This window comes from Bradyrhizobium sp. WBOS07, assembly GCF_024585165.1.
GTDB classification, from domain to species: Bacteria; Pseudomonadota; Alphaproteobacteria; order Rhizobiales; family Xanthobacteraceae; genus Bradyrhizobium; species Bradyrhizobium japonicum_B.
The window spans coordinates 4,283,840-4,339,908 of record NZ_CP029008.1 but is presented as its reverse complement, the minus strand read 5'-3'; the positions used below and the strand labels follow the sequence as shown (position 1 = coordinate 4,339,908).

The 56,069-nt window shown below is 66.0% G+C and carries 50 protein-coding genes and 1 pseudogene (1 of these 51 cut by a window edge); 26 read left to right on the top strand and 25 right to left on the bottom strand.

Features of this window, described 5'->3' with window-relative positions:
• The 3 genes from DCM79_RS20740 to DCM79_RS20730 form a co-directional block, all read left to right on the top strand.
• A protein-coding gene (locus tag DCM79_RS20740) for an electron transfer flavoprotein-ubiquinone oxidoreductase (RefSeq protein WP_257176107.1) crosses the window boundary here: on the top strand, positions 1-432 show its 3' end. It extends 1,230 nt beyond the left edge of the window; only the last 432 of its 1,662 coding nucleotides appear in the window; its start codon lies beyond the left edge, outside the window; it ends in the stop codon at positions 430-432.
• Between the two features lie 287 nt (positions 433-719).
• Positions 720-2,519 carry a tetratricopeptide repeat protein gene (locus tag DCM79_RS20735; RefSeq protein WP_257176106.1) on the top strand — a complete coding sequence of 600 codons (1,800 nt, stop codon included), beginning with the start codon at positions 720-722 and terminating at the stop codon, positions 2,517-2,519.
• A gap of 24 nt (positions 2,520-2,543) precedes the next feature.
• Positions 2,544-3,428, top strand: coding sequence for a 4-(cytidine 5'-diphospho)-2-C-methyl-D-erythritol kinase (locus tag DCM79_RS20730; RefSeq protein WP_257176105.1), 885 nt, complete (start codon positions 2,544-2,546; stop codon positions 3,426-3,428).
• Here the strand turns inward: DCM79_RS20730 and DCM79_RS20725 are convergent.
• From DCM79_RS20725 to DCM79_RS20705, 5 genes are all read right to left on the bottom strand, one after another.
• Positions 3,425-4,300: an alpha/beta fold hydrolase gene (locus tag DCM79_RS20725; RefSeq protein WP_257176104.1), complete on the bottom strand. Its 876-nt coding sequence runs from the start codon at positions 4,298-4,300 to the stop codon at positions 3,425-3,427. The genes DCM79_RS20730 and DCM79_RS20725 overlap by 4 nt on opposite strands.
• Complete coding sequence (locus DCM79_RS20720) at positions 4,293-4,925, bottom strand: LysE family translocator (RefSeq protein WP_257176103.1); 633 nt, start codon at positions 4,923-4,925, stop codon at positions 4,293-4,295. Before DCM79_RS20720 ends, DCM79_RS20725 begins: the two co-directional genes overlap by 8 nt.
• Before the next feature lie 59 nt (positions 4,926-4,984).
• The gene (gene fabF, locus DCM79_RS20715) at positions 4,985-6,247 is read right to left on the bottom strand and encodes a beta-ketoacyl-ACP synthase II (RefSeq protein WP_257176102.1); all 1,263 of its coding nucleotides are present in this window, start codon (positions 6,245-6,247) and stop codon (positions 4,985-4,987) included.
• 1 nt (position 6,248) lies between these two features.
• Positions 6,249-6,764 carry a helix-turn-helix domain-containing protein gene (locus DCM79_RS20710; protein WP_257176101.1) on the bottom strand — a complete coding sequence of 172 codons (516 nt, stop codon included), beginning with the start codon at positions 6,762-6,764 and terminating at the stop codon, positions 6,249-6,251.
• Positions 6,765-7,294: 530 nt separating this feature from the next.
• Positions 7,295-8,302: a polyprenyl synthetase family protein gene (locus DCM79_RS20705; protein ID WP_028134903.1), complete on the bottom strand. Its 1,008-nt coding sequence runs from the start codon at positions 8,300-8,302 to the stop codon at positions 7,295-7,297.
• A gap of 132 nt (positions 8,303-8,434) precedes the next feature.
• Here DCM79_RS20705 and DCM79_RS20700 point away from each other — a divergent pair, with 132 nt between their 5' ends.
• From DCM79_RS20700 to glyS, 6 genes are all read left to right on the top strand, one after another.
• Positions 8,435-8,662 (top strand): DUF2007 domain-containing protein, encoded by a 228-nt coding sequence (locus DCM79_RS20700; protein ID WP_028134904.1) that lies wholly within the window; start codon positions 8,435-8,437, stop codon positions 8,660-8,662.
• On the top strand, positions 8,655-9,419 hold the full coding sequence (locus DCM79_RS20695; protein ID WP_257176100.1) for a tRNA1(Val) (adenine(37)-N6)-methyltransferase: 765 nt from the start codon (positions 8,655-8,657) through the stop codon (positions 9,417-9,419). The genes DCM79_RS20700 and DCM79_RS20695 overlap by 8 nt, the downstream gene beginning before the upstream one ends.
• Positions 9,420-9,633: 214 nt before the next feature.
• The gene (locus tag DCM79_RS20690; RefSeq protein ID WP_257176099.1) at positions 9,634-10,542 is read left to right on the top strand and encodes a S49 family peptidase; all 909 of its coding nucleotides are present in this window, start codon (positions 9,634-9,636) and stop codon (positions 10,540-10,542) included.
• A 105-nt stretch (positions 10,543-10,647) separates the two neighbouring features.
• A complete protein-coding gene (locus DCM79_RS20685; protein WP_028134907.1) occupies positions 10,648-10,839 on the top strand; it encodes a hypothetical protein in 192 nt (63 codons plus the stop codon).
• Between the two features lie 224 nt (positions 10,840-11,063).
• Complete coding sequence (locus DCM79_RS20680; protein WP_257176098.1) at positions 11,064-12,002, top strand: glycine--tRNA ligase subunit alpha; 939 nt, start codon at positions 11,064-11,066, stop codon at positions 12,000-12,002.
• Entirely contained in the window at positions 12,002-14,101 is a 2,100-nt protein-coding gene (glyS, locus tag DCM79_RS20675; protein ID WP_257176097.1) for a glycine--tRNA ligase subunit beta, read from the top strand. Before DCM79_RS20680 ends, glyS begins: the two co-directional genes overlap by 1 nt.
• 296 nt (positions 14,102-14,397) lie before the next feature.
• Here glyS and DCM79_RS20670 read toward each other — a convergent pair whose 3' ends face one another.
• A complete protein-coding gene (locus DCM79_RS20670) occupies positions 14,398-14,751 on the bottom strand; it encodes a DUF1236 domain-containing protein (RefSeq protein WP_257176096.1) in 354 nt (117 codons plus the stop codon).
• A 223-nt stretch (positions 14,752-14,974) separates the two neighbouring features.
• On the opposite strand from DCM79_RS20670, the gene DCM79_RS20665 reads away from it, so the two are divergent.
• The 3 genes from DCM79_RS20665 to DCM79_RS20655 all read left to right on the top strand — a co-directional run bounded on the left by DCM79_RS20665 (position 14,975) and on the right by DCM79_RS20655 (position 20,257).
• Positions 14,975-15,130, top strand: a complete 156-nt coding sequence (locus DCM79_RS20665) for a DUF3096 domain-containing protein (protein ID WP_008562090.1) — start codon at positions 14,975-14,977, stop codon at positions 15,128-15,130.
• Between the two features lie 96 nt (positions 15,131-15,226).
• Positions 15,227-18,154: a pyruvate, phosphate dikinase gene (ppdK, locus tag DCM79_RS20660; protein ID WP_257176094.1), complete on the top strand. Its 2,928-nt coding sequence runs from the start codon at positions 15,227-15,229 to the stop codon at positions 18,152-18,154.
• A gap of 648 nt (positions 18,155-18,802) precedes the next feature.
• Positions 18,803-20,257: a cell wall hydrolase gene (locus DCM79_RS20655; protein ID WP_257176093.1), complete on the top strand. Its 1,455-nt coding sequence runs from the start codon at positions 18,803-18,805 to the stop codon at positions 20,255-20,257.
• A 103-nt stretch (positions 20,258-20,360) separates the two neighbouring features.
• On the opposite strand, the gene nadC is transcribed toward DCM79_RS20655, so the two are convergent.
• The 3 genes from nadC to nadA all read right to left on the bottom strand — a co-directional run bounded on the left by nadC (position 20,361) and on the right by nadA (position 24,173).
• A complete protein-coding gene (gene nadC / locus DCM79_RS20650; protein ID WP_257176092.1) occupies positions 20,361-21,236 on the bottom strand; it encodes a carboxylating nicotinate-nucleotide diphosphorylase in 876 nt (291 codons plus the stop codon).
• 11 nt (positions 21,237-21,247) lie between these two features.
• Entirely contained in the window at positions 21,248-22,852 is a 1,605-nt protein-coding gene (locus DCM79_RS20645) for an L-aspartate oxidase (protein WP_257176091.1), read from the bottom strand.
• 214 nt (positions 22,853-23,066) lie between these two features.
• The gene (gene nadA, locus DCM79_RS20640) at positions 23,067-24,173 is read right to left on the bottom strand and encodes a quinolinate synthase NadA (RefSeq protein WP_257176090.1); all 1,107 of its coding nucleotides are present in this window, start codon (positions 24,171-24,173) and stop codon (positions 23,067-23,069) included.
• Between the two features lie 333 nt (positions 24,174-24,506).
• Between nadA and DCM79_RS20635 the strand changes: the two genes are divergently transcribed.
• The 6 genes from DCM79_RS20635 to DCM79_RS20610 all read left to right on the top strand — a co-directional run bounded on the left by DCM79_RS20635 (position 24,507) and on the right by DCM79_RS20610 (position 31,870).
• Entirely contained in the window at positions 24,507-25,760 is a 1,254-nt protein-coding gene (locus DCM79_RS20635; RefSeq protein WP_257176089.1) for an MFS transporter, read from the top strand.
• A 41-nt stretch (positions 25,761-25,801) separates the two neighbouring features.
• Complete coding sequence (locus tag DCM79_RS20630) at positions 25,802-26,788, top strand: MDR family oxidoreductase (protein ID WP_257176088.1); 987 nt, start codon at positions 25,802-25,804, stop codon at positions 26,786-26,788.
• A gap of 113 nt (positions 26,789-26,901) precedes the next feature.
• On the top strand, positions 26,902-27,513 hold the full coding sequence (locus DCM79_RS20625) for a hypothetical protein (RefSeq protein WP_028134917.1): 612 nt from the start codon (positions 26,902-26,904) through the stop codon (positions 27,511-27,513).
• Between the two features lie 163 nt (positions 27,514-27,676).
• Positions 27,677-27,922 carry a hypothetical protein gene (locus DCM79_RS20620; RefSeq protein WP_135167036.1) on the top strand — a complete coding sequence of 82 codons (246 nt, stop codon included), beginning with the start codon at positions 27,677-27,679 and terminating at the stop codon, positions 27,920-27,922.
• A gap of 204 nt (positions 27,923-28,126) precedes the next feature.
• A complete protein-coding gene (locus tag DCM79_RS20615) occupies positions 28,127-29,863 on the top strand; it encodes a methyl-accepting chemotaxis protein (protein ID WP_257176087.1) in 1,737 nt (578 codons plus the stop codon).
• 318 nt (positions 29,864-30,181) lie between these two features.
• A complete protein-coding gene (locus tag DCM79_RS20610; protein ID WP_257176086.1) occupies positions 30,182-31,870 on the top strand; it encodes a methyl-accepting chemotaxis protein in 1,689 nt (562 codons plus the stop codon).
• Between the two features lie 63 nt (positions 31,871-31,933).
• On the opposite strand, the gene DCM79_RS20605 is transcribed toward DCM79_RS20610, so the two are convergent.
• The 6 genes from DCM79_RS20605 to DCM79_RS20580 form a co-directional block, all read right to left on the bottom strand.
• Positions 31,934-34,651, bottom strand: a complete 2,718-nt coding sequence (locus tag DCM79_RS20605) for a DUF2339 domain-containing protein (RefSeq protein WP_257176085.1) — start codon at positions 34,649-34,651, stop codon at positions 31,934-31,936.
• A gap of 51 nt (positions 34,652-34,702) precedes the next feature.
• On the bottom strand, positions 34,703-35,671 hold the full coding sequence (locus DCM79_RS20600; RefSeq protein WP_257176084.1) for an NAD regulator: 969 nt from the start codon (positions 35,669-35,671) through the stop codon (positions 34,703-34,705).
• Between the two features lie 229 nt (positions 35,672-35,900).
• The gene (locus DCM79_RS20595) at positions 35,901-36,407 is read right to left on the bottom strand and encodes a tyrosine phosphatase family protein (RefSeq protein ID WP_028134924.1); all 507 of its coding nucleotides are present in this window, start codon (positions 36,405-36,407) and stop codon (positions 35,901-35,903) included.
• A gap of 134 nt (positions 36,408-36,541) precedes the next feature.
• Entirely contained in the window at positions 36,542-37,156 is a 615-nt protein-coding gene (locus tag DCM79_RS20590) for an HD family hydrolase (protein WP_257176083.1), read from the bottom strand.
• Entirely contained in the window at positions 37,153-37,779 is a 627-nt protein-coding gene (locus tag DCM79_RS20585) for a DNA-3-methyladenine glycosylase I (RefSeq protein WP_257176082.1), read from the bottom strand. Before DCM79_RS20585 ends, DCM79_RS20590 begins: the two co-directional genes overlap by 4 nt.
• Positions 37,776-38,651, bottom strand: coding sequence for a folate-binding protein YgfZ (locus DCM79_RS20580; protein WP_257176081.1), 876 nt, complete (start codon positions 38,649-38,651; stop codon positions 37,776-37,778). Before DCM79_RS20580 ends, DCM79_RS20585 begins: the two co-directional genes overlap by 4 nt.
• Positions 38,652-38,752: 101 nt before the next feature.
• Here DCM79_RS20580 and DCM79_RS20575 point away from each other — a divergent pair, with 101 nt between their 5' ends.
• The 5 genes from DCM79_RS20575 to DCM79_RS20555 all read left to right on the top strand — a co-directional run bounded on the left by DCM79_RS20575 (position 38,753) and on the right by DCM79_RS20555 (position 43,015).
• On the top strand, positions 38,753-40,087 hold the full coding sequence (locus DCM79_RS20575; RefSeq protein WP_257176080.1) for a dihydroorotase: 1,335 nt from the start codon (positions 38,753-38,755) through the stop codon (positions 40,085-40,087).
• A gap of 160 nt (positions 40,088-40,247) precedes the next feature.
• Positions 40,248-41,117, top strand: a complete 870-nt coding sequence (locus DCM79_RS20570; protein ID WP_257176079.1) for a sulfurtransferase — start codon at positions 40,248-40,250, stop codon at positions 41,115-41,117.
• Between the two features lie 255 nt (positions 41,118-41,372).
• Complete coding sequence (locus tag DCM79_RS20565) at positions 41,373-42,065, top strand: RNA polymerase sigma factor (RefSeq protein ID WP_257176078.1); 693 nt, start codon at positions 41,373-41,375, stop codon at positions 42,063-42,065.
• A gap of 85 nt (positions 42,066-42,150) precedes the next feature.
• Positions 42,151-42,684, top strand: a complete 534-nt coding sequence (locus tag DCM79_RS20560; RefSeq protein ID WP_257176077.1) for a DUF4142 domain-containing protein — start codon at positions 42,151-42,153, stop codon at positions 42,682-42,684.
• Between the two features lie 10 nt (positions 42,685-42,694).
• Positions 42,695-43,015, top strand: coding sequence for a cupredoxin domain-containing protein (locus DCM79_RS20555; RefSeq protein ID WP_257176076.1), 321 nt, complete (start codon positions 42,695-42,697; stop codon positions 43,013-43,015).
• A 190-nt stretch (positions 43,016-43,205) separates the two neighbouring features.
• Here the strand turns inward: DCM79_RS20555 and DCM79_RS20550 are convergent, their stop codons facing one another.
• From DCM79_RS20550 to DCM79_RS20535, 4 genes and pseudogenes are all read right to left on the bottom strand, one after another.
• Positions 43,206-43,472, bottom strand: coding sequence for a hypothetical protein (locus DCM79_RS20550; RefSeq protein ID WP_257176075.1), 267 nt, complete (start codon positions 43,470-43,472; stop codon positions 43,206-43,208).
• Between the two features lie 291 nt (positions 43,473-43,763).
• On the bottom strand, positions 43,764-44,141 hold the full coding sequence (locus DCM79_RS20545; RefSeq protein WP_028134934.1) for a TIGR02301 family protein: 378 nt from the start codon (positions 44,139-44,141) through the stop codon (positions 43,764-43,766).
• Between the two features lie 46 nt (positions 44,142-44,187).
• A pseudogene (locus tag DCM79_RS20540) lies at positions 44,188-44,620 on the bottom strand (NUDIX hydrolase).
• Between the two features lie 18 nt (positions 44,621-44,638).
• The gene (locus tag DCM79_RS20535) at positions 44,639-45,139 is read right to left on the bottom strand and encodes a hypothetical protein (RefSeq protein ID WP_028134936.1); all 501 of its coding nucleotides are present in this window, start codon (positions 45,137-45,139) and stop codon (positions 44,639-44,641) included.
• Between the two features lie 62 nt (positions 45,140-45,201).
• Here DCM79_RS20535 and DCM79_RS20530 point away from each other — a divergent pair, with 62 nt between their 5' ends.
• A complete protein-coding gene (locus DCM79_RS20530; protein WP_257176074.1) occupies positions 45,202-45,960 on the top strand; it encodes an SOS response-associated peptidase in 759 nt (252 codons plus the stop codon).
• 353 nt (positions 45,961-46,313) lie between these two features.
• On the opposite strand, the gene DCM79_RS20525 is transcribed toward DCM79_RS20530, so the two are convergent.
• Positions 46,314-47,201, bottom strand: a complete 888-nt coding sequence (locus DCM79_RS20525) for a 50S ribosomal protein L11 methyltransferase (protein ID WP_257176073.1) — start codon at positions 47,199-47,201, stop codon at positions 46,314-46,316.
• Between the two features lie 163 nt (positions 47,202-47,364).
• Between DCM79_RS20525 and DCM79_RS20520 the strand changes: the two genes are divergently transcribed.
• The gene (locus DCM79_RS20520) at positions 47,365-47,520 is read left to right on the top strand and encodes a Flp family type IVb pilin (RefSeq protein WP_373568139.1); all 156 of its coding nucleotides are present in this window, start codon (positions 47,365-47,367) and stop codon (positions 47,518-47,520) included.
• 283 nt (positions 47,521-47,803) lie between these two features.
• On the opposite strand, the gene DCM79_RS20515 is transcribed toward DCM79_RS20520, so the two are convergent.
• Positions 47,804-49,414, bottom strand: a complete 1,611-nt coding sequence (locus tag DCM79_RS20515) for an NAD(P)/FAD-dependent oxidoreductase (protein WP_257176071.1) — start codon at positions 49,412-49,414, stop codon at positions 47,804-47,806.
• A 176-nt stretch (positions 49,415-49,590) separates the two neighbouring features.
• Here DCM79_RS20515 and DCM79_RS20510 point away from each other — a divergent pair, with 176 nt between their 5' ends.
• Positions 49,591-51,870, top strand: a complete 2,280-nt coding sequence (locus DCM79_RS20510) for a fused MFS/spermidine synthase (protein WP_257176070.1) — start codon at positions 49,591-49,593, stop codon at positions 51,868-51,870.
• 138 nt (positions 51,871-52,008) lie between these two features.
• Here DCM79_RS20510 and DCM79_RS20505 read toward each other — a convergent pair whose 3' ends face one another.
• The 4 genes from DCM79_RS20505 to DCM79_RS20490 form a co-directional block, all read right to left on the bottom strand.
• Positions 52,009-53,022 carry a glycerophosphodiester phosphodiesterase gene (locus DCM79_RS20505; RefSeq protein WP_257176069.1) on the bottom strand — a complete coding sequence of 338 codons (1,014 nt, stop codon included), beginning with the start codon at positions 53,020-53,022 and terminating at the stop codon, positions 52,009-52,011.
• A 39-nt stretch (positions 53,023-53,061) separates the two neighbouring features.
• On the bottom strand, positions 53,062-53,859 hold the full coding sequence (locus DCM79_RS20500) for a L,D-transpeptidase (protein WP_257176068.1): 798 nt from the start codon (positions 53,857-53,859) through the stop codon (positions 53,062-53,064).
• A 383-nt stretch (positions 53,860-54,242) separates the two neighbouring features.
• The gene (locus DCM79_RS20495; RefSeq protein ID WP_257176067.1) at positions 54,243-55,004 is read right to left on the bottom strand and encodes an ABC transporter permease; all 762 of its coding nucleotides are present in this window, start codon (positions 55,002-55,004) and stop codon (positions 54,243-54,245) included.
• Positions 55,001-55,924: an ABC transporter ATP-binding protein gene (locus tag DCM79_RS20490; RefSeq protein ID WP_257176066.1), complete on the bottom strand. Its 924-nt coding sequence runs from the start codon at positions 55,922-55,924 to the stop codon at positions 55,001-55,003. The genes DCM79_RS20495 and DCM79_RS20490 overlap by 4 nt, the downstream gene beginning before the upstream one ends.
• Positions 55,925-56,069 lie beyond the last annotated feature (145 nt).

The following is a 56,069-nucleotide window of genomic DNA, read 5'->3' as shown; positions in this document are numbered from 1 at the left end:
TGGTGCAACACGCTGTTCGGCGCTTCGCTGTTCGGCACCCAGTCACACGTCAAGCATGACCGCGCCACGCTCGATCCGGCCAAGCAGCACGCGCCCAGGAACTACCCGAAGCCGGACGGGAAGATCTCCTTCGACAAGCTGTCCTCGGTGTTCCTGTCCAACACCAACCATGAGGAGGACCAGCCGGTCCATCTCAAGGTGACCGACATGAACCTGCAGAAGACCTCCGAGCACGACGTCTTCGCCGGTCCCTCGAATCGCTATTGCCCCGCCGGCGTCTATGAGTGGATCGAGGAGGGATCGGGTCCGCGTTTCCAGATCAACGCCCAGAACTGCGTCCACTGCAAAACCTGCGACGTGAAGGATCCCAACGGCAACATCACCTGGGTTCCCCCGGAGGGCGGCGGCGGCCCGAATTACGAGGCGATGTAAAGTAGGTCACGCCCGGGATCTGCCGCACGTTCGCGTGAGGAGCAGGCTGCGGCCACCCGCCGCGGCCACGATAAGGCCATAGTGGCGGCGTCTTGGGGCGCTGTTGGCGGATTTACTTGCCGATTTGGCCCGCGTGGCGGGGATCGTCGGGTCCGAATCCTTGCGGCGAAGCGCCAAAAGCGGCATTGTCGGCCCAACAATTCCGGGCCCGGATGCCTCCGGCAGCGTCCGCATGCGATATGGCCATTGCTGCAAACCCAGGCACTACCAACTCAAGGCGAGCCCTGATGTTTTCAAATCGTTTCAACCGCTGGACTGTTGCCGCCATCGCCCTCGTGGGCACAGCGATCGCGGCCGTCCCCGGCAGGGTGCTGGCGCAGACGCCGGATCATCCCTCCGACACGGCGGCGCAGTTTCCGACCCGAAACGACCTGAAGTCGCTGACCGGTGCCGGCAGCTATCTTGCCGCCCGTCACGCCAGCGTCGAGCGCGACGCGGCTTCTGCCGCCGCATTCTACCGCTCGGCTCTGCGCACCGATCCCAAGAACAACGAGCTGCTCGACCGCGCCTTCATCTCGTCGGTCGCCGACGGTGACATCGACGAAGCGGTCAAGCTCGCCGAGCGCATCCTCACCATCGACAAGACCAACCGCGTCGCCCGTCTCGTCGTCGGCGTCCACGATCTCAAGGTGAAGAAGTACGCGGCCGCGCAGACCAACATCAGCCAGTCGATCCGCGGTCCGATCACCGACCTCGTCGCCACGCTGCTGTCGGGGTGGGCCGCCTATGGGGCCGGCGATGCCAAGGGCGGCGTCGCCACCATCGACAAGCTGGCAGGTCCCGAATGGTATCCGCTGTTCAAGGACCTTCACGCCGGCATGATCCTCGAACTCTCCGGCAAGGAGAAGGACGCCGGCACCCGCTTCGAGCGCGCCTACAAGCTCGACGATTCCATGCTACGCGTGACCGAGGCCTATGCGCGCTGGCTGTCGCGCAACAACAAGGACTCGGCTGCCGCGACCAATGTCTATCAGGCCTTCGACAAGAAGCTCGCGCGCCATCCGCTGATCCAGGAAGGCCTGCGCGAGACCAGGGCCGGCAAGAAGATGCCGCCGCTGGTCGATTCCGCGCAGGCCGGCGCCGCCGAAGCCCTCTACGGCATCGGCGCCACGCTGACCCGCCGCGGCGGCGAGGATCTGGCGCTGGTCTATCTCCAGCTTTCGCTCTACCTGCAGCCGACGCACCCGCTGGCGCTGCTCTCGCTCGCCGATCTCTATGAATCGGTGAAGCGGCCGAAGATGGCGATCAAGGTCTATGAGCGCGTGCCCGCGACCTCGCCGCTCAAGCGCAATGCGCAGATCCAGCTCGCCATCGATCTGGATTCCGCCGACCGCACCGAGGAGGCGATCAAGATCCTCAAGGGCGTCACCGCGGAGGATCCCAAGGATCTCGAAGCCATCATGGCGCTCGGCAACATCGAGCGCGGCCGCAAGCGGTTCAGCGACTGCGGCGCGACCTATTCGCGAGGCATCGACGCCCTGACGCCCGGCAACGACAAGGCCAACAGCGTCTGGTACTATTATCGCGGCATCTGCGAGGAGCGCTCCAAGCAGTGGGCCAAGGCCGAAGCCGACATGAAGAAGGCGCTCGAGCTGCAGCCCGACCAGCCGCACGTCCTCAACTATCTCGGCTATTCCTGGATCGACCAGGGCATCAACCTCGACGAAGGCATGAAGATGATCAAGCGCGCCGTCGAGCAGCGCCCCGACGACGGCTATATCGTCGATTCCCTCGGCTGGGCCTATTACCGCATCGGCAATTACGAGGAGGCGGTGAAGAACCTCGAGCGCGCGATCGACCTCAAGCCCGAGGATCCCACCATCAACGATCACCTTGGCGATGCCTATTGGCGGGTCGGGCGCACGCTCGAAGCCAAATTCCAGTGGTCGCACGCCCGCGACCTCAAGCCCGAGCCGGAAGAGCTTCCGAAGATCGAGGCCAAGATCGCCAATGGTCTCGCCGACGACAATTCGAACTCTTCGGCCGCGCAGGCGGACAAGAAGAAGGACGACGGCAGGGGCGGCTGAGGTTTTGTTGGGGGCGTGTCGCCGATGCCGGCGTTGATCGAACAAGGACGGGCGAAGGTCAACTTGAGCCTTCGCGTGGTGGGCCGTCGTGCCGATGGCTATCATGATCTCGAAAGCGTGGTCGCGTTCGCCGACTGCGCCGACCGGCTCACGCTGGAGCCGGGAGGCGAGCTGAAGCTCACCGCCACCGGGCCGCTGGCCGCGGCCTGCGGCGATACCGCCGACAATCTCGTGCTCAAGGCCGCCAGGCTGCTCGCCGAAGCGGTGCCGGGCCTGAAGCTCGGCGCGTTCGCGCTCGACAAGGTGCTGCCGGTGGCCGCCGGCATCGGCGGCGGCTCGGCCGACGCCGCGGCCGCGCTACGGCTGCTCGCGCGTCTCAACGATCTCTCGCTCGACGATCCCAGGCTGCAGAAGGTCGCGCTCGCGACCGGCGCCGACGTGCCGGTGTGCCTCGTCTCGCGCGCCTGCGACATGACCGGCGTCGGCGAGCAGCTGCTGCCGCTGAGCCTGCCGAGCATGCCCTGCGTCATGGTCAATCCGCGCGTGCCCGTCGCCACCAAGGACGTGTTTCAGGAGCTCGGCCTGCGCAACGGTGAGTTGCTGGTCGGCGTCACCGACGTCATCCGCGCTCCGGCCTGGCCGGACGAGGGCGGATCGACTGCCGATTGGGTCGCAGTGCTCGAACGCGTTCCCAACGATCTCGAAGCGCCTGCGCTGCGCATCCAGCCGGTGATCGGCGAGGTGCTGGAGGCCTTGCGCGGCACCGCCGGCGTCCAGCTCGCCCGCATGTCCGGCTCGGGCGCGACGTGCTTTGCGATCTATGGCGCGGCAAACGAAGCGCATGCCGCCGCCGAAAGGATTCGTCGCGATCACCCCGGCTGGTGGGTGCATGCGGGGACGTTGAGCTAGCCGTTGTCCTCAGCCAATCCCAGAAACCGCCTGATCTCGCCCAGCACCTCCTGCGGCTTGTCGTGCTGCAGCCAATGGCCCGCGCCGGCGATGGTCTCGACACGCGCCTCCCGGAAATAGCGCTCCAGGCCCGCGGCCCTGGCGCCGGCGAGAAAGCTTTCGCTGGCGTTGAGCAGCAAGGTCGGGCAGGCGATGCGCGACCACAGCGCGAGATGATCGTCCGGCCAGAGCCGGTGCGGCGCCGATACGCGCTGATACGGATCGAACTTCCAGCTGTAGCTGCCGTCCTCATTCTGCCGCGCGCCGTGGGTGGCGAGATGCAGCGCGAGGTCGCGGGCGAGCCGCTTGTTGTGGAGCATCATCTGCGCCGCTGCGTCTTCGAGCGTCGCGTAGCGGCGCGGCGTGCGGTCGTGCAGCCTGTCGAGCTGGCCGACCCATTTGCCGATGCGCTCATGCGCCGGCGGCTTCGGCGCGTCCGGCAGCATGGTCACGCCGTCGAGCACGACCAGCTTTGCGACCTGTTCAGGGAACGATCCTGAAAAGATCAGGCTCACCATGCCGCCCATCGAATGGCCGATCAGGGTGATCCGAGGCGCAGCGATGACACGGACGAGCTGGGTGAGATCGTAGACGTATTCGGTCAGGGCGTAGCTGCCGCCTCGGGTCCAGTCGGAATCGCCGTGGCCGCGCAGGTCCGGTGCGATCACGTGGAAATGGCGTTGCAACGACCGGGCGATGACGTCCCAGCTCCGGCAATGATCGCGGCCGCCATGGACCAGGATGAGGGGCGGCGCGCTCTCGTTGCCCCAATCGGCGTAATGCAGCCGCAGACCGTGCGATTCATAGAAGCGGCTCTGCGGGATGCTAACCATTTGCCGGCCGCCGCGCCAATGCAAGCGACAGGCCGAGACCCGCGATGAAGACGCCGGAGCCCTGGGTGAGACGCCGCATCAGATGCGGCCGTCCGATCAGCTGCGTCCGGGTCGCGGAGGCCATCAGCACCACGACGACATCGGCGAGCGTGTTCAACGCCACCGAGATCGCACCTAGCATGATGAATTGCAGCGTGGGGCTCGATCCCGCGGGATCGAGGAATTGCGGAATGAAGGCGAGGAAGAACGCGGCGGTCTTCGGGTTCAGCGCCTCGACCAGCACGCCGTCGCGGAACGCGTGATCGTCGCCGGCAGCTTCACTCTCGCGCGACAATACGTAGCTGGCGCCCCGAAACGTCTTGATGCCAAGCCAGACCAGATAGAGCGCGCCGACGAATTTGACGGCGGCGAACAACTCGGCGCTGGCGAGGATGATTGCGGAGATGCCGAGGCTGCCCGCCACCACATGAACCAGCCCGCCCAGCGCGGTGCCCGCGGTCGATGCAAAGCCGCTGGCGCGCCCATCGGACAAGGTCCGTGCCGCAACGTAGAAGATGCCGGGACCGGGCACGGCGGCGATGAGACAGGCTGCGGCCAGGAACAGCCAGAACTTGGTTTCAACCATCCTGTTTTCGTAGCGCAGCGCACCGCGATTGCAAGTCTTCAGGTTCGAAGAGCCCTCGTTTAATCCATGCGGCGGAAGATCACGCTGGCATTCACCCCGCCGAAGCCAAAGCCGTTGGAGATGGCATGCTGCATCGGCATCGGCCGCGCGGTGCCGGCGACGATGTCGATGCCATCGCCGCCTGCATCGGGGTCTTCGAGATTGAGCGTCGGCGGCGCGATCTGGTCGCGCAAGGCGAGCACGGTGAAGATCGCCTCCAGGCCGCCGGCGGCGCCGAGCAGATGGCCGGTGGCCGATTTGGTCGCGCTGACGGCAATGCCGCGGTTGCGGCCGAACAGCGCGGCGATCGCGCCGAGCTCGCTCTCGTCGCCGGCGGGCGTCGAGGTCGCGTGCGCATTCAGGTGCTGCAGATCCGTGGGTGCAAGCCTTGCCTGACGCAGCGCGATCTCCATGGCGCGGCGGGCACCCTCACCATCGGGCGGACCCGATGTCATGTGGTAGGCGTCCGCCGTCGTGCCGTAGCCGACGATCTCCGCGATCGGCCTCGCGCCGCGCGCAAGCGCATGCTCGAGCGCCTCGATCACCAGGATGCCGGCGCCTTCGCCCATCACGAAACCGTCGCGCTTGCGGTCGAACGGGCGCGAGGCGCGTGCGGGCTCCTCGTTGAAGCCGCTCGACAGCGCGCGGGCCGCTGCAAAGCCGCCGAGGCTGACGATGTCGATGCAGGCCTCCGCGCCGCCGCAGATCGCGACATCGGCCTCGCCTGCGCGGATCATGCGCGCGGCATCGCCGATCGCCTGCACGCCGGCGGCGCAGGCGGTGACCGGTGTGCCCAGCGGGCCCTTATAGCCGTATCTGATCGAGACGTGGCCGGCGGCGAGGTTGGCCAGGAACGAGGGGATCGTGAACAGCGACAGCCGGCGTACGCCGCGCTGCTCGGTGATGCGCACCGCCTCCGCCATCGCCGGGAAGCCGCCGACGCCGGAGCCGATGATCGTCGCAGTCCGCTCGAGCGCGCCTGCGTCCTGCGGCGTCCATCTCGCCTGCGCCACTGCTTCTGCCGTGGCGAGCAGCGCGAACAGGATGAAGCGGTCCATCTTGCGCTGGTCTTTTGGCGCGGCAGCTTGCGCGGGATCGAAGCCGCCGTCTGCATCGTCGGCCTTGTCAGGCACGAGCCCGGCAATGCGTGCCGGCAGCACCTGCGCCCATTCGGGCAGCGGGCGCAACCCGCTTTGGCCGGCGAGCAGCCGGCGCCAGGACAGCTCGACACTGCAAGCCAGCGGCGACACCGCGCCCATTCCCGTGACGACGATACGGCGCATGTCAGTCTCCAGCCGGCGCGACGGCCGGGTTCATGGCCTTGAGCGAAGCGAGCCGTGTGCGCATCCCGCGGCTGGCGCGGGGACCTGCGATCACGACCGCATTGGCGAGCGTGATCGGCTGCATGTCGGCGGCGTCGACCACGACCGGATCAAGCGGGCGGCGGTCGTTGCGGTTCGCCAGCACGATGGATTCGCCTTTGGGCGCGAGGTGGCTGTTGCCCCAGGCCAGCAGCGCCACGATCACGGGAAAGAAGTCCCGCGCCTTGTCCGTCAGCACATATTCGTAACGCGGCGGCCGTTCATGATAGCGGCGGCGGACGAACATGCCCGATGCGGTGAGATGGGCGAGGCGACGCGACAGGATGTTCGGCGCGATGCCGAGGCTCTGCGCGAATTCGTCGAATTTCGTCACGCCCTGAAACGCATCGCGCAGGATCAGGATGCTCCACCACTCGCCGACCGTCTCGACGGCACGGCCGACCGGGCATTCCTGGATGGAGGGGGATTTGGGCTGCATGGGCGGAAGTTAGGCAAGTGGCTTGCAAAATGCAAGTGACTAGGCAGGCGGGGCCGAGGCTGCGCCGCTCTCGCGTCCCGGACGGAGCGCAGCGCTTCCCCGGCGATGCGAAGCATCGTCCGGTGCAGCGCTGCGCTGCAGAGCCGGGGCCCATGTTGCTGATCTCTGGGTGTCGCATGGTCCCGGCTCTGCACAACAGCGTTTCACGCTGCTGCGCGTCCGGGACATGAGAGGGAGTGGTGCTGCTGCATCTTGCTCCGTCATTGCGAGCGTAGCGATCCAGGCTGTTTCCGCGGAGGGATTCTGGATTGCTTCGCTTCGCTCGCAATGACGATGTTGATGCAGCGCGCTGCAGTCCATCACCGTCACCTGAGGCGGCCGCTTCTTCGGCGGCCCTCGAAGGGCGAAGGCCCAGCTGCAGCTTGGCCGTGCATCCTTCGAGGCTCGCGGCGCGATGCAATGCATCGCGTCACTCGCGCCTCAGGATGACGGGTCAACGATTGTGCCGCGATGATAGGAGCTCTAGCCGCCTAGTGCGACCGCGCCAGGCAGAACGCCACCACCTGCTCCAGCGCGCTCTTCATCGGCGAGGACGGGAACAGCGCCAGCGCGTCGACGGCCATGGCGCCGTAGTGCTGGGCGCGGCTCAGCGTGTCCTCCAGCGCGCGGTGCTTGTTCATGAGGCCGATGGCGTGATCGAGATCGGAATCGCCGATCTCGCCGCGCTCCAGCGCCCGGATCCAGAAGGCGCGCTCGGTGTCGTTGCCGCGGCGGAAGGCGAGCACGACGGGCAGGGTGATCTTGCCCTCGCGGAAATCGTCGCCGGTGTTTTTGCCGAGCTTGGCGCTCTTGCCGCCATAGTCGAGCACGTCGTCGACGAGCTGGAAGGCGATGCCGAGATTCATGCCGACCGAGCGGCAGGCGGTCTGCTCCGCCTTCGGGCGGTTGGCGATGACGGGGCCGACCTCGCAGGCGGCGGCGAATAGCTCAGCGGTCTTGCCGCGGATCACGGCGAGATATTCGTCCTCGGTGGTCGCGGTGTTCTTGGCGGCGGCGAGCTGCATCACCTCGCCCTCGGCGATGGTGGCGGCCGCCGCGGAGAGGATGTCGAGCGCGCGGAGCGAGCCGACCTCGACCATCATGCGAAAGGCCTGGCCGAGCAGGAAGTCGCCGACCAGGACGCTGGCCTCATTGCCCCAGAGCATGCGCGCCGACAGTTTGCCGCGGCGCATCTCGCTCTCGTCCACGACGTCGTCGTGCAGCAGCGTGGCGGTATGCATGAACTCGACGGAGGCAGCGAGCTTGATGTGGCCGTCGCCGGTGTAGCCGGCGAGGTTGGCCATGGCGAGCGTCAGCATCGGCCGCAGCCGCTTGCCCCCGGAGGAGATCAGATGGTTGGCGACCTCCGGGATCATGGTCACGTCGGAGCCGGTCCGCGACAGGATCGTGGCGTTGACGCGCTCCATGTCAGGGGCGACAAGGGCAACGAGCTGTTCGATCGACGCGCCGGGAGTTTCGAAAGGTACGATGACGGCCACGCCGGTCTCCAATATTTGCCCCGGAAGGGCTATTCTGACGGAAAGACAATAGAAACTGGCGGCGGGTGCGGCAAGTGCTGCGGAACCATTGACATTTGCCGCTGCCCCGTTTTCAGGCAGGAGACCTGGGATTTGCGTGAACTGGTTCGGACCAACGACATGGTGCTGGTGTCGGCGATCGGCGCGCTGCTCGATGGCGCCAATATCCATCATCTGGTGCTCGACCAGAACATGAGCATCATCGAGGGCTCGCTCGGAATCTTGCCACGGCGCATCCTCGTCCATGAGGACGATGTCCAGGAGGCGAGGGAACTCCTCACCCAAGCCGGCCTCAGCCACGAACTGCGCGGCGATGAGTGAGGCTGCAGATATTACCGAGGACGCCTTTCTCGGCGGCCGGTTACGCCTGAGGCAGAAGCGGTCCGGCCATCGCGCCGGGCATGACGCCATCCTGCTCGCGGCGGCGACCGAGGCCCGCAGCGGAGACCGCGTGATCGATTTCGGAGCCGGCGTCGGGACGGCCGGGCTGGCGCTCGCCAGCCGCGTCCCCGGGGTCGCCCTCAGCCTGGTCGAGATCGATCCGGAGCTGGCCGGGCTCGCGCGCAGCAACGCGGCGGCGAATGCGATCGCCGCCGAGACGATCGTGCTCGACGTCACTTCCGGCGCCGAGGCCTTTGCCGCGAATGGGCTGCCGCCCGACAGCGTCGACGTGGTGCTGATGAATCCGCCGTTCAACGATCCGGCCCGGCATCGCGGCTCGCCGGATCAGGCGCGTCACATCGCGCATGTGGCGACGGAGGAGACTCTGCATGCGTGGGTGCATGCAGCGCGGCGCATCCTCCGATCGAACGGTGTGCTGACGTTGATCTGGCGTGCGGACGGCATCGCCGACGTCCTGGCGGCATTGTCGCGCGGCTTTGGCAGCCTCGCGATCCTGCCGGTTCACGGCGAAGCGGGGCGGCCTGCGATCCGCGTGCTGGTGCGCGCGGTCAAAGGCGGCCGGGCCCCGACGCGATTGCTGCCGGGCCTCATGCTCAACGACGAGACGCGCGTATCAAGCAGCGAGATGACGGAGATTTTGGAGGGGAGAGCGGCCTTGCCGCTGGTGGAACCTTGACGGCTTACCGGGGAAGCGATTCCGATCGCTGCTCGTGCGGCGAGGTCAGGCGGATCGCCATGAACAGCGCGCCGATCAGCAGCATCAGAAGATAGATTTTCATGGTGTTCTCCGCCGCCTCATTGCAGCCTCCCAAGGGAAAATCTGCAAAACACGTTCCAGGCACTTCCAATGACAGTCGCGTGATAAAAAATGGTTAATCAGAGGTAACGGCATGGCCGAACAATTGAACGATCGTGAGAGTTCCGGCCTGGCCGACAAGCTCATGCAATATCTGCCGGCGCGCTTCCGCCCCGGCACCGCGGTGGTGCCGGTGGTGCGGCTATCGGGCGTGATCGGCGCGGTGACGCCGCTGCGACCCGGTCTGACGCTTGCGGGAGTCGCGAGAGTGCTGGAGCGCGCGTTCTCGTATCGTCACGCCAAGGCGGTGGCGCTGGTGATCAATTCGCCCGGCGGCTCGCCGGTGCAGTCGCGCCAGATCTATCTGCGCATCAAGCAGCTCGCGGCGGAGAAGAAGCTGCCGGTGCTGGTGTTCGTCGAGGACGTTGCGGCCTCCGGCGGCTACATGATCGCCTGCGCCGGCGACGAGATCATCTGCGATCCCTCATCGATCCTCGGCTCGATCGGCGTGGTCGGCGGCAGCTTCGGCTTCCAGGAGGCGATCAAGCGACTCGGAATCGAGCGGCGGCTCTACACGTCGGGCGAGCACAAGGCGATGCTCGACCCGTTCCTGCCCGAAAATCCTGAAGACGTCGCCAAGCTGAAGGCGATCCAGCGCGAGATCCACCAGATCTTCATCTCGCTGGTGAAGGAGAGCCGCGGTGCGCGCCTCAAGGGCTCGGACGATACGCTGTTCACGGGCGAATACTGGGCCGGCGACAGTTCGGTCGCGCTGGGGCTTGCCGACAGCATCGGCGATCTGCGCTCAACTCTTCGTGCCCGCTATGGCGAGAAGGTTCTCACCCCCGTGATCGCGCAGCCGACCGGGCTGCTGTCCGGCCTTTTGGGACGGAAATCGCCCGGCGCAGGGCAGCTTTCGGCGCTGGAATCGATCGCCCGGTTGCCGGACGATCTGATCTCGGCGGTCGAGACGCGGGCGATCTGGGCGAAATTCGGGTTCTAGCCGGCGCCGTCCCGCGCCATTTCGCCCCTCGCCATGCCAATTGCGGCGCGGCCCGGACTGCGCGACAATGCGCGTGGGGGCTGAGCACTAGACAAGGATCGACCGATGCCGCCGTTCGTCGCTTTTGCGGGCGTGCTGGGTGGGCTTGCCGTGGTCCGCTGGGCCTACAAGACCGCCGTCAAGATCAACCAGGAGCTGGAGGAGATGCGCCTGTCGCGCGTCGCCGAGACCGCCCGCATGGGGGATATCCAGAAGCTGAAGCGTGACCCCGTCACCGGGGCGTACAGGCCGGGTTAGCCCCCATACTCGGTGCGCTCCCTCTCCCGCTTGCGGGGGAGGGCTGGGGAGGGGGTTCTCTCCACAAGCGAGAACCCCCAAGAGGAGAAAGCCCTCACCCGGCGCTCCGCGCCGACCTCTCCCGCAAGCGGGAGAGGTAAGAAGGCCCCTTTGCCTTGATTCCCACCCCCGCCGTCGATACGGTCCCGCGCGATTCAAAACCCCCGCGAGAGCCCGATCTGACGATGGACGCCTCCTTGCCCGCCCATATGCGCCCGGAACGCTCGTTCCAGGGCTTCATCCTCGCGCTCCAGCGGTTCTGGGCCGAGCAGGGCTGCGTGATCCTGCAGCCCTACGACATGGAGATGGGCGCGGGCACCTTCCATCCGGCGACCACGCTACGCGCGCTCGGGCCGAAGCCCTGGAACGCGGCCTATGTGCAGCCCTCGCGCCGGCCCAAGGACGGCCGCTACGGCGAGAATCCGAACCGGATGCAGCATTACTACCAGTTCCAGGTGATCATGAAGCCGTCGCCGCCGAACCTTCAGGAGCTGTACCTGAAGTCGCTGGCCGCGATCGGCATCGATTCCGCCGTGCACGATATCCGCTTCGTCGAGGACGATTGGGAGAGCCCGACGCTGGGCGCCTGGGGCCTCGGTTGGGAGTGCTGGTGCGACGGTATGGAGGTGAGCCAGTTCACCTACTTCCAGCAGGTCGCCGGTTTCGAATGCGCGCCGGTCGCGGGCGAGCTCACCTACGGGCTCGAGCGTCTTGCGATGTATGTGCAGGGCGTCGACCGCGTCTACGACCTCAACTTCAATGGCCGCGACGGCGACCAGAAGGTCACTTATGGCGACGTCTTCCTGCAGGCGGAGCAGGAATATTCGCGCCATAATTTTGAACATGCCGACACCGCGATGCTGTTCGAGCAGTTCAAGATGGCGGAAGCGGCCTGCAGGAAATATCTCGACGCCGGCTGGCGCGACGGCGGCAACAAGAAGCAGCATCTGATGGCGCTGCCGGCCTACGACCAGTGCATCAAGGCCAGCCACGTCTTCAACCTGCTAGACGCGCGCGGCGTGATCTCGGTGACCGAGCGGCAGAGCTACATTCTTCGGGTGCGCGAGCTGGCAAAGGCCTGCGGCGAGGCCTGGATCCATACTGAAGCGGGCGGAGCGGCCTGATGCCCGATCTTTTGCTTGAACTGTTCTCCGAAGAGATTCCCGCGCGCATGCAAGCCAAGGCGGCGGACGATCTGCGCCGCATGGTCACCGACAAGCTCGTCGCCGAAGGCCTGGTCTACGAGGGCGCCAAGGCGTTCGCGACGCCGCGCCGCCTCGCGCTCACCGTGCACGGCATCCCGGCGCGCCAGCCCGACCTGAAGACCGAGCGCCGCGGCCCGAAAGTCGGTGCGCCCGATGCGGCCGTGCAGGGCTTCCTGAAAGCGACGGGATTGAAGTCGCTGGACGAAGCAAAAATCCAGCGCGATCCCAAGGGCGGCTTCTACATCGGCTTGATCGAGAAGCCCGGCCGCGACGCGATCGACGTGCTCGCCGAAATCCTGCCCGTCATCATCCGCACCTTCCCCTGGCCGAAATCGATGCGCTGGGGCGCGCGCTCGGGCAAGCCAGGTTCGCTGAACTGGGTGCGGCCGCTGCACGCGATCACCGCGACCTTCGGGCTCGAGACCGAAGAGCCCGATGTCGTGAAGTTCGAGGTGGACGGCATCGCGAGCGGCCAGACCACGTACGGCCACCGTTTCCTCGCGCCGGCGCCGATTCAGGTGCGCCGCTTCGAGGATTACGAAGCAAAGCTGCTGGATGCCAAGGTCGTGCTCGACTCCGAGCGCCGCAAGGACGCGATCCTCACCGACGCCAAGCAGCTCGCGTTTGCGCAGGGCTTCGAGCTGGTCGAGGACCAGAACCTGCTCGATGAGGTCGCAGGTCTCGTTGAATGGCCGGTGGTGCTGATGGGCTCGTTCGAGCCGGAATTCCTGGCGACGCCGGCCGAAGTGATCCGCGCCACCATCCGCAACAACCAGAAGTGCTTCGTGGTGCGCGACCCCAAGACGGGCAAGCTCGCCAACAAGTTCATCCTGGTCGCCAACATCGAGGCCACCGACGGCGGCAAGACCATCATTGCCGGCAACGAGCGCGTGATCCGCGCGCGGCTGTCGGATGCGAAGTTCTTCTACGAGACGGATCTGAAGACGAAGCTCGAAGAGCGGCTGCCGAAGTTCGAGCAGATCGTGTTCCACGAGAAGCTCGGAACGCAGGCTGCACGCATCAAGCGCATCGAGCGCCTCGCCGGCGAGATCGCGCCGCTGGTCGGCGCCGATGTCGCCAAGACCGCGCGGGCCGCGCATCTGGCGAAGACCGATTTGCTGACCGAGGTCGTCGGCGAATTCCCGGAGGTGCAGGGCCTGATGGGCAAGTACTACGCGCTGGCCCAGGGCGAGGATGCCTCCATCGCCGCCGCCTGCGAGGAGCACTACAAGCCGCAAGGCCCTGCCGATCGCGTGCCGACCGATCCGGTCAGCATCGCGGTGGCGCTCGCCGACAAGCTCGATACGCTCGTCGGCTTCTGGGCCATCGACGAGAAGCCGACAGGCAGCAAGGACCCGTATGCGCTACGCCGCGCGGCGCTGGGCGTGATCAGGCTGATCGCCGAGAACGCGTTGCGTCTCTCGCTCATGAAGGTGGCGGCGTCCGCGCTCGCTGGCTTGTCGGCGCAGCCGGCCGATACCTCCAAGCTCCCGATCGACCTCCTCGCCTTCTTCGCCGATCGCCTCAAGGTCCAGCTCCGCGAGCAGGGCGCGCGGCACGATCTCGTCGATGCCGTGTTCGCGCTCGGCGGCCAAGACGACCTGCTGATGATCGTCCGCCGGGTCGAGGCGCTCGGAAAATTCCTCGACACTGACGACGGCAAGAACCTGCTCGCCGGCACCAAGCGCGCCAGCAACATCCTGTCGATCGAGGAAAAGAAGGACAAGCGCAGCTTCGACGGCACGCCCGACGCCGCGCTCTACAGCCTCGCCGAGGAGAAGGCGCTGGCGAAGGCGATCGACGAGGTGAAGGCGGAAGCCGGCGCCGCGGTCGCCAAGGAGAATTTTGCCGCCGCGATGAGCGCGATGGCGAAGCTGCGTCCGCCGGTCGATGCGTTCTTCGACAAGGTTCGCGTCAATGACGACGATGCCAAGGTGCGCGAGAACCGGCTGAAGCTCCTGAACGAGATCCGCAGCGCCACGCGCGCGGTGGCGGATTTCTCCAAGATCCAGGATTGAGCTACGGTAGTGCGGCCTCGTGCCCCGGACGCAGCGCAGCTCGCCGCGTCTTCGCGGCGTGATGCGCTGCAGAGCCGGGGCCCAGGAAGGCCGCGTGCTCGCAGCGTCTTGGGTCCCGGCTCTGCGTCGCAATGCTGCGCATTGCGCCTTGTCCGGGACACAGGCTCAAACACGAAGCGTAAAAAGGTGCCCCGCCCGGCGGGGGGAAAACCGGGCGGGGCCTGATGTCCGATTCAACTGCTCGCGCCAGCCTGATGTGACGCGCCGGACATCTAGTCGGTCTCACTTGGTCCGTCTCAGTCCAGCACCTCGACGATGCGGCGCGAGCGCGGTTCGACCAGCACGGTCTCGCCGTTCACGACGGTGTAGCGATAGGTGGTGGCGCCGAAACGTTGCGGCACGTCGTAATAGGTGACGCCCGCCTCGGGTAAGGTGGTGCCGACCACGACGCGATCGGGGATGCTGAAGGCCGGCACGCGCTGTTCGACGACGTAGTCGCGGAAAGCCGGCCGATGCTCGACGGCGATGGTTGGGCCGCTGTCGACCACGGCGGGCGCGCGTCCGACGGTGACACTGGTTTGCGCCTGCGCCGCCAGAGGCGAGCCGATCGCGGCCGCGAGCGCTGCAAGACCAAGAATCCTGTTCCGCATGGACAACTCCTTCGACGTGATGGTTCGGACGCGCAACAGGCGCGACCGGTTGCCAATGCATGCGTGTCGGCAATGTTCCGGGAAAAGCCCTGCCGTATCAGCGGCAATTTCAGGCAGTTTTCGTGGGCGGCGGAACCTGCCTCGCCCGTTGCGCGTCTCTACTCGCGGAACCGGGAGGGCTATGATCCGCCCGCGATTCGCCCCCTCCACAGAAAGATAGTTCATGCACATCACCGTCGCCCACATTTCGCCGATCCTGTCGCTGATTGCGGGTGTGCTCATCCTGATCATGCCGCGGCTGCTGAACCTGATCGTCGCGATCTTCCTCATCGTGAACGGCGCGATCGGGCTCGGGCTCCTGAAGTGGCTCCGCTTCTAGGCGTTCACTTTTCGGAACTGTTCGACTTGCGCGGGCCCGCCCAAAGTGGTGTAAGGCCCGCGATTTCCCATTCCTCTCGCAGGTTGTGTGCAAGCTATGGCCAAAGCCGCCTCGAAGCCTAAAAAAATGCCAGCGAAATCAAAGTCCTCGGCCGCCGCCAAGGCCGCGCCGCCAGCCCGCAAGGCGCTGGCCAAGAGCGCGCCGAAGCCGGTCGCCAAAGCCGTTGCCAAGACCGCTGCAAAGCCGGCGGCCAAGGCCGTGACCAAGGCGGCTCTGCCGAAGGTTGCTGCCAAGCCCGCAGCGAAGAAGGCTGCGCCGGCGAAGGCGGCCCCAAGCGGGATCAAGGCCGGCAAATGGGTTTACACATTCGGTGACGGCAAGGCCGAAGGCCGGACGGAGATGCGTGACCTGCTTGGCGGCAAGGGCGCCAACCTCGCCGAGATGGCCAATCTCGGCCTGCCGGTGCCTCCCGGCTTCACCATCCCGACCTCGGTCTGCACCTACTTCTACGCGCACGGCAAAACCTATCCGAAGGAGCTGCAGGTGCAGGTCGAGAAGGCGCTCGACCATGTCGGCAAGCTGACCGGCAAGGTGTTCGGCGACACCAAGAACCCGCTGCTCGTCTCGGTGCGCTCCGGTGCGCGCGCCTCGATGCCGGGCATGATGGACACCGTGCTCAACCTCGGCCTCAACGACCAGACCGTGGAAGCGCTGGCCGAATTGTCGGGGGACCGCCGCTTCGCCTACGACAGCTATCGTCGCTTCATCACCATGTACTCGGACGTGGTGCTCGGCTTCGAGCATCATCACTTCGAGGAGATCCTCGACACCTTCAAGGACAGCCAGGGCTACACGCTCGACACCGATCTGTCCGCCGACGACTGGGTCGAGCTGGTCGGCAAGTACAAGGACGCGGTCGCGCGCGAGACCGGCAAGGACTTCCCGCAGGATCCGCACGACCAGCTCTGGGGCGCGATCGGCGCGGTGTTCTCATCCTGGATGAACGCGCGCGCGGTGACCTATCGCAAGCTGCACGACATTCCGGAGTCCTGGGGCACCGCGGTCAACGTGCAGGCCATGGTGTTCGGCAACATGGGCGAGACCTCGGCCACCGGCGTTGCCTTCACCCGCAATCCCTCGACCGGCGAGAGCAAGCTCTACGGCGAGTTCCTGATCAACGCGCAAGGCGAGGACGTGGTGGCCGGCATCCGCACGCCGCAGGACATCACCGAGGAAGCGCGCAAGGAATCGGGCTCCGACAAGGCGTCGATGGAATCGGCGATGCCGGAGGCCTTCAAGGAGCTGACGCGGATCTACACGCTGCTCGAGAAGCACTACCGCGACATGCAGGACATGGAATTCACGGTCGAGCAGGGCAAGCTGTGGATGCTGCAGACCCGCGGCGGCAAGCGCACCGCCAAGGCCGCGCTGCGCATCGCGGTCGAGCTCGCCAACGAAGGCCTGATCTCGAAGAAGGAAGCGGTGACGCGGATCGATCCGGCTTCGCTCGATCAGCTCTTGCATCCGACCATCGATCCCCACGCCAAGCGCGACGTGATCGCGACCGGCCTGCCGGCTTCGCCGGGAGCAGCCTCCGGCGAGATCGTGTTCTCCTCGGATGAAGCGGCCAAGCTTCAGGCCGACGGGCGCAAGGTGATCCTGGTCCGCATCGAGACCAGCCCGGAAGACATTCACGGCATGCACGCCGCCGAAGGCATCCTGACCACGCGCGGCGGCATGACCTCGCACGCGGCGGTCGTCGCCCGCGGCATGGGCAAGCCCTGCGTCTCCGGCTGCGGCACCATCCGCGTCGATTACGGCCGCGGCACCATGAGCATCGGCTCGCGCACCTTCAAGACCGGCGACGTCATCACCATCGACGGCTCGCTCGGCCAGGTGCTCGCCGGCCGCATGCCGATGATCGAGCCGGAGCTGTCCGGCGAGTTCGGCACGCTGATGAACTGGGCCGACCAGGTCCGCAAGATCGGCGTCCGCGTCAACGGCGACACGCCGGACGACGCCCGCACCGCGATCAAGTTCGGCGCCGAAGGCATCGGCCTCTGCCGCACCGAGCACATGTTCTTCGAGGAGACCCGCATCCGCACGGTGCGCGAGATGATCCTCTCCGAGGACGAGCAGTCCCGCCGCGCCGCGCTCGCCAAGCTGCTGCCGATGCAGCGCGCCGACTTCGTCGAGCTGTTCGAGATCATGAAGGGCCTGCCCGTCACGATCCGGCTTCTGGATCCTCCCCTCCATGAATTCCTGCCGCACACCCACGCCGAGGTCGAGGAAGTGGCGCGTGCCATGAACACCGATCCGCGGCGCCTCGCCGACCGCGCGCGCGAGCTGTCGGAGTTCAATCCGATGCTCGGCTTCCGCGGCTGCCGCATCGCGATCGCCTATCCTGAGATCGCCGAGATGCAGGCGCGTGCGATCTTCGAGGCGGCGGTCGAGGCCGAGAAGCGCACCGGCAAGGCCGTCGGTCTCGAGGTGATGGTGCCGCTGATCGCGACCAAGGCGGAGCTCGATCTCGTCAAGGCGCGGATCGATGCCACCGCGCAGGCGGTGATGCGCGAGACCAACACCAAGCTGGCCTATCAGGTCGGCACCATGATCGAGCTGCCGCGCGCCTGTCTGCTCGCGGGCGAGATCGCGCAGTCGGCCGAGTTCTTCTCGTTCGGCACCAACGACCTCACGCAGACCACCTACGGCATCAGCCGCGACGATGCCGCGAGCTTCCTCGGGACCTACGTGTCCAAAGGCATCCTCGCGGTCGATCCCTTCATCGCGCTCGACCAGGAAGGCGTCGGCGAGCTGGTCAAGATCGGCGTCGCGCGCGGCCGCAAGACGCGGGCGAAGCTCAAGGTCGGCATCTGCGGCGAGCACGGCGGCGATCCGGCCTCGGTTGCCTTCTGCCACCATATCGGCCTCGACTACGTCTCCTGCTCGCCCTACCGCGTGCCGATCGCGCGCCTTGCCGCCGCACAAGCCGCGCTCGGCAAGGAGATCGCAAGCCAGGCGTAGGCAGGGCTCACAGGCGTAAGCAGAATTAAAATGCTGGAATGCAGAGAGGCGGGGGCAACCCCGCCTCTCTCATTATGCACGACGATCTCTCTCCACGTCATTGCGAGGAGCTCGCGACAAAATTGCGTAGCAATTTTGCGCTGATGCGACGAAGCAATCCAGAATCCCTCCGCGGAATGATTCTGGATTGCTTCGCTGCGCTCGCAATGACGCAGATCGTTGAACGCGCTCCCCACACACGCGCTGTCATCGCCCGGCTTGACCGGGCGATCCAGTACGCCGCGACGTTCGTGGTTGATCCAAGAAGCTGCGGCGTACTGGATGCCCCGATCAAGTCGGGGCATGACATTCGTGTATGTCGCGATACCTCCTGCAACACCGGGAACTATCCTGCGCCCCGTATTGCTACGCGCCGTCAAGAGTTCCTTCACCATTCGCGTTGACCTCTTGTTTACCGCTTGGCGTGACGACGCGTTTACCAACGCGCAGCATCGCTCCGTGAAAACACCTGTGTTCGCTTGAGTGTGCCGAACGCGCAACGCCGATTAACGCCCCGGCAACCTAAATTGGATACTTACGATAAAGATCGAATTGCACGGATGTACTGCGGTTCGGTTTGTCTGGCGTAAGCGTAGCGTGAGCGTGTTGATGTCAGTGTTGCGTAACCATCCGAAGGGCGCGCGGTTCGCGTCCTTCGGCATCGGTCTCTGCATCTTCGCATTGATGCCGAGAGAGACCGGCTATCAGGACATTGCCTCCTTGCTGGCGCGCCAACCCGGCGTCGCCGAGCGTTGGCAGAAGCAGGTGTTCTCCGCGGCGTCCTCGATCCAGCTCGCGACCTACAGCTTTTCCCGCCCCATCGGCACCTCGGTTCCGCAGAGCGCGATGGTGCGCCTCGCGAGCCTCGATGGCCGCGACGTCACCGGTGCGATCCGCCGCAATCCGGCGCTGCAGACCGTGCCGCGCTATCAGGCATCCGACTTTCCCAAGGTCGATCGCTCCATGAAGGGTGATCGCCTCGCAATTGTTACACCGGGCCAGGCTCCAGAGACGGCTGCGCCCGCTGCGGCACCGGCGCAGGAAGATCCCGCGACCTCGAACAGCTCGGTGTTCGGTGCCAAGACCGCCGCCCTACCACTGCCGATGTCGCCGGAATCCGCGGCCGCGCTCGACCCCGAGCTCCAGGAAGCGCTGCGCGCGCCGCCGCTGCCGCAATACACCAACGCGCCGCAGGCCAGTGACGCCGCGCGTGCGCTCGCGACCGCGCCGCTCGAGGCGCTTAAGCGGACCACCGCGCCGACGACGCCGGTGCGTGATCCCTTCAGCGTCAAGACCTCCAGCCTGTTCTTCGGCAGCTCCTCGCTCGGCGGCAATCTGGAGAGCATCGAGAGCTGGCAGCCCGGCGCCGAGCCGCTGATCGTGATGCCCGATCCCGACATGAAGGCGACGGCCTCGCTGACGCCGCCGACGGTGGAGATCGCCAAGGACATCGAGAGCGGCGAGAGCGTTGCGCCGAAGGGCGAGGTCAATGCCGACAACCAGCGCACGAGGTCGCCGGCGGAACGGCTCGCGCTCGACGACAAGTCGCGCGCCAAGTCCGAAAAGTGCCTCGCCGAAGCGGTCTATTTCGAAGCCCGCGGCGAGGCCGTCCGCGGCCAGATGGCCGTCGCGCAGGTCGTGATGAACCGCGTGTTCTCCGGCAAATATCCCGACACCGTGTGCGGCGCGGTCTATCAGAACAAGCATCGTCATCTCGCCTGCCAATTCACCTTCGCCTGCGACAACAATACCGACGTGATCCGCGAGCCCGAGATGTGGGAGCGCGCCAAGAAGATCGCCAAGGCCATGCTCGACGGCCAGATCTGGCTGCCCGAGGTCGGCAAGTCCACGCACTATCATGCCTATTGGGTGCGTCCGTCCTGGGTCGCCGAGATGAAGAAGATGTACAAGACCGGCGTGCACACCTTCTACCGCCCTCGCGCCTGGGGCGATGGCAGCGAAGAGCCGAGCTGGGGCACGCCGGCCCAGACCGCCGCACTCTCCGCCGAGCTCGCCCAGGAAGCCAAGAGCTCCGCCGAGATGGGTACGAGCGAGCGGAGGTAGAAAGTCGTCATGCCCGGGGCTTGTCCCGGGCATCCACGTTCTCCGTGCCGTGGGGCAAGACAGGGATGGTCGGGACAAGCCCGGCCATGACGGAAAGACCGCCTCACATCTCAATATCCAGCGCGCAGTCGAAATTCGGCGCGGAATGCGTCAGCGCGCCGGCCGAGGCGTAATCGACGCCGGTGGCGGCAATGGCGGCGATCGACTCGCGCGTGACCCCGCCGGACGCCTCGAGCTCGAGGCGGCCCTCGTTGAGCCTGACGGCCTCCCGCAGCGTCGCAAGATCCATGTTGTCGAGCAGCACGGCGTCGGCCAGCCCGCTGTCGAGCACCTCGCGCAATTGCGACAACGTATCGACCTCGATCTCGATCTTGACGAGATGGCCGGCATGGGCGCGGGCGCGCTCCAGCACCGGACGGATGCCGCCGGCGACCGCGATGTGGTTGTCCTTGATCAGGATCGCATCGTCGAGACCGAAGCGGTGGTTGAAGCCGCCGCCGCAGCGCACCGCGTATTTCTCCAGCGCCCTCAGCCCCGGCGTGGTCTTGCGCGTGCAGCAGATGCGCATCTTCGTGCCTTCGGTGCGCGCGACATAATCCGCCGTCAATGTCGCAACGCCCGACAGGCGGCCGACGAAGTTCAGCGCGGTTCGCTCCGCGGTGAGGATGGCGCGCGCGGGGCCCGAGATCGTCAGCACCTGCTGTCCGCGGGCGACGCGAGCGGCGTCGCGGACATGGGCGCGCACATCGATGTCGGCCGAGAGCTTTTGCAGCGTCGCCAGCGCAAGCGGCAGGCCGGCGATCACGCCGGACTGGCGCGCGACCAGGACTGCCTGCGCCTTGGTCGCTTCCGGGATCGTCGCAAGCGAGGTGATGTCGCCGGCGCGGCCGAGGTCCTCGTCGAGCGCGCGCTGAACGGCCGCGTCGATTGCGAGCGGCGAGAGGAAGGCATCGGGATAGAGCAGTGAGGTCGGGGTCATCGGGGCTTCCTTCAGGCAGTCAGGGGTTGGGCGCTGCGCGATACTGGCCGCTCGTTCAGGCTCTCGGCGGCCTCGCGCATCGCGGCGAGGGTGGTCATCGTTCGCTGCGCCAGCGCGGGCACCTCCGTCGGGTGGTCGATGCGGAAATGCGCCCCGCGGCTTTCGCGCCGGCTCCACGCCGAGGCGGCGGCAAGCAGGGCTGCGGTGGCCATGTTGCGCAGCGTGGTGCTCGTCGCCTCGCGTTCGAGCGCGGCGAAGTGGTGCACGGCTTCCACCAGGCCGCCATCGTCGCGGATCACACCGACGCAGGAGCTCATCGTCGCCCGCAACCGCCGCACGGCAGCAGCATCCGGCGCGCCGCCGCGCGGTGTCACCAATGCCTCGGGAAGGCGGGCAGGGGAGGGAAGAATACGGCCGGCGATGTCGTCGGCGATGCGCGCGGCATAGACCACCGCCTCCAGCAGCGAATTCGAGGCCAGCCGGTTGGCGCCGTGCGCGCCGGTCGACGACACCTCGCCGCCGGCCCAGAGCCCCTCGATCGAGCTGCGGCCGCGGCCGTCCACCGCGATGCCGCCCATATGGTAGTGCGCGGCGGGCGCGACCGGGATGGCCTGCCTCGCCGGATCGATGCCGGCGGCGATGCAGCTCGCATGCACGGTCGGGAATCTGTCGGCGAAGCGCGCGCCGAGCGCCGCCCGTGCGTCGAGGAAGGCGCCGCGCCCGGCCGCGATCTCGGCGAACACGCCGCGGGCCACGATGTCGCGTGGCGCGAGCTCGGCGAGCGGATGGCGCGCCGCCATGAAGCGCTCGCCGTTGCCGTTGATCAGCGTCGCGCCTTCGCCGCGCAGGGCTTCGGTGGCGAGCGGTGCCGGATCGCCTCCGGTCATGATGGCGGTCGGGTGGAACTGAACGAATTCGGGGTCGGCGATCGCGGCGCCGGCGCGGGCCGCGATGGCAAGGCCCGAGCCGTTGGCTTCAAACGGATTGGTGGTGACGGCATAGAGGTGTCCGATCCCGCCGGTGGCAAGCACCACCGCACGCGCGGCGAGCAGGAGCGGCCGTGCCGCGGGATTGCCGGCTTCGCGCAACTGAAGCCCGGAGACGACGCCATCTTCGGTCAAGAGGGCTTCGGCGACGAGGCTTTCGATCACGCGGATCGACCGCGTCCGGCGCACCGCATCGCTCAAGGCCGCGATGATCGCGGCGCCCGCCCCGTCGCCGCGCACATGCACGATGCGCCGGGCCGAGTGCGCAGCTTCCCGCCCGACCGCAAGCTTTCCTTCGAGATCGCGATCGAACGGCACGCCATAGGCGAGCAGGTCGTGGATGCGCGGCGCCGCCTCGCGTGCGATCCCGAGTGCGACCGCCTCGTCGACGAGGCCGCCACCGACCGCGATCGTGTCGGCAGCATGCGCCTCCGGCGTGTCGCCCTCGGCCACCGCGGCGGCGATGCCGCCCTGCGCCCATGCGGATGATGCGCCCTGTCCGAGCGGTGCCGCCGAGATCAGCGTCACCGGACGCGGCGCGAGCTTGAGCGCGCAGAACAGTCCGGCAAGACCGCCGCCCACGATGACGATGTCGTCGGTGCGGATGAGGTCGTGGATGTTGTTGGTCATTGTTCTCTCCGTTCACTCCGCCGTCGTCCCTGCGAACGCAGGGACCCATAACCCCAGGGAGGAGTCGTGACGCGAGCTCGTCACTCCGAGTCGTCGCCAAACATCTGCCTGTGGTCGCGACGAGCGCGAGCGCTCGCGCGGGGATCCCGGATCTGCGCGCGCTTGAGGCGCGCTTGTCCGGGACGACAGCTGTGGTTGTTGCTGATCCTCGTACTCAGTTCTTCAGATTGATCATCCGCTCGACCGATCGCCTTGCCCTCTCCGCGAGCGCGGGATCGATCGTTACCTCCTCACGGAGCGTCAGCAGGCTGTCCAGGATGTTGGCGAGCGTGATGCGCTTCATATGCGGGCAGAGATTGCAGGGGCGCAGCATCTCGACGTCGGGCAGCTCGGCGCGCACATTGTCGGCCATCGAGCATTCCGTGATCATCACCAGCCGCCGCGGCCGCCGCTCACGCACCCAGTTGATCATGTGCGCGGTCGAGCCGGTGAAGTCGGCTTCCGCCAGCACGTCCGGCGGACATTCGGGATGCGCGATGATCTGCACCGACGGATCGGCCTCGCGGAAAGCGCGCAGCTCTTCGCCCTTGAAACGCTCGTGTACTTCGCAGGCGCCTTTCCAGGCGATGATTTTCACGTCGGTCTTCGAGGCCACGTAAGTTGCGAGATAGCGATCGGGCAGGAAGATCACGCTTGGAGCGCCAAGGCTCTCGACCACCTGCACCGCGTTCGAGGAGGTGCAGCAGATGTCGACCTCGGCCTTCACCTCGGCCGAGGTGTTGACGTAAGCGACGACCGGCACACCGGGAAATCTCTCGCGCAGCAGGCGGACGTCGGCGCCGGTGATGCTGGCGGCGAGCGAGCAGCCGGCGCTTGCGTCGGGAATCAGCACCGTCTTGTCGGGGTTGAGCAGTTTCGAGGTCTCCGCCATGAAATGCACGCCGCATTGGACGATGATGTCGGCCTTCACCTTGGTGGCTTCGACGGCGAGCTGCAGCGAATCGCCGCCGATATCGGCGACGCAGTGGAAGATCTCGGGGGACTGGTAATTGTGCGCGAGGATCACCGCGCCGCGGGCGCGCTTCAGCTCGTTGATCGCCAGGATCGTCGGCGCCATCAGCGGCCACTCGATCGGCGGGATCACATGCTTCACGCGCTCATAGAGCGGCGCAGTCGCGCGGGCGACCTCCGGCGTCCATGTCAGCGAGGGCGTCGGCAGCCTGGCTTCCGTTCGTGCGGGTGCGGCCCGGGGGAAGGCGCTGACTTGGCCCTGGGGCCGGTTGGCAAAGTCGTCGGGGCCGTAAATTCCAGCGATCGGCATCGAAGCCTCCCTTGCAGATTAATTATGCTCAATTTGAGTATATATGAGATCCGAAAATGCCGGCCGAGAGGCCAGCGCGGATGTCTTCGGGTTTTATATACTCATTATGAGCAAATCTAACATAACATGCTCTACCGGGGATTGCCAGATCCAGCCGCACACATTTCCGTCAGGTCCGGAGGGTCAGGTGAGGCCACATTGAAATGCAATGCTCCCGCGGCAGCTCCTCGTGGAATGCAACCGTTTTTGACTTGGGATTTTCATGCAAGTGCATTAAATGGCACGTTCGCGGCGGCTGCTTCGCCACTCCGCCAATGACAAACGAGGAGCACCATGTCGACATCAGTGAGCGAATTTGCTCCGGCCCCACGTTCCTCCAATTGGCGCACCCCGGCCATCATCATTCTGTGCGGCTGTGCGATCGGCATGCTCGGCTTCGGTCCGCGCTCGGCGCTCGGCTTCTTCGTGCAGCCGATGAGCCACGAATTCTCCTGGGGCCGCGACGTGTTTGGCCTCGCGATCGCCGTGCAGAACCTGCTGTGGGGCCTGGGCCAGCCTTTCGCTGGAGCCGTGGCCGATCGCTTCGGCCTGTTCCGGGTGATGTGCGTCGGCGCGCTCCTCTATGCCGGCGGGCTGCTCCTGATGCGCTATTCCTCGACGCCGCTGTCCCTCAACATGGGGGCCGGCGTGATGATCGGCTTAGGTCTGGCCGGCTGCTCGTTCAACCTGGTGCTGTCGGCCTTCACCAAGCTCTTGCCCGCGGAGAAGCGCGGCATCGCGCTCGGCGCCGGCACCGCTGCGGGTTCGTTCGGGCAGTTCCTGTTCGCGCCGATCGGCGTCGCGCTGATCGACAATTTCGGCTGGCAGCAGGCGCTCTCAGTGTTCGGCTTCCTGATGCTGCTGATCATCCCGCTGTCGCTGGCGCTCTCGACGCCGCCTGTCGCAAACACGGCCAATACGGCGCCTGCCGATGAGCAGACCATTACAAAGGCGCTTGCGGAGGCCTTCGGCCACCGCTCCTATGTGCTCTTGGTGCTCGGCTTCTTCACCTGCGGCTTCCAGCTCGCCTTCATTACCGTGCATCTGCCGGCCTTCCTGGTCGATCGCGGCATCACCGCACAAACCGGCGGCTGGGTGATCGCGGCGATCGGTCTGTTCAACATCGTGGGCTCGCTCAGCGTCGGCTATCTCCAGAACTCACTGCCCAAGCGCTACATCCTCTCGACCATCTACTTCACGCGCGCGCTGGCGACACTCGCCTTCATCTCGTTCCCGATCACGCCGTTCTCGGCGATTGCGTTCGGTGCGATCTCCGGCCTGACCTGGCTCTCCACGGTGCCGCCGACCTCGGCGCTGGTGGCGCTGATGTTCGGCACGCGCTGGCTTGCCACGCTCTACGGCTTCGCCTTCGTCAGCCATCAGGTCGGTGGCTTCCTCGGCGTCTGGCTCGGGGGCATCGTGTTCGAGAAATTCGGTTCCTACACGCCGATCTGGTGGCTTTCGATCCTGTTCGGCGTGCTCTCCGCGCTGATCAATCTTCCGATCGTGGAGAAACCCGTGGCACGGGCGGTTGCGCAGCCCGCCTGATCGGCTAAACATCCCGGACAGACAAGTCAGGGAGTTCAGTCGTGGCCACATTCAAGGCGATCCGGATCGACAAGGCGGACAAGGGCACCGTTGCCGCGCTCACGCAGTTCGATGAAGCCGAGCTGATGGACGGCGATGTCACCGTCCGGGTCGAATGGTCGACGCTGAACTACAAGGACGGCCTTGCGCTCACCGGCAAGGCGCCGGTAGTGCGCCGCTTCCCGATGATCGCCGGCATCGACTTCGCCGGTACGGTCGAGGCCTCCTCGCATCCGCAGTGGAAGGCCGGCGACAAGGTGGTCTGCACTGGATGGGGCATGGGCGAGACCCATCTCGGCGCCTATGCCGAGAAGGCACGGGTGAAGGGCGACTGGCTGGTCGCCTTGCCGGAGGGGCTCTCGGCGCGCGATGCCATGGCGATCGGCACCGCCGGCTTCACCGCGATGCTCGCGGTGCTGGCACTGGAGAAGCACGGTTTGTCGCCGAAGAGCGGCCCGGTGGTGGTGACCGGTGCCGCCGGCGGCGTCGGCTCGGTCGCGATCGCCGTGCTCTCCAAGCTCGGCTACCACGTCATCGCCTCGACCGGCCGGGCCTCTGAGGCCGACTATCTGAAGCACCTGGGCGCTGCCGAAATCATCGACCGTAACGAACTGTCCGGTTCGGCCAAACCTCTCGCCAAGGAGCGCTGGGCCGGTGGCGTCGACAGCGTCGGCTCGACCACCCTCGCCAATCTGCTCTCGATGACGCGATATGGCGGAGCGATCGCGGCGTGTGGCCTGGCGGCGGGCATGGACCTGCCGTCCTCGGTGGCACCGTTTATTTTGCGCGGAGTGTGCCTTCTCGGCATCGATTCGGTGATGTGTCCGATCGAGCCCAGAAAGGCCGCCTGGCAGCGCCTCGCATCCGATCTCGATCGGACAAAACTAGCTGAAATCACTAAGGAAATTTCGCTTGCCGAGGTTTCGGATTGGGGCGCCAAGATTCTGGCCGGTGCGGTGCGCGGCCGTATCGTGGTAAAAATTGTCTAACGGCGTTCAGACTTTACCAACCAAGCTGCTTCAATGTCGCCATGGTTCGTATGGTAAGCAGCGGGTAAAGAGATAAGGCATCGCCCGCTGCGGGGTTGGGTTCGGAGTTGAGCATGCTTGCGCGTTTTGTGTTGGGGGCTGTCACGGCGGCAGCAACGTTTGCGCCGGCCGTTGCCGGAAGCATGAACGCCGACGAGGCGCGTCGCTTCGTCGCCGGCAAAGTGTTTGCCTTCACCTGTTTCGACGGCACCCGCGGTGCAGGCCGCATCCTCGACGATCTCGGCGCCGCTGGTGCGGTGCAGTTCTCGGGTGCGGGCCCGGTCAAGCATCTCCGCCTGCCCGGCAATACGCTCCAGATCCGCGGCCAGAATGTCTGCGCCTCGATCAAAGGGATTCCGTTCGAGCCCTGTTTCAACCTGGAAAAGACGGACGATCGCAGCTTCCGCGGCTCCGTGTCGGGCATGGGCTTCGCCTATTGCGACTTCCGTCACCAGGGCGGCAACCAGATGCTGATGGCCCGCGCTGCAGCGCGGCCGCGCTCGCTGCACAGGCCGGAGCACACCGGTTCGGTCAGCCCGGCCAACACCGAGGTCGCCGCGCGCGTGGAGACGCCGCGTGTCGAGAGCAGCCGGCTCGAGCCGGTGAAGGCGGAGGCCAAGGCCGAAGTGAGGTCCGAGCCCGCCAAGAACGAGGCCCCGCTGGAGCTGCGCCGCTCCACCCAGTGAGACGGCCGTGCGGGACGCCCGCACACTTTTTTATTGAAGACCTCCTTCGAACATGAAGCTGCCGTGCCGTAGTCATACGGACGGCGGCTTTCATGCGTTGGTAGCGGTTCGCGCTTCAGTTTGCGTACGGCCGGGGGGCGCGGCCCGATAAAAGGGTTCAACGATGTCGCTGTACTTCTTCCGCATCAGTACCGGTCGCTATTCCGGCGCCGCCGACCAGCCATATGAGTTCGAGGATCGCGCGGCCGCCTGGACCGAGATGACGGAGGTCTGCGCCAATTTGCTCGGCGGCATCGCGCGCAGCCTGAAGCCGAACGCCGAGTGGTGCATGGAGCTGCTCGACGAGAACAAGAAGCCGGTCTTCCGCATCAGCCTTGTCGGCGAGAGCGCCGGATGCAAGGCTTCCTAGATCCGACCTGAGGCTGCATTTTACAACTAGGGCGAGATCATTTCCCTTCGGCTTCAATCATTTAGCGAAGAAACTGAGTATTTCTGCGAGGGATTCCGTTAACCAAATCGGAACGTGAGGCGCTCAATTTTTGTGCAACGGCGCAGTCGACGCCGGGCGGCCGACAATGACTCGGTTGCGGATTTCCTCCGGGGGAAACATGCCATGTTGAGCCTTGTTCAGAATCTGAAGATCGGGACCAAGCTGGCGATTGCGTCTGCACTAGGGGTACTCCTGGTCGGCGCCATGATCGCAAGTCAGATGCTCGGCAATGCGAGCATCCGAGAGAGCAGCCAGAGCGCGCTTGCGCAGCAGCAGATCGCGCGCGACGCAGTTGAGGCCGAGGTGACGGTTCGCGGCATGCAGCTCGCCGTACGCGACCTTCGTCTCGCCAATAGCTTGGCCGACATTCAAAAGGCCACCACGAGCCTGGGCGACCAGCAGAAATCGACGAACCTGCTGGTCGATCAGATGCTGAAGCTTTCTCAAGAGCCCGAGAATCGCGCTCGCATGGAGAAACTGAGATCGCTGGCCGCCAACTACGCAAAGGCGGCGCAGCAGATCGCGGGCGTGCGCGGCGAAGCCTTGGCCGCCAGCGGTGCAGACGGCCCGGCGCGTGCTGCCAAGCTCAACGAAGACGTCATTCGCATCGCACGCGAGGTGACCCTGCCGATCGCCGGCGAGCTCGATGTGCTGATCCGTCAGATTGCCGATTACGCGAGACACAAATCCGACGAGAAAAATGCTGCGTCCGCTGCCCAGATGAAATCGAGCGAGCAGCTTGCGATCCTGGTCGGCGCACTCGCCATGCTCGTCCTCGTCGGCTCCTGGCTGATGTCGTTCGTGACCATCGCCCGCCCAATTCGGGCGCTCACCGTGGCCATGGACAGGCTCGCCGGCGGCGATTTCTCGGTGGTGCTGCCCGGCCTCGGACGCAAGGACGAGGTTGGCGGCGTCGCTGCGGCCGTCGAGAAATTCAAGATCGTCTCGGAACAGAAGGCGCGCGAAGAGGCCGAGGCCAAGATCAGGCAGGATCAAATCGCGGCCGCGCAGCGCACGGCCGAGATGCACAAGCTTGCTGACGGCTTCGAAGCCGCGATCGGCGAGATCGTCGATACCGTGTCCTCGGCGGCGACCGAACTGGAAGCCTCGGCCTCGACGCTCACATCGACCGCGGCGCGTGGCCAGCAGCTCACCACGATGGTTGCTTCCGCCTCCGAGGAAGCGTCCACCAACGTGCAGTCGGTGGCCTCGGCGACCGAAGAGCTGTCGTCGTCGATCACCGAGATCAGCCGCCAGGTGCAGGAATCCGCTCGCGTCGCGGGCGAAGCGGTGAGCCAGGCCCGCACCACGACCGACCGCGTGGGGGAGCTCTCCGCCGCTGCGGCGCGGATCGGCGACGTGGTCGAGCTGATCAACACCATCGCCGGTCAGACCAATCTCCTGGCGCTCAATGCAACCATCGAGGCCGCGCGCGCCGGCGAGGCCGGCCGCGGCTTTGCCGTCGTCGCCTCCGAAGTCAAGGCGCTCGCCGAGCAGACCGCGAAGGCGACCGGCGAGATCGGCCAGCAGATCGCCAGCATCCAGACCGCCACCGAACATTCCGTCGGCGCGATCAAGGACATCAGCCACACCATCGAAAAACTGTCGGAGATCTCCTCGACGATCGCGGCTGCCGTCGAAGAGCAGGGCGCGGCGACGCAGGAGATCTCCCGCAACGTGCAGCAGGCGGCGGCAGGCACCCATCAGGTGTCGTCCAACATCACCGACGTGCAGCACGGCGCGAGCGAGACCGGCTCGGCCTCCTCGCAGGTGCTGTCCGCCGCCCAGATGCTGTCCGGCGACAGCAACCGCCTCAAGCTCGAAGTCGACAAGTTTGTCCGCACCGTACGCGCCGCCTGACGGCGCGCACTTCCTGGAGACGGTGCGGGCGGCCTGAGCCGCCTGTCATGCCTGTTCGAAATACCCGGGGGCGGTGCCGTGGTATGGCGCTGCGCGATCGCTGCCGTCCCGCATAGATGGTTGCGGAACATATAAAGTCGGCGCTGCCGAATTCCGTAATTCAACGTAGCTTCCTGTTAACGCCTGTTTGCAACTATGGAGGCAATCTTACGGGATAAGAACCAGCCAGCATTGTTGAACTGACCTCGCTCGGTCGTCCATCGGGACGCTGTGGCGCAGGTGACGTGCGCGTTGCCAGGCTTCGTTAGGATGTGTGTGATGTCGAAACTGTCGATCGTCTTCAAGCTCTTGACCGTGTTGTCGGTCCTCGTTCTCTCGCTCGCCGGTGTCGGCGTGATGGCGATCTGCACCATGCAGAACATCAACGCCCACACGGTCGAGATCGCGGAGAGCTGGCTGCCGAGCGTGCGCGCGCTCGGCTCCATGCGCGCCGACATCAACGAGCTGCGCGTCGTGCTGCGCCTGCACCTGATGCAGGAGAGCATTGAAGGCAAGGACGCCGCCGAGAAGCGCATGGCCCCGCTACGCGAGCGCATCGAGAAGACGCGCAAGGTCTACGAAGGCCTGATTACGTTGCCGGAGGAACGCCAGATCTATGAACAATGGACCAAGGCCTGGGCCGACTACCTGAGCGGGGTTCAGGAGACGATGGCGCTGTCGCGCAAGAGCCCCGGCCGTTTTCCGACGGAGGCCAACGAACTGTTGCAGACCAAGGTCGCGAAGATGGCTCAGGCGGCGGATCCTCTGCTCCTGAAGAGCATCGAGCTCAACAACAGCGGCGCCGAAGCTGAAACGAAGGAGGCGGCCGACAGCTACGCCACCATCTTCCGCGTGCTCGTCGGCATCATCGTTGCAGCCGTCGTGATCGCGATCGGCGCCGCCTATTATCTCGTGCGTGACGTCTCTCGCGGCATCGCCTCGATCATCCGGCCGATGCAGTCGCTCGGCGAAGGCGACCTCTCGGCCGAGGTGCCGCATCGCGGCGAGAAGACCGAGATCGGTTCGATGGCGGACGCGCTGCAGATCTTCAAGGAGGCGTTGATCGCCAAGAAGGCCGCCGACGAGGCTGCCGCGCGCGACGCCGAGGCCAAGATCGAACGCGGCCGCCGTGTCGATGCCATCACGCGCAATTTCGAGGTCATGATCGGCGAGGTCGTCGAGACCGTGTCGTCGGCCTCGACCGAGCTCGAGGCTTCCGCGGCCACGCTGAGCGGTACGGCGCAGCGCGGCCAGCAGCTCGCAACCGTCGTTGCGGCTGCGTCCGAGGAAGCCTCCACTAACGTCCAGGCCGTGGCGTCCGCCTCGGAAGAGCTGTCGTCCTCGATCACAGAGATCAGCCGCCGCGTGCAGGATTCGGCGCGGATGGCTGCGGAAGCCGTCGAGCAGGCGGCGCGGACCAACGATCGCGTCAACGCGCTGTCGCAGGCGGCCTCTCGCATCGGCGACGTCGTCGAGCTCATCAACACCATCGCGGGCCAGACCAACCTGCTGGCGCTGAATGCGACCATCGAGGCGGCGCGCGCCGGCGAAGCCGGCCGCGGCTTTGCCGTCGTCGCATCGGAGGTCAAGGCACTGGCCGAGCAGACCGCGAAGGCGACCGGCGAGATCGGGGCGCAGGTCGCGGGGATTCAGGCCGCGACGCAGGAATCCGTCAGCGCCATCCAAGAGATCGGCGGCACCATCGAGCGGCTGTCCGAGGTGGCCTCGGCCATCGCCGCCGCTGTCGAGGAGCAGGGCGCCGCGACGCAGGAGATTTCGCGCAACGTCCAGCAGGCTGCCCTCGGCACCCAGGAGGTCTCGTCCAACATCACCAACGTGCAGCGCGGCGCGATCGACACCGGCTCGGCCTCCGGTGAGGTGCTTTCGGCCGCGAAGTCGCTGGCGACCGACAGCACCCGCCTGAAGGTCGAGGTCGCGCAGTTCCTGGAATCGGTCCGCGCGGCCTGATCTTCAGGAGCATGATCCGGAAACGCGTGACGCGGCTTTCCGCACAGATCACGCTCCAACCGTTCAGCTGCTGGTCGGCGCGGCCGGCGGCGGCACGACCTGCCGCCGGAACAGGATGCGCTGGTACAGCCAGCCGATCGCCACCAGCACGACGCCGAGGCACATGAACGACAGCGCGCGGTAGACGCCTGTCAGCGTCCACACGTCGATTGCGAAGGCCTTGAGGATGGTCAGCGCGATGACGGCGGCAGAGGCCAGTCGCGCACGCTCCGAATTGAACAGGATACCCGCGCCGAGCAGCACCACCCCGAACGCCAGCCAGCCGATCGAATAGGTATATTGCTCCGCGCTCGTGGTGCCGCCGTAGAGCAGCACCGGGCCGTGATAGAAGCGGCGGATCTCCAGCGTCACATAGCTGAGCGCGAACACCAGCGCGCCGCCCGCGATCGTGTTGGCGTAGGCGACGGAGCGGTGGCCCGCCACCGCATAGGACAGCAGCAGCATCAGCACCGCCGGCAGCGCGTAGCCGAGCAGCAGCAGGTTGAAGACGAGGCCGCCGACATTGACGCTGGAGAGCACCATTGGATTCTCCAGGATCAAGAGACCGAACAATGCGATGAATCCGGCAATCGCCGTGAGCACGACGGCGCCGACATTGTGCACGATGCTCTGGCTCCTCAGCCGCAGCCGCTCCAGCCCGATCGCCATCGCGAGCGTGACGCAGACCTGCAGCGCGAATTCGAGCAGCGAGGGGCCGGCCGTCATGCGGCCACCGGTCGCAAAGTGCCGGATCTCCATGAAAGCGAGCAGCGCGGTGAACAGGATCGCGGCCGTCTCGACCATGCGCAACGGCGGATCGTCGGCGCGGCGGCGCAGGAAGATGCTCGCGCCCCAGAACGAGGCCGCCGGCAGGCCGTAGCCCCAGAGCAGCCAATTGAAGATCGGCGTGGTGCCGACGGCATCGCCGACGATGCGTGGGTCATAGGCGATGCGCGCGGTGACGAGCGCGGCGAAAATGGCGGCGAGCCAGCGCAGGAACGGGATCGGCCGCTGCAGCGAGATCCAGGCGGTGCCGAGCGACATCAGCGCCAGCGCGATCGTCAGCCAGCCCTTTTCCAGCGCGAAGGTCAGCGCCAGCGCCAGCGCACCGAGCGTGCCGGTCGCGAACAAGGCGGTCGAGATCATGCTGCCCGGCCGGGTCTCGCGGCGCGTCAGCGCCTCGGTCGCCGCGCCAAAGCTTGCTGCGAGCAGCACCGCGAGGATCGCAAAGGGGATCGAGCGGTCGAGATGGGCGATACGCGCGTAGAGCGCGACCAGGATCGCGATCGGCGTTGCGACCGCAGCAGCCGACCACACCACGGGGATGATCGCCGAGTTCGAGCGGCCCTGCGCCAGGAAGCCGGCAATTCCGAAGCCGGCGGCGAAAAGCGCGGCCGTCACCAGATGCAGCGTCACCGAGCTGTCGATCGCGCTGGGCCCGACGCCGGACATCGCACCGCCCGGCAGCACCAGCATGTCGGGATTGGCACGCACCGCCCATTCGGCGAACACGATGAAGACGGTCGCCGCAGCCGCGCCGAGCGCGCCGGTCGCCGCCGGGGCGCGCCAGGCGACGAGCAGCGTGCCGCCGACCAGCAGCGCAAACGCGATCAGCGCGAGGTCCGCATGCGCGCTCGACAGCACGATCAGCATCGCGCCGAACAGATAGGCGCCGAGCGAGCCCGACGAGATCGGCTCGATCTCGCCGTCCTCGATTGCAGGCCCGAACATGAAGCCGCAGACGACGAGCAGCGCGGCCAGCACGAAGCCGGCGATGACGTGGAAGGCGTGCGGTGCGACCTGGAGCTGCTCGGCGTCGAGACCGGGCAAGAGCCAGAGCACGGCGAAGGCGATCGTGGTGACCGCAAGCCAGCGCCACAGCCGGATGCGGGCGAGGCCGAAGCTCGCGGCGGTGACGACGGCGAGATAGATGTAGAGCGCCCAATAATCGGGCTTGCCGCTGGAGACGAGCACCGGCGTCACGAAGGCGCCGACCACGCCGAGGCCGGCGAGCGCCGGTCCGTGCAGCAGCGCGGCAGCCAGCGTGCACATCGCCACGATGCCGAGCAGCACGAAGGCGGTGGCGGGCACCAGGAAGCCGTAGAGCGCGTAGGCGGCGTAGATGGTGGCGAACGCCACCGCCGTTCCGGCCGCGGTGAGGATCGCCGGGATGTTGGCGATCGGCAGCGCCGCGATGTTGGAGATGCTCTCCTTGCGCCGGGTCCATTCGCCGGCGCCCAGCAGCGCGGCTGCGAACAGGCCGCCCAGGAACACGCGCACGCCGGGGCCGAGAAGACCGGCCTCGATCGAATAGCGCACCATGAAGAAGCCGCCGAGCGCGAGCGCAAGGCCGCCGATCCACACCACCCAGCGCGTGCCGAGCTGCTCCTCGAAGCCAGGTTCTCGAATGTCGGGCGCGGGCGCAGGCAGGGGAGGCGGCGCATCGGCGGAGACGCCCGCCGCGAGCGGCGGCGGGGACGCCTGGTCGGTGTCGAGCGGAGGCGGCGCCGGCTCGGCCTCAGGCGCAAGCGGCCGCTCGGCCGCCATCGCCGCAGAAGCAGGCGCCTCCTCCTGCACCGGCATGAGCGGCGGCGGCTGCACCGGCCGTTGCGCATAAGACATCGCTTCGAGTGCGTTCAGTCGCCGGCGCAGCTCGGCCGCCTGGCTGGAGGCCTTGATTGCGATCAGGAAGGCGACGATCGCGATGATCAGCGCAAAGACGTCAAACGGGCCGTCGAACATGAAGCCTCCAGGCGACCGGCGGGCAGGGGCCGATCGCGCAAATCTCAGGATCTAGCGCCGGGAGCGTACGCGCAAGCCCGGTGCGGGCCGCTCCTGAAGCACGTCGCGGCGGAAACGGTAGAGCGCCGCCGGCCGTCCGCCCGTCTGTGTCGACATCACCCCGGTCGGTTCGACCAGGGCCTCCATTTCGACCAGGCGGCGGAAATTCTGCTTGTGCAGGTGCCGGCCGGAGATCGCCTCCACCGTATGCTGCAGTTCGGTAAGTGTGAATTCGGGCGGCAAAAGTTCAAACACGACAGGACGATACTTCAGTTTTGCACGCAGCCGCGCGATCGCCGTAGCGAGAATCCGGCGATGGTCGAACCGCATCGAGGTCCCGAGCGGAGGCAGCGTCTTGCGCGCTAATGCCGCAGGCCGGCCGTCGCGCCGCGCCTCCTCGACCAGCCCGGCCTCGTACAGCAGCTCGTAGCGGTCGAGCACGCGCTCCTCGTCCCAGGCTGCTCCCTCGAGGCCGAAACAGAACCGCACGCGATCCTTGCGCGGCAGCGCGCGCGTCGTTTCCGGCGTCTCCTCCGCGGCCCACTCGGTCAGCGCGGGGATGATGTCGCGGGCGATGATCGCCGGCGGCTCTTCGCGCCAGTCTTCCCAGGGGAAGAAGCGATACCATGGGGCGAAGCTCGCCGCGTTGGCTGCGAGCTCGCCATCCACCGCCCGCGTCAGCGCGAGATAGCCGATCGACACCATATGCGCTCCGGTGTCGCCGGCCTCGGCATGACGGCCGCGATCGCCGAAGGTGTAGAGCTGCTCGACATAGCCGAGCCGCAGGCCCGCCTGCTCCTCGACCCAGGCGCGCAGGCCGATCTCGAAGGTGCGGTGCGCGAGCGCGTCGAACGGGCCGAACGGCAGGCCGGCCAGCCCGTCGCTGCCGCGCGCGGTCAGGATCAGCGGCTCATGGCCCTCGATCGCGACGATCGCCGCGGTCAGGCCGATCTCGATCGGCGTCAGGAGCGTCTCGCTCATGCGGTGATGATCGCAGGTGGTGAGGGAGAGATGTGCCAATCGATTACGGCGGGTTCTCCGCGGGTTCGCTGTAACCTCTCCCGCTTGCGGGAGAGGTCGGCGCGTAGCGCCGGGAGAGGGCTTTCTCCTCTAGGGGATTGTCCCGCTGCGGAGACACCCTCTCCCCGACCCTCTCCCGCAAGCGGGAGAGGGGGCGCAGTCCCGTCGCGGCTGCTATTCGGCGCTCTTCTCATTCGAGCTCGATCACGAAGGGGCGGCCCTCGACCATCATCGCGCCCGGGCCGATCTCGTCGAGCGCGCGCAGCATGCGGCCGTTGCGGCCGAGGGCGCGGTCGGCAAGGCCGACGATGCGCCGGTTCGGCGAGGCGATCGGCGAGGCCGCGCGGATCTTCCTGGCGATCTCGAGTTCGTCGCGGTTTGGATTGAGCGCGCAGACCGCCGCAAACGCGCTCGCGGTGGAGCGGCTGATGCCGGCATAGCAATGCACCACCAGCGGCGCGCTGCGGTCCCAGCCGCGCACGAAGTTCAGCACTAGATCGATATGCGCCTCGGACGGTGCGACGAACCCGTCCAGCTCCTCGGTAATGTCGTCCATCGACACCTTGAGATGATTGGCCGGCAGCACGGAGACCGGCCGCGCCACCTGCTCGACATTGGCCATCACGGTCAGCACATGGCTGGCCCCGGTGAGACGGACGGTTTCGGGAAGCGCGGCGAGGGAACAGACGTGGATCATGGCGGCCCTTTTTCTTGATTATAGCCGTGGCCCGTAGGGTGGGCAAAGGCGCGTAGCGCCGTGCCCACGACCTTTCTCAATCGCAAGAGGTGGTGGGCACGCTTCGCTTTGCCCACCCTACGAAGGGAGGACGCCTACGCAAACACCGCGCCAAACCGCTCCAGAAACTGCTTCTCGGCCCGTGCCGCGGTCCAGGGCGTCAGGTAGTCGCGCCGGACGCTGTCGGTGAGGCCGGGATCCTTGCCGAACAGGCGCCTTGCCTCGCTTTCGCTGAAGCCGGCAAGCTCGGTTGCTTCCAGATAGGCCGCGCCGCGATCGGCGGCCTTGATGGCCTGCGTGATCTCCTCCGGCAGCACCGGCGACAGTCCGAAGCGGATATGGATGGCGCCGAGCAGGCGTTTCTCCACGGCCTTGTAATGGCCGTCGAGCACCGCCTTGAACGGCGAGATCATGTCGCCGATCACATATTCCGGCGCATCGTGCAGCAATGCGGCGAGCCGCATGCGCTGATCGGCGCGCGGCATCTCGTGCCGCAGCACGGTCTCCACCAGCAGCGTGTGCTGCGCCACCGAGAAGATATGCGCCCCGATGGTCTGCCCGTTCCAGCGCGCGACGCGCGCCAGCCCGTGCGCGATGTCGGCGATCTCGATATCGAGCGGCGAGGGATCGAGCAGATCGAGCCGCCGGCCCGACAGCATGCGCTGCCAGGCGCGGGACTGCGTTTCGCGCGCGGTCTTCTTCGCGGTCATCTGGCCTTGAGGCGCGGCTTGCGCTGCGTCTTGCCGCAGGTCGCGTGGCAATGGCAGTCGACGAGATGGTCGTTGACCATGCCGGTCGCCTGCATGAAGGCATAGACGATGGTCGGGCCGACGAACTTGAAGCCGCGCGAGGACAGCTCCTTGGAGATCTGCACCGACAGCGGGGTCGAGGTGGGCACGCTCGCGGTGGTCTTGAACTTGTTGACCAGCGGCCTTCCGTCCATGAAGTCCCACAGCAGCTTCGAGAAGCCCGGACCCTTCTCCATGATGTCGAGATAAGACTTGGCGCTGAGGATCGCGCCGTCGATCTTGGCCTTGTTGCGGACGATGCCGGCATCGTCCATCAGCGCATGGACCTTCTTGGCATTGTATCGCGCGATCTTCTCCGGCTGGAAATCGTCGAAGGCTTTGCGGAAATTGTCGCGCTTGCGCAGGATCGTGATCCAGGACAGGCCAGCCTGGAAACCGTCGAGCATCAGCTTCTCGTACAGCGCGCGGTCGTCATATTCCGGCACGCCCCATTCGGTGTCGTGATAGGCGACATAGAGCGGATCATCGCCCGGCCAGGGGCAACGTGTCAGGCCGTCGGGATGCAGGCGGGGAGCGCGGCTCATGCGATGGGGTGCTTGGCTGGAATGCGCACGACGTCGGGATCTGCGAGTTTCAAGGCGAGCCCGCCGGCGGTGAGGGGCTGGCCGGCATCGAGCGCGTCCGCGACACGGTCGATGCGCACCAGGGCGATACCCTTGCCGCCGGACGTCGAGCCGATCGTGCCGACCGGCTTGTCGCCGGCGAGGATGGTCGCGCCGGCTTCGGGCGAGGCGCCGTCGAGCAGCACCTGCACGCTGCGGGTGCGCGCGGTGCCGCGGTGCTGCATGCGCGAGACGACCTCCTGGCCGACATAGCAGCCCTTGTCGAAATCGACGCCGGCAAGGCGGTCCATGTTGGTCTCGTGCGGAAAGGCGTCGCCGTACATGAAATCGAGCCCGCCGCGCGGCACGCCGAGCGCGATGCGGTGCGCCTCGTATTCGGCGGCGTCAACCAGGTCGGCGCCGATGAGGTCGGACAGCTTCTGCTTGAGATCCTCGGGAATCAGGATGCGAAGGCCGAGCGCATCGTTGCGCGGGTCGGCGAAGGCAAGGTCCGGCTGCGCCGCAGGCTGGCCGTCCCAGGCCGCGAGCACGCCGAGATCGAGGTTTTCCACCGTGACCTTGGCGCGCAGCTTGTAGAATTTCAGCTTGGTGGCGAGGCTCTCTGCCAGCGCCTTCGGGCAGTCGATCAGGAACCCGCCGCCATGGCCCGCGGGCACCTCGGTGATCAGGAAATCGACGATGATCTTGCCCTGCGGCGTCAGCAGCGCGCCGAATCGCCCCAGGCCCGGCTTCAGCCTGTCGAGATCGGTCGTGACCAGGCCGTTGAGGAAGTTGCGCGCATCCTCGCCCGCGACCTTGACCACGCCCCGGTCGGGAAGAAACGCTGATTTCATGCGAAAATCTCTTGCGACATGTTGCTCCGGAACGTAAGCCCGCGAGGCATAAACGACAAGACCTCGAGCCCTGCGCTTGGGGACGAGAGAGGCCTTCAGCCATGACCCAGCGCTTCGATGTGATCCTCAAGAATGGCACCGTCGTCAACCAGGACGGCGAGGGTGTTCGCGATATCGGCATTGCCGGTGGCCGCATTGCCGAGCTGGGTCCTTTGTCGCACGCCTCCGCCGCCGAAACGATCGACTGCAAGGGCCTGCACATCCTGCCCGGCGTGATGGACACGCAAGTGCATTTCCGCGAGCCCGGCCTGACGCACAAGGAAGACCTCGAGACCGGTTCGCGCAGCGCCGTGATGGGCGGCGTCACCGCGGTGTTCGAGATGCCGAACACGGCGCCGCTGACGGTGACGGAGGCCGAGTTCACCGACAAGGTGAAGCGCGCCCATCACCGCATGCATTGCGATTTCGCCTTCTTCATCGGCGGCACCCGCGAGAACGTGCAGGATCTGCCGGTGCTGGAGCGCGCGCCCGGCTGTGCCGGCGTCAAGGTGTTCATCGGCTCCTCGACCGGCGCGCTGCTGGTCGAGGACGACGAAAGCCTGCGCCGCATCTTCCAGGTGATCCGCCGCCGCGCCGCCTTCCATGCCGAGGACGAGTACCGCCTCAACGACCGCAAATCGCTGCGCATCGAGGGCGACGCCCGCTCGCATCCGGTGTGGCGCGACGAAACCGCGGCGCTGATGGCGACGCAGCGCCTGGTCAAGCTCGCGCACGAGACCGGAAGGCGCATTCATGTGCTGCACATCTCCACCAAGGAAGAGATCGAGTTCCTGCGCGACCACAAGGACGTCGCCTCCTGCGAGGCGACGCCGCACCATCTCACGCTGGCTGCTCCCGAATGCTACGAGCGGCTTGGCACGCTGGCGCAGATGAATCCGCCGGTGCGCGGTGCCGATCACCGCGCCGGGATCTGGCGCGGCATCGAGCAGGGCATCATCGACGTGCTCGGCTCCGACCACGCCCCCCATACGCTGGAGGAGAAGCAGAAGACCTATCCCGCTTCGCCCTCCGGCATGACCGGCGTGCAGACGCTGGTGCCGCTGATGCTCGACCACGTCAACGCGGGCCGGCTCTCGCTGGCGCGCTTCGTCGACCTCACCAGCGCCGGTCCCGCGCGCCTCTACAACATGGCCTGCAAGGGCCGCATCGCCGCCGGCTACGACGCCGACTTCACCATCGTCGACCTCAAGCGCAGCGAGACCATCACCAATCAATGGGTGGCGTCCAAGGCCGGCTGGACGCCTTATGACGGCTTGCGCGTCACCGGCTGGCCCGTCGGCACCTTCATCCGCGGCCGCCGCGTGATGTGGCAAGGCGAGCTGGTGACGCCCGCGCAGGGCGAGGCGGTGCGGTTTCTGGAAACGCTGAAGCCGTAAGGCAAGAATTGCGCCGCGCTGTCATGCCCCGCGTAGGCGGGGCATCCAGTACGCCGCGGCCTCTCGATTCAAGCTCTGCCACCTCTGGAATACTGGATTGCCCGCCTTCGCGGGCAATGACAGTGTGCCACGAAGCACAAGCGCAAATTGGGAGAGAACAATGTCCCAGCCAACGGCCCTCATCACCACCGAGCAGCTCGCCGGCCTCCTCGGCGATCCCAAGCTGCGCCTCTATGATTGCACGACCTACAACGAGCCGGTACCGGCCGGCAGCGACGTGCCTTACCGCGCGGTGCCAGGCGACAAGACGTTTGCGGCCGGCCACATTCCGGGCGCCGATTTCCTCGATTTGCAAGGCGAGTTCTCCGACACCTCGTCGCAACAATTCTTCATGATGCCGGATGTCGCCCAGCTGGAGGCCGCCTTCGGCCGGCACGGCCTCGATGCGGGCAAGACCGTCGTGCTCTACAGCATCGGCACCATGATGTGGGCGACACGGTTCTGGTGGATGCTGCGCTCGCTCGGCGTCGATGCGCTGGTGCTCGACGGCGGCTTCGACAAATGGAAGCAGGAGGGACGACCGGTCGCAACAGGCGCATCGGAAGGCTATCCGGCCACGACCTTCAAGGCCGCGCCGCGCGCCGGCTTCTTCGTCGACAAGGATGTGGTGAAGGCGCGGATCGGCGATCCCTCGACCATGATCGTCAACGCGCTCGGGCCGCAGTTTCATCGCGGCCTCGAGCCGAGCCGCTACGGCCGGCCCGGCCGTATTCCCGGCAGCGTCAACGTGTCGGCTGCGACGCTCGTCAATGCCGACAAGACGTTGACCACGCTTGCCGATGCCGAAGCCAAATTTTCTGCTGCGGGCGTCACGCGCGACAAGAACGTGATTCTCTATTGCGGCGGCGGCATCTCGGCGACGATCGATTTGTTTCTGTTGACGCAGCTCGGCTACGACAAGCTGACGCTCTACGACGCCTCGATGGGCGAATGGGCGAGGGATGCGGCGCTGCCGATCGAGACGGATTAGGAGCGCGCTGCTCTTACCCTCCCCTGGAGGGGGAGGGTCGATCGCGCGCAGCGCGAGCGGGGTGGGGTGACGGTCTCTCGGCCTCGGCGGTGCCCGTGTGGAGAGATCACCCCACCCCGCTTCACCTCTCGCTTCGCTCGATGCGAAGCGACCCTCCCCCTCCAGGGGAGGGTAAGATCCCAGAGAAGAAAATTCGGGAACCTTTTCCCTTCGCCTGCATCCAACGTCCGGAACCAATGGAGATAGGGTACCCCCATGCCAGGGACCGCAGCCGGCCTGACCACCGGCATCAGGACGCCGGAAGCCGAGCTGATCGAGCGCGCGCGGCGCCGCGAGGAGGCTGCGCTCCGCGAGATCATGCAGGCCAACAACCGCAGGCTCTACCGCCTCGCCCGCGGCATCCTGCGCAGTGACAGCGAGACCGAGGACGTGGTGCAGGAAACCTATGTCCGCGCCTTCATGCATCTCGACGGTTTTCTCGGTGACGCCGCGCTGTCGACCTGGTTGTCGCGCATCGCGATCAACGAAGCGCTCGGGCGCCTGCGCAGTCGGAGGCCGCAGGTCGAACTGGGATCGGTGCCGGAGGCAACGCTCGAAGCCCAGATCATCAAGTTTCCCGTTTCGACCGCCGCAACCGATCCGGAAAAATCCATGGCCCAACGCGAGATCCAGCGCGTCGTCGAACATGCGATCGATGAATTGCCCGATGCCTTCCGCATGGTCTTCATCGCGCGCGTGATGGAGGGGATGAGCATGGAGGAGACCGCCGAGCTGCTCGGCATCAAGCCGGAAACCGTCAAGACGCGGTTGCATCGTGCGCGCACCCTGCTCCGCGAGAACGTCGAGAAGAAGATCGGTCCCGTCGTCTTGGACGCATTTCCGTTCGCCGGGCAGCGTTGCGAGCGCCTGACCGAGGCCGTGCTCAGGCGTCTTGGCATCGGCGCATGATTTTTCGGGAACGTTCGCGAAAAATGCCCATCCAATCCCTGTGAAGCAACGCCGGCCCACGCCGGCACCACAGGAGCATCAAGCCATGTTCACCCGACCGAGCGCGGCGATCGCCGCGGCCTTTCTGTTGTCCAGTCCCGCGCTGCTGCAAAGCGCCGACGCCGCCGACAAGCCCACCGATCCGCAGATCGCCCATATCGCCTACACTGCGGGCGTGATCGACATCAACGCCGCCAAGCAGGCGCAGAAGAAGGCCAAGAACAAGGACGTCAAGGCGTTTGCCGAGGATATGCTGCGCGACCACGAGGCCGTCAACCAGCAGGCGCTCGCGCTGGTCAAGAAGCTGAACGTCAGCCCTGAAGACAACGACGCCAGCAAGGCACTGTCCAAGCAGGCCAGCGACAAGCTCGCCGAGCTCGATAAGCTGAGCGGTGCTGCCTTCGACAAGGCCTATGTCGCCAACGAGGTCGCCTTCCACAAGCAGGTCAACGGCGCGCTGGAGACCCAGCTGATTCCGTCGGCCGGCAATGCCGAGCTGAAGAGCCTGCTGCAGACCGGCCTGAAGATTTTTCAGGGCCATCAGCAACACGCCGAGCACGTCGCGGCCGAGCTGAAATAAGGAGTGTGCGATGATGTCGGGGCAGCCGTTTTCGCTTCCTGTCGTGCTTGTCGTCGCGGCGATGGCCGTCCCTGCGCGCGCCGCGACGATCGAGATCACGATGGAGAACCTCGTGATCTCGCCGGCTGAGGTATCAGCCAAGGTCGGCGACACCGTCACGTGGATCAACAAGGACGTCTTTGCCCATACCGCCACCGCGAAGAACGGTGATTTCGACGTGACGCTGCCGCCGAAGACATCGGCGACATCAGTTCTGAAGAAGGCGGGAACGGTCGAGTATGACTGCCGCTATCATCCCAACATGAAGGCGACGCTCAAGGTCGAGCCGTGAGAAGTAAGCGCATTCCCGAGCCCGGCAGGAACATCTCCCGGCCGTTGCGAGACTAATGCTTGTCGGGGGGAAGCGGCTTCCGTGCGACAATGCCTGCAGACTTCGCGAAGCTATTCGCCAGATTCGCTTTGCAAAGTCATTCATCCGTTGACTGGCCCCGCCCGCGTGGCGGGGTCATTTTCGGCAGGCCCTACTGCCTGCAGATGTCGACCGAGAACTCGCCGTTGCGGATGCGGCCGGGAAAGCCTTCGACGAACTTGGCGACCGCGTCCTCGCCATAGGTGCCGACCAGCTCGGCAAAGGCTGCAAACAGGCTCGCCTGTGCCAGGCAGTCACCGTCGACGCCGTCATGGCGCGCCTCGGCCCAGGCCTCGTTGAGATAGCTCAGTGCGGCCTGCTTCTGCTCGTGGTCGGGCAGCGGCGCGCGGGCGGGGGAGTAGGAAATCGGCTGGCTCATGAAACTCGATCAGGGCTGGGGCGCGATCCACGGCGATGCGCTGTGCAAAAAGGTTTAGCACGGGCGTTAACGACCGCTAGGCCACATCTTTAAGAACGGTTAACGGCTGTGAACAAAGTCGATGACAGTGTTCCCGCGCCCGACAGCCAAACCCTCATGGTGAGGAGGCGCGCAAGCGCCGTCTCGAACCATGGAGGTCCCGCTGCCGCAGCCGGGCCTTTCATCCTTCGAGACGCCGCTTCGCGGCTCCTCAGGATGAGGAATTCACAGCGCAGACGTGATTGAATGAACCTAGTTCGCGTAGCGCGCCGTCAGGTCCCGCGAGATCTTCGAGCCTTCCTCGATATAGCGGCGGATCGCCACCGTCGCGGCCGGCGTGCAGCTCCGGTAGGTCTGCTGAAAGCCGTTATAGCCGCGGTTGAAACCGGCGATCATGCGGGTGCGGCGCTCCCCGGAGGGGGTTTCGGCATCGATCAGCGCCTGCATCTCGTTGCGCCACCTGTTGCCCTCATTGGCCCCGCAGATGCCGCGCAGATAGTGCAGCCCGCCGAGAATCTCGGCCAGACGCTGCAAATCGGCGTCGAACGGCGCCGCCACGTCCTGAGCCCTGGCGGGGCCGCAGGCGCAGGCGAGAATCAGGACAAAAACGGCCAGAATTCGCGTGGACATCGGCGGGGTGTATGCCGCGTCGAGGCCGGAGACGCAAGGCGAGCCGTCAGGCCGCGATCAGCCGCGCGGCGGACTGGATCACCTCGTCCAATCCCCCGGTCAGCTTGAGGCCATCCAGGCCCGCCAGGGCGTCCGGGGCGATCCAGCGGTAGTCGTCGAGCTCGTCGTTCAGGACCGGCTCCTTGGCCACCCAGCGGGCCGCAAACGACATGATGAGGTAATGGCCGGCGCCGGGCGCGGCGGGCAGCACCTCGCGCCAGCCGGCAAGGCCGACGATCGCGATGTCGAGCCCGGTTTCCTCCGCGACCTCGCGGCTCAGGGCCTGGTGCAGCGATTCGCCGAACTCGACCCGGCCGCCGGGCAGCGAATAGAACCCCTTCGCCGGCGAGCGGGCGCGGCGGGTCAGCAGCACCTTGCCGTCGCGGAAGATCGCGGCACTGACGGCGAGCTGGGGGTGGGGGCTGAACGGGCGAAGCCATTTTCTTCAAGCACCCGGCTCAGTTCGCCATGATAGTGTCGACGTCGGCTTCGGCCCCGCCATGGATGATGCCGCCGCAGGCCGCGATCAGCGGCTTCACCCAGAGCGCGGCCTGCTCGGCGAGGCGGATTCGGGTCGTATCCTTCTCGACCTCGCGCATGGCCGAGCCGACCGCGGTCAGGATCGAGGTCATGGTATCGGTGATGTGGTCGAACTGGGCGCGCACGTTGGGATCGGCCTTCTCATAGGCCTCGATGGCGAGGTCGCGCGCCTTGAAGTTGGAGGCCGTAAAATGCTCGGCGTAAGATAGCGGCGTCCAGGTCAAGAAATCGTCCGCGCATTCCGGCATGTCCGGAACCATTTCCAGCAGCATCACGGCTTCATTGAAATGGTTGAGATAGTCGGTGGCAAGCCCGGTCCGCGGGTTGATGTTGGCCACGCGCAGCCGCTCGGCCCAGGCGGCGGCCTCGGGGCCCGTCTGTACATGCGTCCGCGCGGGTTGGGAGGCCGTTGAGCTCATCCGCCGCAGTGTTAACGTTCGGGGTTAAAAGGACCTGAACGGACCCTATATAGGCATCCTGGATGTGTGGACGCTTCGTCATAACTTCGGCCCCCGCGGCCTTGCGGCAATTGTTCGGCTATGTCGAGCAGCCGAATTTCCCGCCTCGGTACAACGTGGCGCCGACACAACCTGTTCCGGTCGTTCTGATCGAGAACGGCGCGCGGCATTTCCGCTTGATGCGCTGGGGCCTGTTGCCGACCTGGGTCAAGGATCCCCGCGGGTTTACGCTGCTGATCAACGCCCGCTCCGAAACCGTGCTGGAGAAGCCCGCCTTCAAGAACGCGATTCGCCGCCGGCGCGGCCTGATCCCGGCCGACGGCTATTATGAATGGAAGACGGAAGGCGGCCGCAAGCAGCCGTTCTTCATCCACCGCGCCGACGGCGCGCCGCTTGGTTTCGCCGCCTTGTTCGAGACCTGGGCCGGGCCGAACGGCGAGGAGCTCGACACCGTCGCGATCGTCACGGCCGCGGCAGGCGAGGACCTCGCCGCGCTGCATGACCGCGTGCCCGTCACCATCAGCGAGCGCGATTTCGAGCGCTGGCTCGACGTCAGCGGTGACGAGGTCGACGCGATCCTGCCGCTAATGACCGCCCCGCGCCCGGGCGAATTCGCCTGGCACCCGGTCTCCACCCGCGTCAACCGCGTCGCCAATGACGACGAGCAGCTCGTGTTGCCGATCAGCCCGGAGCAGATGGAAGCGGAGGCGCCGAAGCCGAAGAAGGCGGCGCGGAGGGTCGCCGCTGCATCGTCGGATGACGGGCAGGGGTCGTTGTTCTAAGCCGCAGTGCCGTAGGACCTCCTAGCCTTGGTCAAGAGCTTTCGTGCCTTGGTGAACCAGGGTAGCGCGGTGCTCACCGCAGTCCAGGACGCTTCGCGCCGGCTACGCCGGTGCCGATGGCATCCTGGACAGCGGCTGGGGCGCGGGTCCTACGTCGGTGCTCAAGGCACAGGTGGGCAAGGCGGCTCCCGGCGGATCGGCCCGGCCGACCAGCCTACACCAACTGACTGGCCTCCGAACGCCAGAAGGGTACAGGGTGGGCAAAGGCGCGAAGCGCCGTGCCCACCATCTTCGCTTTTTTCGGGGGCGGAATGGTGGGCACGCTTCGCTTTGCCCACCCTACAGCACCTTGCTCACCCCATCTTCCGCAGCAACAGGCTGCTCCACCCCTCGATCCGCAGATGCTTCAACGGCACGAGGCCGCGGGCGCGATAGGCGGCGATCACGGCGGGGGCTTGGTGCGTCAGCAGGCCGGAGAGGATGACGCGTCCGCCGGGCGCGAGATGCCGTGCCATCGGGCCCGCCAATTGCCGCAGCGGATTGGCGAGGATGTTGGCCAGCACCAGGTCGAACGGACCGGCCCGTCCAAAATCCGGCGCGCCGAAGCCGGTGGCGCGGATCACCCGCACATGGTTGCCGACTTCATTCAGCGAGGCGTTCTCGGAGGCCACCCGCACCGAGGGCGGATCGATGTCGGAGGCGAGCACGGCGCGATGCAGCGCCTTTGCCGCGGCGATCGCCAGCACGCCGGTCCCAGTGCCGAGGTCGAGCAGGTTCCTCGGGCTGGAACTCTTCAGGACATGGTCAAGCAACAGTAAACAGCCACGCGTCGTGCCGTGATGGCCGGTGCCGAAGGCGAGCGCCGCCTCGATCTCGATGGCGAGCTTGTTCGGCGCCACGCGGTCGCGGTCGTGACTGCCGTGCACGACGAAGCGCCCGGCCGGGACCGGCACGAGATCCTCCAGGCTGGCCTTGACCCAGTCCTTGGCCTCGACAATGTCGAAGGCGAGCGTCGCGGCGATCTCATTTCCTGCTGATGTTGCAATGAGTTCGCGCAGCCATGTGGCATCAGGCGCCTCGGCGAAATGGAGCGTGACGTCCCATTGTCCGTCCGGTCGCTCGAAGGCCGCAACCGCCGCGTCGCCCTCGAAGAATACCTCCGTGAGCACGTCGACGACGCGCCTGGCGTCGGCCTCGCTGCCGATCCAAAAGCTGGCGCGATGGGTTGGAGCAGGCTGCATTCAGGGTTCCGTTGCGTTGAATTTTTGCAATTTTTGCCGGCAATTTTCCGCGCAAGTTGCGGTTCCCGGGTTTACCCGGCTGAAGGTTCCGCCCCGTACATTCTCGGATGTCGAACGAAGCCAACACAGCTTGGAATTGAAACGGAGGCGAGTCTTGAAGAGCATGATTCAGAAGTTCTGGTCGGATGAGTCCGGTGCGACGGCGATCGAGTACGGTCTGATTGCCGCGGGCATCGCCCTGGCGATCATCACCGTGGTGAACAGCCTGGGCAGCACCATGAACGACAAGTTCACGACGATTAGCACCAACCTGAAGTAAATTCCGCCTCCATTTCCCAGCGGGGGCTGCTTTTCTTCTGAGGCTATTCTGATCACCGCCCGCCAAGGGATTTCCCCTGGCGGGCGAGGTCGTTCTTGGACTCCGCATTTCGATATTCACAGGTTATACGCTGCACGCCGGGACGCTTATCCACCGGTTATCCCGCAATTGTCCCTGCAATTTTCCACCGTCTTTCCCCCGGCCGTCCCGACGCCCTTGGTCCAAGCATCCCGCGGCCTGCCCACAGACCCTTCAACAGCCTGTCCACAAGCAATCCACAGACCTATCCACGGCGTGCGAACAGCGAGCGGTGATCCCTCAGGATCGCCTGTGCGGCGTTATGGCCGGGCGCACCGGTGACGCCGCCGCCGGGATGGGCGCCTGAGCCGCAATGATAGAGGCCTCGCAACGGCCCGCGATAATCGGCATGGCCCAGCATCGGCCGTGCCGAGAACAGCTGGTTCAAGGTCAGCGCGCCATGGAAGATGTCGCCGCCGACGAGGCCGAACTGCCGTTCGAGGTCGAGCGGGGACAGGATCTGGCGGCCCAGCACGCTCGCCGCAAAACCCGGCGCGTACTTGTCCACCGTCGCGATCATGAGATCGGCGACCTCCTCGCGATGGTCGTCCCACGACTTTCCGTCCGGAAGCTCCGGCGCGACGTGCTGGCAGAACAGGCTCGCGACGTGCTGTCCTGTGGGCGCCAGCGTGTCGTCGAGCGTGGAGGGGATCAGCATCTCGACCACGGGCTCCCGGCTCCAGCCCTGCGCCCGTGCATCGAGATAGGCGCGGTCCATGTAGGGAAGGCTCGGCGCCAGGATGATGCCGGACGAGAGATGGTCGCCTTCGCCCGGCAGCGCCGTGAACGAGGGCAGGCGATCCAGCGCCACGTTCATGCGGAAGGTGCCGGAGCCGTTCTTCCAGTGCCGGATGCGGGCGAGGAAGTCCGCAGGCAGCGCCTCGGCCGCGATCAGCAGCGTGTAGAGCAGCTTTGGATTGACGTTGGCCGCGACATATTTCGCGCGGATCGCCTCGCCGTTCTCCAGCACGATTCCGACGGCGCGGTCGCGCTCGACGATCACTTCGCGCACGCCGGCATCCGTGTCGATCACGACGCCGCGGTCGCGCGCCGCGCGCGCCATCGCCTGCGTGATCGCGCCCATGCCGCCGATGGCATGGCCCCAGACGCCCTTCTTGCCGTTCACCTCGCCGAAGGCGTGATGCAGCATCACATAGGCCGAGCCGGCGGCGTAGGGGCTGGCATAATTGCCGACGATGGCATCGAAGCCGAACAGCGCCTTGACCAGATCATGCTCGAAACGCTCATCCAGCATCTCGCCGGCTGAGCGGGTGAAGAGATCGAGCAGGCTACGGCTCTGTTCCAGGGTGAGGCCGCGCAGGATTCCGGCGGTCTTCCAGGCGTTGACGCCTTCGCGCAACGCCGCCGTGCCAAAACCGTCGACGAGGTTCGGCGGCGCGCGCAGCACGAATTGCCTGAGCACGTCGGCGATGTCTTCCAGCTCGCGCGAGAAGTCGTCGAGGGCCTCCGCATCGCGCGCGCTGAGCCGCGCGACCGAGGCTTTGGTCCGCCCCTCCCCGGTGAGGAGATAGTTGCCATCAGGCGCGGGCAGGAAATTCTGCGCGCGCCGTTCCACGATGCGCAGGCCCTGCTCGGCAAGCTTGAGGTCGCGGACCACCTGCGGATTGAGCAGGCTCACGGTGTAGGCCGCCACCGAATTGCGGAAGCCGGGGTGAAACTCCTCGGTGACCGCGGCGCCGCCGACCACCTTGCGCCGTTCGACCACGCGCACCCGCAAACCCGCTTTCGCGAGATAGGCCGCGCAGGTGAGGCCGTTATGGCCAGCGCCGATGATGACGACGTCGGTTTCGGTCATGAGAGTTTCGAGTTGTTCCACCGTCATTCCGGGTTCGCCTCTTCGAGGCGCCCCGGAATGACATCTCTATATCAAGCAATTCACGCTGCAACACCACGCTCCCTTTGTTGCCCGTTCAGGCGCCTTGTGCTCCATTGCGCGCGCCCGGCGTCCGCCGGGATTGAGCCGGAGCTTCCATGGATTCGATCGTGCAACCCGCCGCCACGGAGCAGCCGTCCGCCTCGCGCAACCGGCTGGTGCTGACGGTCTACACCGCTGCGATCTTCGTCAGCGCGCTGCTGCTGTTCTCGGTGCAGCCGTTGTTCACGAAGATGGTGCTGCCGCGGCTCGGCGGCTCGCCGGCGGTGTGGTCGGTGGCGATGGTGTTCTTCCAGTCGCTGCTGCTGGCGGGCTATGCCTATGCGCATTTCCTGATGCAGGCGAGGAGCCGCGTCGTTCCGGTGGCCGTGCATCTGGTGCTGCTGATCGCGGCCTTCGCCATGCTGCCGCTCGGCATCGCCTCCGGCTATGGCGAGCCGCCGGCTTCCAACTATGCGTTCTGGCTGCTCGGCCTGTTCGTGGTCTCGATCGGCCTGCCGTTCTTCGCGCTCGCGGCCAACAATCCGCTGTTGCAGGCCTGGTTCGTGCGCACCCGCCATCCAGCCGGACATGATCCCTATTTCCTCTATGCCTCCTCCAACATCGGCAGCTTCCTCGCGCTGCTGTCCTATCCGTTCCTGCTGGAGCCGGTGTTTACGCTGCACACGCAGAACCAGCTCTGGACCGGCGGCTATGCCCTCTTGATCCTGCTGATCGGCGCCTGCGGTATATTGCTGCTGCGCTCGCCGAAACTTGCGATGGTCGACGCGAAAACCGAGGACGTGAATGCGCCGGCACCGGCCTTCTTGACGCGGCTGCGCTGGATCTTCCTTGCCGCGGTGCCATCGGGCCTGCTCATCGCCGTCACCGCGCACATCTCGACCGACGTTGCGGCGGCGCCGCTGCTGTGGGTGCTGCCGCTGTCGCTGTATCTGCTGACCTGGGTCGTCGTGTTCCAGTCGCGGCCGCTGCTGCCGCACAAATGGATGCTGACGCTGCAGCCGGTCGCGATCGCGGGCGTTGTCGTCCTGCTCGCCTTCGGCGGCGAGCAGAATCTGCTGCTGACGCTCGGCGGCCATCAATTGTGCTTCTTCGTCATCGCCATGGCCTGCCACGGCGAACTGGCGCGGACTCGGCCGGCCGCCAAATATCTCACCGGCTTCTATGTCGCGCTGTCGTTCGGCGGCATGGTCGGCGGCCTCTTTGCCGGTCTCCTCGCTCCCTTCACCTTCTCGTGGATCGCCGAATACCCGATCCTGGTCGCGCTTGCCGCGCTGTGCCGGCCGATTGCGAACGAACGGCTTGCCGGTGTCGTCAAATGGTACTGGCTGGCGCTCGCCGCGCTCGCGGTGGCGCTGATCGTGCCGTCCACCACCACGGGCGGCCTATCGACCTGGCTCGAGGATCACCGCGTCTGGGTCGCCGGCAGCGTCGGCGTGCTCGCGGCACTGCTGGCGCTGTCGCTCAATGCCAGCCGCTGGAAGATCTTCGCCACGGTCGTGCTCGCGCTGGCCTTGATCCGCGTCTATCCCGCGGACGAGGGCCGCGTTACGACGGTGCGCAGTTTCTTCGGCGTGCACAAGATCGTGGTGACGCCCGGCGGCTATTTCCACGTGCTGATGCACGGCACCACGATTCACGGCGCCGAGCGCTTCCGCAACAATGACGGCACGCCGGTGACCGGCCGCCCCGAGCCGATCACCTACTATCACGCGGACGGCGGCATCGGTCAGGCCGTCAGCGCCATCCGCGAGCGCAAGGGCGCGCCGCTCAAGGTCGCAGCGATCGGCGTCGGCTCCGGCACGCTCGCCTGTGCCGCCGCGCCCGGCGAGGACTGGAAATTCTTCGAGATCGACCAGTCGATGGTCGATGCCGCCCGCGATCCCAAAAATTTCCGCTACATCTCGAGCTGCATGCCGGATATGAAGCCCGTGATCGGCGACGCGCGCCTCACCTTCGCCAAGGAGCCCGACGGCGCCTATGACCTCGTTATCGTCGATGCCTATTCGTCGGATGCGATCCCGATCCATCTTGCCACCGAAGAGGCGATGAAGATCTACAAGGACAAGCTCGCGCCGCACGGTGCCGTGGTGATGCACGTCTCCAACCGGCATCTCGATCTCGAGACCGTCGTGGTCGGCATCGCCGACGCCAACGATCTCAAGAGCTGGGTCTTCAACGAGGATTCCGGGCGCGATAGCGACTACATCTTCTCGACCGACGTCGTCATCTCGGCGCGGGAGGAAGCCGACATCGGCAGGCTCGCCGCCTCGAAGTCGTGGGAGCAGACCGAAGCCGACGACAGGGTGCGGGTCTGGACCGACGACTATTCCAACATTCTGGGCGCGCTGCATCGGCGTCTGCGGGACGGGGAGTAGGCAAACTCCGTCCCCGTGCCCCGGACGCTGCGCAGCACGAAGTGATGCGCTGCAGAGCCGGGGCCCATGCCGTGGCCTGGGTCCCGGCTCTGCGTCGCGTCATTTCATGCCGCGCCGCGTCCGGGACACGAGACCGTCTTACGGCGCGACCGGCGTCCCCGCTGGCAACGTTATTCCCTTTTCGCCGGCGACCTGCCGCAGCAGGTCGGGTTTGTCGGAAATGATGCCGTCAACGCCGAGCTCGATCATCCGCGTCATGTCTTCGCGCTTGTTGACCGTCCAGACCACCACGCGCAATCCGAGTCCGTGGGCCTCCGCGACGAGCGCGGCGGTGACATCGCCGAAATGGGGCGACCAGATCGCGCCGCCCGCCGCCTTGATCGTGCGCGGCAGCGAGCCGCCGTGGTCGGCCGGATTGAAGCCGGCCGTCCAGTTCGTCGCCTTGTCCATCGCCACCGTCGGAGCCGAGCCGCGCTGGAGCGTCAGGTACACCGTCGGCATCTTGGGCGCCTGCTGCTGGACCAGCTGCAAGGTCCGCCAGTCGAACGACTGGATCATGACCCTGTCGGACAACGCTTCGGTCTCGATCAGCGCCAGCAGCTTGGCGACGAAGGCCTGCGGATCGAGCGTTTCGTCCGGACGGTTCGGATCGATCTTGGTCTCGATGTTGAAGCGCACACGCGCGTTGCCGGATTTTCTTCCCAGCGCAAACAGCTCGCGCAAGGTCGGAATGCGCGTCCCCGGCAGCGCGCGCTGGTCGGGGAATTGTTTCGCGTAAGCACTATCCGGCCTGATCTGGCCGACGTCATAGGTCCTGACCTCGTCCAGCCGCAGCTTGACGAAGGGTGTGCCGGGCGGAGTGATGTAAGTGCCGTCGGCGCGGCGTGTAAGATCAGGATTGAGCCCGCGCTCATGCGACACGACGATCTCGCCGTCCGCGGTGACGCCGACGTCGAGCTCCAGCGTGTCCACGCCCATCGACAGCGCGTTGGCGAAGGCGGGCAGGGTGTTTTCCGGCAGCAGCGCCCGCCCGCCGCGATGCGCCTCGAGATCGAAGGCCATGGCTTGTTCTACGATGCCTCGTCCTGCAATGGCTTGTCCTGCGGTGAGAAGCGAGAGCACGGTCAGGATGGTTGCGGCGCGTGACGGCATGGTGCCTCGGCCGATAAGGTCGATTGATCTGCGATTGCGTCAGTTCTGGTAGTAATAACCGCGCGGCTGATAAACCTGCCGGGGCTGCGGCTGATGATAATAGCCCTGCTGGCCGTAACCCTGGTCGTAATAGGGTTGCGGTTGCTGCTGATAGACCTGCGCGTCATAGAGCGGGCGGGTGACCGAACGCGGCGCCGGATAGCGCGCGCCGGTGTCGCTGCCGTCGGCGGGATAGATGTAATTGTCGTCCTGCGGCATGTAGCGGCGCGCGGGCGGCGCCGGCGGTGACAGGTTCACGGGATCGCCCGATGTGGCGTATTGCTCTTCGGCGGGCTGCTGCGGAGCGCGGGCCACCGCAGCGTTGGCGCGGCCACGCGGATTGCGCGCCAGCGCCACCTGCGCCGATCCGGTCAGCGTCACCGTCGTGTTGAGCACGCCCTGCTGCTGCACCAGCGCATAGAGTGTCGATGCGTTCTGGCGCGACAGCCGCACGCAGCCGTGCGACGCCGGCGCGCCGAGCCGGCCGACCGAGTCCGTGCCGTGGATGGCGTGGCCGACCTTGGTGAAGAAGATCGCGTGCGGCATCGGCGCATCGTCGAATTCCTTGGAATAGTGATCCTCTTCCATGCGGAAGGCGCGGAAGGCGCCGTTCGGCGTCTCGCGCGAGGGGACGCCGGTCGACACCGGCCAGCGATAGCGCGCCACGCCGTCGACCGCGACGGTCATCTGCTGATTATCCTTGTCGACGGTGATCTCGACCTTGGCCTGCGCGGTACCCGCGCTCAAAAGCATCAGGGACGTCAAAGCAATGAAAAATGAACGCATCTGGAAACGCATTTGAATCCTGGCCTCCGGCCTTGTCTCGCTAGCCGCCGCGGCTCTCCGTCCCCGGCGTGCAATATGCCTGCAATCCGGCTTTGGTTCCAGCGGCCAGCCTGCCCATCGTTAACGTGATGCGGGGCGTAAGCAAGGCCGGTTGGTCCGCGCCACGCGTGGCGACGCTGACATTTTCGCGAGCCGGACGTGCGTTCGACGCCGACAATTCGTCACAATGGCGCAACCATTCGGGCCGCGCGGCGCGTTGACGATGTCAGCCCGGCGCCTGCCGCACTCGTCATTCCGGGGCGCCCGAAGGGCGAGCCCGGAATCCATTCATGCATCAACCCGCCGCGCCATGGATTCCGGGCTCGTGCTGCGCACGCCCCGGAATGACGGAGCGGTCAATTCTTCAGCCGATACCCGGTGCGGAAAATCCACCAGATCACGACGAGGCAGATCACCAGGAACGCCAGCGTCATGCCGACGCTGACGGCCATGCTGACATCCGCAATCTCGTAGAAGCTCCAGCGGAAGCCGGAGATCAGGTAGACCACCGGGTTGAGCAGCGCCACCGTGCGCCAGGCAGGCGGCAGCATGTCGATCGAATAGAAGCTGCCGCCGAGGAAGGTCAGCGGCGTCACCACCAGCATCGGGATCATCTGCAGCTTCTCGAAGCCGTCGGCCCAGATGCCGATGATGAAGCCGAACAGGCTGAACGTCACCGCCGTCAGCACCAGGAAGGCCAGCATCCAGACGGGATGGTGGATATGCAGCGGCACGAACAGGCCGGCGGTCGCCAGGATGATCAGGCCCAGAATGATCGACTTGGTCGCGGCGGCGCCGACATAGCCGAGCACGATCTCGAAATAGGAGATCGGCGCCGACAGGATCTCGTAGATCGTGCCGGTGAACTTCGGAAAGTAAATGCCGAACGAGGCGTTGGCAATGCTCTGCGTCAGCACCGAGAGCATGATCAGGCCCGGCACGATGAAGGTGCCGTAGCTGACGCCCTCGACCTGGCTGATGCGCGAGCCGATCGCGGCGCCGAACACAACGAAATAGAGCGAGGTCGAGACCACCGGCGAGACGATGCTTTGCAGCAGCGTACGCCAGGTGCGCGCCATTTCGAACAGATAGATGGCGCGAATGGCGCGGTGATTCATGACGTCCTCACGAGATCGACGAAGATGTCCTCGAGCGACGATTGCGTCGTGTCGAGATCGTTGAAACGGATGCCGGCGGTGCGGAGATCGCCGAGCAGGCTGGTGATGCCGGTGCGCTCGCCCTTTGTGTCGTAATCGTAGACCAGCGTCGCGCCGTTGTCGCAGAGCTCGAGCTCGTAATGGCGAAGGCTTTCCGGCAGTGCGGCGATCCTGCCTTGCAGATGCAGCGTCAGCCGCTTCTTGCCGAGCTTCTGCATCAAGGTGGTCTTGTCCTCTACCAGCACGATCTCGCCCTTGTTGATGACGCCGATGCGGTCGGCCATCTCCTCGGCTTCCTCGATGTAATGCGTGGTGAGGATGATGGTGACGCCGGATTGCTGCAAGGTGCGCACCACCTCCCACATGCCCTTGCGCAGCTCGACGTCGACGCCCGCGGTGGGCTCGTCCAGGAACAGGATCTGCGGTTCGTGCGACAGCGCTTTCGCGATCATCACGCGGCGCTTCATGCCGCCGGACAGCGTGATGATCTTGTTGTCCTTCTTGTCCCACAGCGAGAGGTCCTTCAGCACCTTCTCGATATGGGCGGGATTCTTCGGCTTGCCGAACAGGCCGCGGGAGAAGCTCACGGTCGCCCACACGCTCTCGAACGCGTCGGTGTGCAATTCCTGCGGCACGAGGCCGATCAGCGAGCGCGCCTTGCGGTAGGAGGTCTGGATGTCCTCGCCGCCGACGAGGACGCGGCCTTCGCTCGGGTTGGCGATGCCGCAGATGATGGAGATCAGCGTGGTCTTGCCGGCGCCGTTGGGCCCGAGCAGCGCAAAAATCTCGCCGCGCTTGATATCGAGATTGACGTTCTTGAGCGCCCTGAAGCCGGACCCATAGGTCTTCGACAGATTGGCGACGGAGATGATGGAGGACATGATGGCCGCAAGGCTGAGGGGCAAAAGGTTGGGGAGGGAGGCCGGACCGGTCCCGGAGGGAGGTCAGCGGAGCCCTGAAATAGGAACGCACTTGCCTGCCCGCAATTCCCCGGAGAAAAATGGTCTCAAAACAGGCCTTTCGGTG

What these genes read in the sequence shown, in the direction of transcription:
- DCM79_RS20735 (WP_257176106.1), top strand. Translation starts at nt 720, where the DNA reads ATGTTTTCAAATCGTTTCAACCGCTGGACTGTTGCCGCCATCGCCCTC.
- DCM79_RS20730 (WP_257176105.1), top strand. Translation starts at nt 2,544, where the DNA reads ATGCCGGCGTTGATCGAACAAGGACGGGCGAAGGTCAACTTGAGCCTT.
- DCM79_RS20725 (WP_257176104.1), bottom strand. Translation starts at nt 4,300, where the DNA reads ATGGTTAGCATCCCGCAGAGCCGCTTCTATGAATCGCACGGTCTGCGG.
- DCM79_RS20720 (WP_257176103.1), bottom strand. Translation starts at nt 4,925, where the DNA reads ATGGTTGAAACCAAGTTCTGGCTGTTCCTGGCCGCAGCCTGTCTCATC.
- fabF (WP_257176102.1), bottom strand. Translation starts at nt 6,247, where the DNA reads ATGCGCCGTATCGTCGTCACGGGAATGGGCGCGGTGTCGCCGCTGGCT.
- DCM79_RS20710 (WP_257176101.1), bottom strand. Translation starts at nt 6,764, where the DNA reads ATGCAGCCCAAATCCCCCTCCATCCAGGAATGCCCGGTCGGCCGTGCC.
- DCM79_RS20695 (WP_257176100.1), top strand. Translation starts at nt 8,655, where the DNA reads ATGAGTGAGGCTGCAGATATTACCGAGGACGCCTTTCTCGGCGGCCGG.
- DCM79_RS20690 (WP_257176099.1), top strand. Translation starts at nt 9,634, where the DNA reads ATGGCCGAACAATTGAACGATCGTGAGAGTTCCGGCCTGGCCGACAAG.
- DCM79_RS20685 (WP_028134907.1), top strand. Translation starts at nt 10,648, where the DNA reads ATGCCGCCGTTCGTCGCTTTTGCGGGCGTGCTGGGTGGGCTTGCCGTG.
- DCM79_RS20680 (WP_257176098.1), top strand. Translation starts at nt 11,064, where the DNA reads ATGGACGCCTCCTTGCCCGCCCATATGCGCCCGGAACGCTCGTTCCAG.
- glyS (WP_257176097.1), top strand. Translation starts at nt 12,002, where the DNA reads ATGCCCGATCTTTTGCTTGAACTGTTCTCCGAAGAGATTCCCGCGCGC.
- DCM79_RS20670 (WP_257176096.1), bottom strand. Translation starts at nt 14,751, where the DNA reads ATGCGGAACAGGATTCTTGGTCTTGCAGCGCTCGCGGCCGCGATCGGC.
- DCM79_RS20665 (WP_008562090.1), top strand. Translation starts at nt 14,975, where the DNA reads ATGCACATCACCGTCGCCCACATTTCGCCGATCCTGTCGCTGATTGCG.
- ppdK (WP_257176094.1), top strand. Translation starts at nt 15,227, where the DNA reads ATGGCCAAAGCCGCCTCGAAGCCTAAAAAAATGCCAGCGAAATCAAAG.
- DCM79_RS20655 (WP_257176093.1), top strand. Translation starts at nt 18,803, where the DNA reads ATGTCAGTGTTGCGTAACCATCCGAAGGGCGCGCGGTTCGCGTCCTTC.
- nadC (WP_257176092.1), bottom strand. Translation starts at nt 21,236, where the DNA reads ATGACCCCGACCTCACTGCTCTATCCCGATGCCTTCCTCTCGCCGCTC.
- DCM79_RS20645 (WP_257176091.1), bottom strand. Translation starts at nt 22,852, where the DNA reads ATGACCAACAACATCCACGACCTCATCCGCACCGACGACATCGTCATC.
- nadA (WP_257176090.1), bottom strand. Translation starts at nt 24,173, where the DNA reads ATGCCGATCGCTGGAATTTACGGCCCCGACGACTTTGCCAACCGGCCC.
- DCM79_RS20635 (WP_257176089.1), top strand. Translation starts at nt 24,507, where the DNA reads ATGTCGACATCAGTGAGCGAATTTGCTCCGGCCCCACGTTCCTCCAAT.
- DCM79_RS20625 (WP_028134917.1), top strand. Translation starts at nt 26,902, where the DNA reads ATGCTTGCGCGTTTTGTGTTGGGGGCTGTCACGGCGGCAGCAACGTTT.
- DCM79_RS20620 (WP_135167036.1), top strand. Translation starts at nt 27,677, where the DNA reads ATGTCGCTGTACTTCTTCCGCATCAGTACCGGTCGCTATTCCGGCGCC.
- DCM79_RS20615 (WP_257176087.1), top strand. Translation starts at nt 28,127, where the DNA reads ATGTTGAGCCTTGTTCAGAATCTGAAGATCGGGACCAAGCTGGCGATT.
- DCM79_RS20610 (WP_257176086.1), top strand. Translation starts at nt 30,182, where the DNA reads ATGTCGAAACTGTCGATCGTCTTCAAGCTCTTGACCGTGTTGTCGGTC.
- DCM79_RS20605 (WP_257176085.1), bottom strand. Translation starts at nt 34,651, where the DNA reads ATGTTCGACGGCCCGTTTGACGTCTTTGCGCTGATCATCGCGATCGTC.
- DCM79_RS20600 (WP_257176084.1), bottom strand. Translation starts at nt 35,671, where the DNA reads ATGAGCGAGACGCTCCTGACGCCGATCGAGATCGGCCTGACCGCGGCG.
- DCM79_RS20595 (WP_028134924.1), bottom strand. Translation starts at nt 36,407, where the DNA reads ATGATCCACGTCTGTTCCCTCGCCGCGCTTCCCGAAACCGTCCGTCTC.
- DCM79_RS20590 (WP_257176083.1), bottom strand. Translation starts at nt 37,156, where the DNA reads ATGACCGCGAAGAAGACCGCGCGCGAAACGCAGTCCCGCGCCTGGCAG.
- DCM79_RS20585 (WP_257176082.1), bottom strand. Translation starts at nt 37,779, where the DNA reads ATGAGCCGCGCTCCCCGCCTGCATCCCGACGGCCTGACACGTTGCCCC.
- DCM79_RS20580 (WP_257176081.1), bottom strand. Translation starts at nt 38,651, where the DNA reads ATGAAATCAGCGTTTCTTCCCGACCGGGGCGTGGTCAAGGTCGCGGGC.
- DCM79_RS20575 (WP_257176080.1), top strand. Translation starts at nt 38,753, where the DNA reads ATGACCCAGCGCTTCGATGTGATCCTCAAGAATGGCACCGTCGTCAAC.
- DCM79_RS20570 (WP_257176079.1), top strand. Translation starts at nt 40,248, where the DNA reads ATGTCCCAGCCAACGGCCCTCATCACCACCGAGCAGCTCGCCGGCCTC.
- DCM79_RS20565 (WP_257176078.1), top strand. Translation starts at nt 41,373, where the DNA reads ATGCCAGGGACCGCAGCCGGCCTGACCACCGGCATCAGGACGCCGGAA.
- DCM79_RS20560 (WP_257176077.1), top strand. Translation starts at nt 42,151, where the DNA reads ATGTTCACCCGACCGAGCGCGGCGATCGCCGCGGCCTTTCTGTTGTCC.
- DCM79_RS20555 (WP_257176076.1), top strand. Translation starts at nt 42,695, where the DNA reads ATGATGTCGGGGCAGCCGTTTTCGCTTCCTGTCGTGCTTGTCGTCGCG.
- DCM79_RS20550 (WP_257176075.1), bottom strand. Translation starts at nt 43,472, where the DNA reads ATGAGCCAGCCGATTTCCTACTCCCCCGCCCGCGCGCCGCTGCCCGAC.
- DCM79_RS20545 (WP_028134934.1), bottom strand. Translation starts at nt 44,141, where the DNA reads ATGTCCACGCGAATTCTGGCCGTTTTTGTCCTGATTCTCGCCTGCGCC.
- DCM79_RS20535 (WP_028134936.1), bottom strand. Translation starts at nt 45,139, where the DNA reads ATGAGCTCAACGGCCTCCCAACCCGCGCGGACGCATGTACAGACGGGC.
- DCM79_RS20530 (WP_257176074.1), top strand. Translation starts at nt 45,202, where the DNA reads ATGTGTGGACGCTTCGTCATAACTTCGGCCCCCGCGGCCTTGCGGCAA.
- DCM79_RS20525 (WP_257176073.1), bottom strand. Translation starts at nt 47,201, where the DNA reads ATGCAGCCTGCTCCAACCCATCGCGCCAGCTTTTGGATCGGCAGCGAG.
- DCM79_RS20520 (WP_373568139.1), top strand. Translation starts at nt 47,365, where the DNA reads ATGATTCAGAAGTTCTGGTCGGATGAGTCCGGTGCGACGGCGATCGAG.
- DCM79_RS20515 (WP_257176071.1), bottom strand. Translation starts at nt 49,414, where the DNA reads ATGACCGAAACCGACGTCGTCATCATCGGCGCTGGCCATAACGGCCTC.
- DCM79_RS20510 (WP_257176070.1), top strand. Translation starts at nt 49,591, where the DNA reads ATGGATTCGATCGTGCAACCCGCCGCCACGGAGCAGCCGTCCGCCTCG.
- DCM79_RS20505 (WP_257176069.1), bottom strand. Translation starts at nt 53,022, where the DNA reads ATGCCGTCACGCGCCGCAACCATCCTGACCGTGCTCTCGCTTCTCACC.
- DCM79_RS20500 (WP_257176068.1), bottom strand. Translation starts at nt 53,859, where the DNA reads ATGCGTTTCCAGATGCGTTCATTTTTCATTGCTTTGACGTCCCTGATG.
- DCM79_RS20495 (WP_257176067.1), bottom strand. Translation starts at nt 55,004, where the DNA reads ATGAATCACCGCGCCATTCGCGCCATCTATCTGTTCGAAATGGCGCGC.
- DCM79_RS20490 (WP_257176066.1), bottom strand. Translation starts at nt 55,924, where the DNA reads ATGTCCTCCATCATCTCCGTCGCCAATCTGTCGAAGACCTATGGGTCC.